Annotated in this window: 42 protein-coding genes and 1 pseudogene (2 of these 43 cut by a window edge); 19 read left to right on the top strand and 24 right to left on the bottom strand. The window is 68.6% G+C overall.

The genetic code is table 11. The features are described from left to right. From MUN33_RS12505 to MUN33_RS12495, 3 genes are all read right to left on the bottom strand, one after another. Positions 1 to 1,612, bottom strand: the 5' portion of a protein-coding gene (locus MUN33_RS12505; RefSeq protein ID WP_244805529.1) for a polyribonucleotide nucleotidyltransferase. It extends 626 nt beyond the left edge of the window; only the first 1,612 of its 2,238 coding nucleotides appear in the window; its start codon is at positions 1,610 to 1,612; the stop codon falls past the left edge of the window. 478 nt (positions 1,613 to 2,090) lie between these two features. Next, a complete protein-coding gene (rpsO, locus tag MUN33_RS12500; protein WP_244805246.1) occupies positions 2,091 to 2,360 on the bottom strand; it encodes a 30S ribosomal protein S15 in 270 nt (89 codons plus the stop codon). 110 nt (positions 2,361 to 2,470) lie between these two features. Continuing rightward, the gene (locus MUN33_RS12495; protein WP_244805245.1) at positions 2,471 to 3,469 is read right to left on the bottom strand and encodes a bifunctional riboflavin kinase/FAD synthetase; all 999 of its coding nucleotides are present in this window, start codon (positions 3,467 to 3,469) and stop codon (positions 2,471 to 2,473) included. Between the two features lie 46 nt (positions 3,470 to 3,515). Between MUN33_RS12495 and truB the strand changes: the two genes are divergently transcribed. After that, on the top strand, positions 3,516 to 4,490 hold the full coding sequence (gene truB, locus MUN33_RS12490) for a tRNA pseudouridine(55) synthase TruB (RefSeq protein WP_244805244.1): 975 nt from the start codon (positions 3,516 to 3,518) through the stop codon (positions 4,488 to 4,490). Between the two features lie 149 nt (positions 4,491 to 4,639). Beyond that, on the top strand, positions 4,640 to 5,431 hold the full coding sequence (locus MUN33_RS12485) for an L-threonylcarbamoyladenylate synthase (protein ID WP_244805243.1): 792 nt from the start codon (positions 4,640 to 4,642) through the stop codon (positions 5,429 to 5,431). Here the strand turns inward: MUN33_RS12485 and MUN33_RS12480 are convergent, their stop codons facing one another. The 8 genes from MUN33_RS12480 to rimP all read right to left on the bottom strand — a co-directional run bounded on the left by MUN33_RS12480 (position 5,432) and on the right by rimP (position 14,354). Beyond that, entirely contained in the window at positions 5,432 to 6,187 is a 756-nt protein-coding gene (locus tag MUN33_RS12480) for a 4'-phosphopantetheinyl transferase family protein (RefSeq protein ID WP_244805242.1), read from the bottom strand. After that, a complete protein-coding gene (locus MUN33_RS12475) occupies positions 6,184 to 7,053 on the bottom strand; it encodes a metallophosphoesterase family protein (RefSeq protein WP_244805528.1) in 870 nt (289 codons plus the stop codon). Before MUN33_RS12475 ends, MUN33_RS12480 begins: the two co-directional genes overlap by 4 nt. A 78-nt stretch (positions 7,054 to 7,131) precedes the next feature. Next, positions 7,132 to 8,472, bottom strand: a complete 1,341-nt coding sequence (locus MUN33_RS12470) for an MATE family efflux transporter (RefSeq protein WP_244805241.1) — start codon at positions 8,470 to 8,472, stop codon at positions 7,132 to 7,134. Next, a complete protein-coding gene (rbfA, locus tag MUN33_RS12465; RefSeq protein WP_244805240.1) occupies positions 8,469 to 8,915 on the bottom strand; it encodes a 30S ribosome-binding factor RbfA in 447 nt (148 codons plus the stop codon). Before rbfA ends, MUN33_RS12470 begins: the two co-directional genes overlap by 4 nt. 172 nt (positions 8,916 to 9,087) lie before the next feature. Beyond that, positions 9,088 to 11,985 carry a translation initiation factor IF-2 gene (gene infB, locus MUN33_RS12460; RefSeq protein ID WP_244805239.1) on the bottom strand — a complete coding sequence of 966 codons (2,898 nt, stop codon included), beginning with the start codon at positions 11,983 to 11,985 and terminating at the stop codon, positions 9,088 to 9,090. Between the two features lie 123 nt (positions 11,986 to 12,108). Further along, complete coding sequence (locus MUN33_RS12455; RefSeq protein WP_244805238.1) at positions 12,109 to 12,510, bottom strand: YlxR family protein; 402 nt, start codon at positions 12,508 to 12,510, stop codon at positions 12,109 to 12,111. A gap of 186 nt (positions 12,511 to 12,696) precedes the next feature. After that, positions 12,697 to 13,800: a transcription termination factor NusA gene (gene nusA / locus MUN33_RS12450; RefSeq protein WP_244805237.1), complete on the bottom strand. Its 1,104-nt coding sequence runs from the start codon at positions 13,798 to 13,800 to the stop codon at positions 12,697 to 12,699. Then, positions 13,797 to 14,354 (bottom strand): ribosome maturation factor RimP, encoded by a 558-nt coding sequence (gene rimP / locus MUN33_RS12445; RefSeq protein WP_244805236.1) that lies wholly within the window; start codon positions 14,352 to 14,354, stop codon positions 13,797 to 13,799. Before rimP ends, nusA begins: the two co-directional genes overlap by 4 nt. 42 nt (positions 14,355 to 14,396) lie before the next feature. On the opposite strand from rimP, the gene MUN33_RS12440 reads away from it, so the two are divergent. Beyond that, positions 14,397 to 15,407 (top strand): hypothetical protein, encoded by a 1,011-nt coding sequence (locus tag MUN33_RS12440; protein WP_244805235.1) that lies wholly within the window; start codon positions 14,397 to 14,399, stop codon positions 15,405 to 15,407. Positions 15,408 to 15,452: 45 nt separating this feature from the next. Here MUN33_RS12440 and MUN33_RS12435 read toward each other — a convergent pair. Together MUN33_RS12435 and MUN33_RS12430 are read right to left on the bottom strand one after the other, a co-directional pair. Beyond that, positions 15,453 to 15,548 (bottom strand): annotated as a pseudogene (locus MUN33_RS12435) (PTS nitrogen regulatory IIA subunit); the annotation flags it as partial. 161 nt (positions 15,549 to 15,709) lie between these two features. Beyond that, positions 15,710 to 17,467: a proline--tRNA ligase gene (locus tag MUN33_RS12430; RefSeq protein WP_244805234.1), complete on the bottom strand. Its 1,758-nt coding sequence runs from the start codon at positions 17,465 to 17,467 to the stop codon at positions 15,710 to 15,712. Positions 17,468 to 17,518: 51 nt separating this feature from the next. On the opposite strand from MUN33_RS12430, the gene yaaA reads away from it, so the two are divergent. Next, complete coding sequence (yaaA, locus tag MUN33_RS12425; protein ID WP_244805233.1) at positions 17,519 to 18,295, top strand: peroxide stress protein YaaA; 777 nt, start codon at positions 17,519 to 17,521, stop codon at positions 18,293 to 18,295. 107 nt (positions 18,296 to 18,402) lie between these two features. Further along, a complete protein-coding gene (locus MUN33_RS12420; protein ID WP_244805232.1) occupies positions 18,403 to 19,581 on the top strand; it encodes an ATP-binding protein in 1,179 nt (392 codons plus the stop codon). A 24-nt stretch (positions 19,582 to 19,605) separates the two neighbouring features. Here the strand turns inward: MUN33_RS12420 and cobA are convergent, their stop codons facing one another. Both cobA and mqo read right to left on the bottom strand, forming a co-directional pair. Next, positions 19,606 to 20,631, bottom strand: coding sequence for a uroporphyrinogen-III C-methyltransferase (gene cobA / locus MUN33_RS12415; protein WP_244805231.1), 1,026 nt, complete (start codon positions 20,629 to 20,631; stop codon positions 19,606 to 19,608). 23 nt (positions 20,632 to 20,654) lie between these two features. Then, positions 20,655 to 22,136, bottom strand: coding sequence for a malate dehydrogenase (quinone) (mqo, locus tag MUN33_RS12410; RefSeq protein WP_244805230.1), 1,482 nt, complete (start codon positions 22,134 to 22,136; stop codon positions 20,655 to 20,657). A 230-nt stretch (positions 22,137 to 22,366) separates the two neighbouring features. On the opposite strand from mqo, the gene MUN33_RS12405 reads away from it, so the two are divergent. Genes MUN33_RS12405 through MUN33_RS12395 form a run of 3 tightly spaced genes read left to right on the top strand, consistent with a single transcriptional unit; the run spans position 22,367 to position 25,837 of the window. Beyond that, on the top strand, positions 22,367 to 23,482 hold the full coding sequence (locus MUN33_RS12405) for an alpha/beta hydrolase (RefSeq protein WP_244805229.1): 1,116 nt from the start codon (positions 22,367 to 22,369) through the stop codon (positions 23,480 to 23,482). Further along, positions 23,479 to 24,924, top strand: coding sequence for a mycothione reductase (gene mtr / locus MUN33_RS12400; protein ID WP_244805228.1), 1,446 nt, complete (start codon positions 23,479 to 23,481; stop codon positions 24,922 to 24,924). Before MUN33_RS12405 ends, mtr begins: the two co-directional genes overlap by 4 nt. Positions 24,925 to 24,982: 58 nt before the next feature. Further along, complete coding sequence (locus MUN33_RS12395) at positions 24,983 to 25,837, top strand: SDR family oxidoreductase (RefSeq protein WP_244805527.1); 855 nt, start codon at positions 24,983 to 24,985, stop codon at positions 25,835 to 25,837. On the opposite strand, the gene MUN33_RS12390 is transcribed toward MUN33_RS12395, so the two are convergent. From MUN33_RS12390 to MUN33_RS12375, 4 genes are all read right to left on the bottom strand, one after another. Then, complete coding sequence (locus tag MUN33_RS12390; RefSeq protein WP_244805227.1) at positions 25,834 to 26,034, bottom strand: hypothetical protein; 201 nt, start codon at positions 26,032 to 26,034, stop codon at positions 25,834 to 25,836. The genes MUN33_RS12395 and MUN33_RS12390 overlap by 4 nt on opposite strands. 123 nt (positions 26,035 to 26,157) lie before the next feature. Then, a complete protein-coding gene (locus tag MUN33_RS12385; RefSeq protein WP_244805226.1) occupies positions 26,158 to 26,874 on the bottom strand; it encodes a TSUP family transporter in 717 nt (238 codons plus the stop codon). Continuing rightward, a complete protein-coding gene (locus MUN33_RS12380; RefSeq protein WP_244805225.1) occupies positions 26,871 to 28,280 on the bottom strand; it encodes an amidohydrolase family protein in 1,410 nt (469 codons plus the stop codon). Before MUN33_RS12380 ends, MUN33_RS12385 begins: the two co-directional genes overlap by 4 nt. Beyond that, entirely contained in the window at positions 28,267 to 29,694 is a 1,428-nt protein-coding gene (locus MUN33_RS12375; protein ID WP_244805224.1) for a uracil-xanthine permease family protein, read from the bottom strand. Before MUN33_RS12375 ends, MUN33_RS12380 begins: the two co-directional genes overlap by 14 nt. A 304-nt stretch (positions 29,695 to 29,998) precedes the next feature. On the opposite strand from MUN33_RS12375, the gene MUN33_RS12370 reads away from it, so the two are divergent. Next, a complete protein-coding gene (locus MUN33_RS12370) occupies positions 29,999 to 31,195 on the top strand; it encodes an RNase H family protein (protein ID WP_244805223.1) in 1,197 nt (398 codons plus the stop codon). A gap of 12 nt (positions 31,196 to 31,207) precedes the next feature. Here the strand turns inward: MUN33_RS12370 and MUN33_RS14265 are convergent, their stop codons facing one another. Beyond that, a complete protein-coding gene (locus MUN33_RS14265) occupies positions 31,208 to 31,882 on the bottom strand; it encodes a TM2 domain-containing protein (protein ID WP_244805222.1) in 675 nt (224 codons plus the stop codon). Positions 31,883 to 31,946: 64 nt separating this feature from the next. Further along, positions 31,947 to 32,450 carry a putative molybdenum carrier protein gene (locus MUN33_RS12360; protein WP_244805221.1) on the bottom strand — a complete coding sequence of 168 codons (504 nt, stop codon included), beginning with the start codon at positions 32,448 to 32,450 and terminating at the stop codon, positions 31,947 to 31,949. 118 nt (positions 32,451 to 32,568) lie between these two features. On the opposite strand from MUN33_RS12360, the gene MUN33_RS12355 reads away from it, so the two are divergent. The 5 genes from MUN33_RS12355 to MUN33_RS12335 all read left to right on the top strand — a co-directional run bounded on the left by MUN33_RS12355 (position 32,569) and on the right by MUN33_RS12335 (position 45,756). Next, entirely contained in the window at positions 32,569 to 38,931 is a 6,363-nt protein-coding gene (locus tag MUN33_RS12355) for a DUF4011 domain-containing protein (RefSeq protein ID WP_244805220.1), read from the top strand. Between the two features lie 103 nt (positions 38,932 to 39,034). Continuing rightward, positions 39,035 to 40,525, top strand: coding sequence for a DUF3375 domain-containing protein (locus tag MUN33_RS12350; RefSeq protein WP_244805219.1), 1,491 nt, complete (start codon positions 39,035 to 39,037; stop codon positions 40,523 to 40,525). Beyond that, positions 40,522 to 41,157: a DUF4194 domain-containing protein gene (locus tag MUN33_RS12345; protein WP_244805218.1), complete on the top strand. Its 636-nt coding sequence runs from the start codon at positions 40,522 to 40,524 to the stop codon at positions 41,155 to 41,157. Before MUN33_RS12350 ends, MUN33_RS12345 begins: the two co-directional genes overlap by 4 nt. Then, the gene (locus MUN33_RS14260) at positions 41,154 to 44,549 is read left to right on the top strand and encodes an ATP-binding protein (RefSeq protein WP_244805217.1); all 3,396 of its coding nucleotides are present in this window, start codon (positions 41,154 to 41,156) and stop codon (positions 44,547 to 44,549) included. The genes MUN33_RS12345 and MUN33_RS14260 overlap by 4 nt, the downstream gene beginning before the upstream one ends. A gap of 58 nt (positions 44,550 to 44,607) precedes the next feature. Next, on the top strand, positions 44,608 to 45,756 hold the full coding sequence (locus tag MUN33_RS12335; protein ID WP_244805216.1) for a DUF3322 domain-containing protein: 1,149 nt from the start codon (positions 44,608 to 44,610) through the stop codon (positions 45,754 to 45,756). A 36-nt stretch (positions 45,757 to 45,792) separates the two neighbouring features. On the opposite strand, the gene MUN33_RS12330 is transcribed toward MUN33_RS12335, so the two are convergent. The 3 genes from MUN33_RS12330 to MUN33_RS12320 form a co-directional block, all read right to left on the bottom strand. Next, positions 45,793 to 46,446, bottom strand: coding sequence for a retron system putative HNH endonuclease (locus MUN33_RS12330; protein WP_244805215.1), 654 nt, complete (start codon positions 46,444 to 46,446; stop codon positions 45,793 to 45,795). Continuing rightward, entirely contained in the window at positions 46,446 to 47,777 is a 1,332-nt protein-coding gene (locus MUN33_RS12325; RefSeq protein ID WP_244805214.1) for an AAA family ATPase, read from the bottom strand. The genes MUN33_RS12330 and MUN33_RS12325 overlap by 1 nt, the downstream gene beginning before the upstream one ends. 87 nt (positions 47,778 to 47,864) lie before the next feature. Then, complete coding sequence (locus MUN33_RS12320) at positions 47,865 to 51,017, bottom strand: exonuclease domain-containing protein (protein ID WP_244805213.1); 3,153 nt, start codon at positions 51,015 to 51,017, stop codon at positions 47,865 to 47,867. 176 nt (positions 51,018 to 51,193) lie between these two features. Here MUN33_RS12320 and MUN33_RS12315 point away from each other — a divergent pair, with 176 nt between their 5' ends. The 5 genes from MUN33_RS12315 to MUN33_RS12295 all read left to right on the top strand — a co-directional run. Then, positions 51,194 to 53,206 (top strand): DNA/RNA helicase domain-containing protein, encoded by a 2,013-nt coding sequence (locus tag MUN33_RS12315; RefSeq protein WP_369414967.1) that lies wholly within the window; start codon positions 51,194 to 51,196, stop codon positions 53,204 to 53,206. Next, entirely contained in the window at positions 53,206 to 55,008 is a 1,803-nt protein-coding gene (locus MUN33_RS12310; protein ID WP_244805212.1) for a DUF2075 domain-containing protein, read from the top strand. Before MUN33_RS12315 ends, MUN33_RS12310 begins: the two co-directional genes overlap by 1 nt. Positions 55,009 to 55,097: 89 nt before the next feature. Continuing rightward, entirely contained in the window at positions 55,098 to 56,459 is a 1,362-nt protein-coding gene (locus MUN33_RS12305; protein ID WP_244805211.1) for an AAA family ATPase, read from the top strand. 3 nt (positions 56,460 to 56,462) lie between these two features. Further along, entirely contained in the window at positions 56,463 to 56,927 is a 465-nt protein-coding gene (locus MUN33_RS12300) for a hypothetical protein (RefSeq protein WP_244805210.1), read from the top strand. Positions 56,928 to 57,033: 106 nt separating this feature from the next. Next, positions 57,034 to 57,671, top strand: the 5' end (the start) of a protein-coding gene (locus MUN33_RS12295; RefSeq protein WP_244805209.1) for an NERD domain-containing protein. Its footprint extends 3,541 nt past the window's final position; 638 of the gene's 4,179 nt are visible here — the first part of the coding sequence; it begins with the start codon at positions 57,034 to 57,036; its stop codon lies off the right edge, out of view.

Raw genomic sequence — 57,671 nt, 5'->3', positions numbered from 1 at the left:
AGGCGTCCTCGGCGCCGAGGATGTCGGTCAGGGTGACGTAGGTCTCCTTGCCGTCGACCTCACCGGTGACCAAGCCCATGGCTATACCCGCCACCGGCGCCTTCAGCGGCACACCGGCATTGTAGAGCGACAGGGTGGACGCGCACACCGAGCCCATGGACGTCGAGCCGTTGGAGCTCAGCGCCTCGGACACCTGGCGGATGGCGTAGGGGAACTCCTCGCGGGACGGGATCACCGGGACCAGGGCACGCTCGGCGAGTGCGCCGTGGCCGATCTCGCGCCGCTTCGGCGAACCGACGCGTCCGGTCTCGCCGGTGGAGTACGGCGGGAAGTTGTAGTGGTGGATGTAGCGCTTGGTGTCCACCGGGCCCAGGCTGTCGATGCTCTGCTCCATCTTGAGCATGTCCAGCGTGGTCACGCCCAGGATCTGGGTCTCGCCGCGCTCGAAGAGCGCCGAGCCGTGCGCCCGGGGCACCAGGTCGATCATCACGCCGAGGTCGCGGATGGCGGTGGCGTCACGGCCGTCGATGCGGAAACCGTCGGTGAGGATGCGGTTACGCACCAGTTGACGGGTCACCTCGTTGTGGGCGTTGCGGATCTCGGAGGTCCGCCCCTCGAACTGCTCCTCGAGGGCCTCGACGGTGGTGGCCATGTCCTCGGACAGGGCCTCGTCGCGCTCGGCCTTGTCGGCGATGGCCATGATGCCGGCGAGCTTGTCGGCGGACTCGGACTCGACGGCGGCGAAGACGTCCTCGCCGAAGGGCGGGAACAGCTCGAAGGAGCGCGCCTGGGCGTCGACCGCGTCGGCCAGTGCGGCCTGTGCGCCACACAGCTCGGCGATGAACGGACGCGCGGCGTCGATACCCTGGGCGACGACGGCCTCGGTGGGTGCCGGGGCGCCCTCGGCGACACGTGCGACGACCGAGTCGGTCGCGCCGGCCTCGACCATCATGATGGCGACGTTCTCGCCGGGGACCGGCTTGCGGCGGCTGCGGCCCTTGCGGACAGGCTCGACGACGCGGCCGGCGACGACGAGCTCGAAGACCGCCTGCTCCTGCTGCTGGCGGGTCGGGAAGGCGACCCACTGGCCCTCGGGATGCGCCTCGTCGACGACCAGTGCCATCCGCACGCCACCGACCGGACCGGACACCGGCAGGCCGGAGAGCTGCGTGGACGCCGAGGCGGCGTTGATGGCCACGACGTCGTACATGTCGTCGGGGTCCATCGACATGACGGTGACGACGACCTGGACCTCGTTACGGATACCCTTGGCGAAGGTCGGCCGCAGCGGGCGGTCGATCAGACGGCAGGCCAGGACGGCCTCGGTGCCCGGACGGCCTTCGCGGCGGAAGAAGCTGCCGGGGATGCGGCCGGCGGCGTACATACGCTCCTCGACGTCGACGGTCAGCGGGAAGAAGTCGAGGTTCTCCTTCGGCTTCTTCGAGGCGGTCGTCGTCGACAGCATCATCGTGTCGTCGTCGAGGTAGGCGGTGACTGCGCCGTCCGCCTGGCGGGCCAGCAGACCGGTCTCGAAGGAGACCGTACGGGTACCGAAGTCACCGTTGTCGATGGTGGCGGTGGACTCCCAGATGCCGGACTCCGGGTCAATCAGTTCAGCCTTGTGGGTCGGTGCGACCGGCGCCTTGGCGGCCGGGGCCTTACTGGCGGGTGCCTTCTTCTCCGTGGTTTTCGCGGTGGACTTCGCCGGGGCCTTCTCGGCGGCCTTCACCGGGGCCTTCTTGGCCGGTGCCTTCTTTGCCGCGGCCGTCTTCTTGGCCGGGGCCTTCTTCGCGGGCGTCTTCTTCGCGGCGGTCTTCTTGGCCGGTGCCTTCTTCACGGGGGCGTTCGTCGCCTGGTTGTCGTTCTCGTTCTGCGGGCTCACGGTGATGTGTATACCTTCTGCGTCTTTTCTTTCCCTGTGCCGGTCATCGGTGCCGGCCTCGGGTGCGGATTCTCATGTTCTGGACAATTACCGCAGATCATCCTACACCACGACACGACCACCGCCACTCCCCCGGTGCATACGCGAAACCCCGCCCACCGTCGGTGACGGTGGGCGGGGTCGGTGCCGGCGCGGCAGGGTCGTGTGCCTAGCGGCGCAGTCCCAGGCGCTCGATCAGGGAACGGTAACGCTCGACGTTGTTCTCCTGGAGGTACTTCAGCAGACGCTTGCGACGACCGACCAGCAGCAGCAGGCCGCGGCGGGAGTGGTGGTCGTGCTTGTGGAACTTCAGGTGCTCCGTCAGCTGACGGATGCGCACCGTCATCAGCGCGATCTGCGCCTCCGGCGAACCGGTGTCGGTCTCGTGGACGCCGAACTCCTTGAGGGTCTCGGCCTTCTGGTCCTTGGTCAGAGCCATGTCAGTCTCCTGATGGTTGTTTCAGTCCGCGCGAAAGAGGGGGACGCTACGCCCGGAGGCGACCGCCGTTGTGACTACCGCGAACCACAGTCACAGACCGGATGACACTATCATCCCCGCTCGCGCGGGACCAACCTCCGGGTCGCCGCGACGTCCTTGCCGATGGCCTCGACGAGGTCGTCGAGTCCGTCGTAGGTCTCCATCCCGCGGATGTGGTCGACGAAACTCACGGTCACCTTACGCCCGTAGAGGTCGGCGTCGTGGTCCAGGACGAAGGCCTCCACGCTGCGGGTCTCGTCACCGAAGGTGGGGTTGGTGCCCACCGAGATCGCCGCGGGGAGGTGGACGTCGACCGGCATGTCCCCCACGAGGGCCCCGGCGGGGTCCTTGTGCGTCGGCAGGATCCGGAGGTCACCTGCGTAGACGCCGTCGGCAGGCAACGCCTGGCTGTCCGGGAAGTACAGGTTCGCCGTCGGGAACCCCAGGGCCGCGCCGCCACGTCCGGCGCCGCGGGTGACGACTCCGCGCACCGTGAAGTTACGCCCGAGGGCCCCGGCGGCCGCGGCGACGTCCCCACGGGAGAGCTGCCCGCGGATCCAGGACGAGCAGACGGTGTGCGCGTCGTCACCGTCGCCGTCACTCAGGAGCCCGTGGACGACCACCTCCACTCCGTACCGCTCCCCCAGTTCCCGCATCGTCTCGGCGGTGCCGGCGGCCTGGTTGCCGAAGGTGAAGTTGTCGCCCACGACGACGACCTTCGCCTTGAACAGGTCGACGATGACCCGTCGGAAGTACTCCTCCGGACTCCAGGAGATGATCTCGTCGTCGAAGGCGACCACGGCCATTCCGTCGATGCCGTACCGCGCGGCACTCACCGCGCGCTGTTCCACCGTGGCGAGCAGCGGTGGAACCTCCTTGGGCAGGAAGATCACCGTGGGGTGAGGGTCGAAGGTCATCATCAGCGCGGACACGCCGAGCTCCCGGGCCCGGTCGACCGCTGTCCTGATCAATGTCTGGTGTCCACGGTGCACCCCGTCGAAGACGCCGATGGTCACCACGCTGCCCTGGAGGTCCGAGGGAACCTCGTCCAGTCCGTTCCAGATATCCACGGACACCACACTACGACACTTCCCGGCGCCACCTAGACTGTGCTCCATGTCTGGAAGAGAATCTGCCGGCGGGATCATCTCCCGCTCCGGCCTCGTGGTTGTCGACAAGCCCGCCGGAATGACCAGTCACGACGTGGTCTCCCGGTGTCGGCGCATCTTCGGGACCCGTCGGGTCGGTCACTCCGGGACGCTGGACCCGATGGCCACCGGCGTGCTCGTGGTGGGCGTCGAACGGGGCACGAAATTCCTCGCCCACGTGGTCACCCACGACAAGCGCTACGACGCCACCGTGCGGTTCGGCGCAGCCACGGTGACCGACGACATGGAGGGCGAGGTGCTCTCGCAGGCCACCCCGGACGACCTGGCGGCCCTGACCGCCGACCGGGTCCACCGTGCCTTCGCCGCCCAACGTGGCGAGATCATGCAGCGGCCCAGCAGCGTCAGCTCGATCAAGGTGAACGGGCGCCGGGCGCACGAGCTGGTCCGCGAGGGCGTGGACGTCGTCCTTCCCGAGCGTCCGGTCACGGTCCACGATCTCACCGTGCACGATGTCCACCTGGCGACCGGGGACACGGCTGGCACCGGGGGTCGGGGGCCGGTGGTCGAGGCCGACATCAGCGTGCACTGCTCGTCCGGCACCTACATCCGCTCCATCGCCCGGGACGTCGGCGAGGAACTCGGCGTCGGTGGCCACCTCACCGCGCTGCGCCGTACCAGTGCCGGCCCGTTCGACGTCGCGGACGCGCGGACCCTCGACGAGCTGTCCGCCGTCCGCGACGACACCGACGCCGCGCCGTCGCTGACGATGTCGCTGGACAAGGCCATGACCACGTGCTTCCCGGTGCGGGAGGTCTCCACGGAGGACGGGGACGCACTGTCGCTGGGAAAGTGGCTCTCCCCCGTCGGCGCCCGGGGCGTCCACGCCGCCGTGACCCCGGACGGCCGGGCCGTCGCCCTCATCGAGGAGAAGGGCCGCCGGGCGGCCAGCGTGTTCGTGGCGCGCCCGGCGGGAATGGACTGATCCGGGCCGGTACCCCCTGGTTCCGCACTCCGGGCTGACGTACACTACAATGCCAGACTGTGAGACTGAGTCTCCCGACCAGTGAGACACAGCGTGGCAGAGTGAGACACTGCCAGACCGAACACCAGCAGGATTTCAGAGAGGAACACATGGCAGAGAACGAGACCTCCCGCCAGGTCCAGTGGAACGGTGGATTGCAGCAGGAAGCCGTCGACCTGCTCCGCACCCCGGGACATATCGTCGTCACCCCCACCAAGGTCGGCTACATCATCGCCACCACCGACCGCGAGGGCCTGGAGCGCAAGTTCGCTGTCAAGCACCGTAAGCGCAACAAGCCCGGCGTGGTGCTGTGCGGCTCCATGGAGCAGCTCCGTGAGCTCGCCCAGCTGACCCCGGAGATCGAGAAGTTCTACCAGACCTGCGTCGACCGCGACATCCTCATGGGCTGCATCCTGCCCTGGAAGGACGGTGCCCAGGAGAAGTACATGCCCGAAGGTGCCGGCGAGCTGGCCTCCGACACCCGGAACACCAGCTGCTTCGTGCTGAAGTTCGGCACCCCCGGCGAGAACATCGCCCGCGAGCTGTGGGAGAAGGACCGCCGTCTGGTGTTCGCCTCGTCGGCGAACCCGTCCGGCCAGGGCAACCGTGGCCTGATCGAGGGCATCGGCGAGGAGATCGCCGGCGAAGCCGACCTGATCATCGAGGGCAACGACTACGTCGCCTCGATCCAGCCGGACAAGACCATCGACACCCGGTACGAGCAGGGCGTGATGGTCTCCATGGTCGACGACGACGGCACCCTCGTCCCCGAGCAGCACGGCGAGCGCGGCGTCACCCCCTGCCCCACCCTGATCCGGAAGGGCATCTACAACGACGAGATCGTGCTGATCCTCGCCGAGCAGTTCAACTCCTGGGACTTCCGCCAGGGCGGTTACTACTGATCAGGCGAACCCGCCTGGGATGGTGCACACGGTGACCACGAAACCGTCCCGGATCACCCAGTGACCGTCGATCGTGGGCACCGGGCTCGGCTGCGACAGCACCCGGGCATGCCAACCTCCGCCGACCTCGTCGGCGGAGGTTCTGTCGTCCCGGGGGGTGACGTCGAGGTGCAGTTCGACCTCGTCGAAGTCGAGGAACCGTCCCACCAGCGGGAACCATGCCTTGTAGACCGCCTCCTTGGCACTGAACAGAACCGTGCCGAGGGACCGCCCGGGCGCACGCTGTGCGGCGCGCTGCAACGAGCGCCGTTCCACCGGTGAGCTCACCGCCGACAGCACGCCGTCCGGCAGACGTTGGGCCACCTCGACGTCCAACCCGAGACTGCGCCACCGATGGGTACTGCCCACCAGCGCCACGCGCAGGCCCCGGGTGTGGGAAATGGTGCCGGTGACAGGCCCGGGGAACAAGGGACGCCCCTTGTCCCCGCGCAGGATCGGCCCGTCCGCCCCCAGGCCGCGCAGCGCCCGGTGGGCGCACCATCGGCCGTCACCGAACTCCGCCTTGCGGGAGTCGACGGCCGACGCGACGATCTGCCGTTCGGCGGCGTCGAGTTCCAGGTAATGGGTCAGGTCGATGACCGGGCCAGGGTGGTACTCCACCAGGCCGGCGTCAGCGGGGATGAGGTCGCGGGGAACCACCGGTTCCCGGGTGGTGTCCCCGAACCCCACAGCGACATACGGTGCTGAGATGATCATCCCGCTTCCTCTCCGGCTGGCTCGGTCAGCACCGGGTACGGCCAGAGATTCCGTTCACGGCGCTGGTCGAGGGTCCGCTCACGCTCCCGCGGGTAACCGAGCGACACCTCGACGTGGCGGACACCGTCCACCTCGGTGACGACCGGTATGTGCAGGTGTCCGTAGATCACCGTCTCCGCACCGAAACGCACCGGCCAGTCCTGGGTGTGCCGGGTCCCCGACCACAACGCCACTTCCGGCAGCCGCAGACGTGCGGTCACCTCCCGCACCAGCGGCCAGTGGTTGACCAGCACCGTCGGCCCGGACACCTTCGACAGTCGTCGCACAGTGTAACCCAGCCGACGCTGGCACCAGAGCGGAACGTCGACATAGGGTGCGATCGCGACCTGGTCGGTGAAGACCACCCCGTTGCCTTCCGCCGCCGACAGGGCCCTCTCCACGGTGACCAGCGGGTCACGCCACGAATGGTCGTAGAGCGTGAACATCGGCACGATGGTCCGGCCGGCGAACCGCGGGTACGGGTCCTCCGGGGTCAGCACCCCCATCGACTGGCAGCCCTTGACCAGTTCGTCGTACTTGTCCTCGGCGTGGACGTCGTCGGCGGCCCTGGAGAACAGTTCGTGGTTGCCGGGGGCCCAGATCACCTGGGCAAACCTCTCCGCCAGGGAGCGCAGGGTGTCCAGGATCGTCGAGGTGCGTTCCGCGACGTCGCCGGCGACGATCAGCCAGTCCCCGGGGTTCGCCGGACGCACGCCGCGGTCGACCAGGTCACGGTTCCCGCGCGCCGCCACATGGAGATCGGAGACGGCCCACAGCGTCCGACGGCCGGCGTCGGGTGCCGTCAGCGGTCGTGCGTCGTCGTCCATGTCCTCCGTACCCGTCATTCAAGCCACTGTAGTCACTTTGGCCACATCCGTCACATAAGTCACGTCACAAACGTTCCTTCAGGCCCCGGTGCGCACCCAGCGTCCACTCCGGTAGCGCCACACCACCGCACCCAACCGGATCACGATGAACGCGAGCAGGCCGCACCACACGCCCGTCAGTCCCCACCCGAAGATCCACGACAACCAGACCCCCGGCAGGAAACCGGCCAGTACCGACACGATCGAGGCGGTCCGCAGGAACGCTACATCCCCCGCCCCCAGCAGCACCCCGTCAATGGCGAACACCACCCCGCCGAGACCGACCATGACCACCAGGATCCACCACGGACCCCACATCGTCGACAGCACCGCCTCGTCACCGGTGAACATCCCCGGGATCACGACCGCGCCCGCGGCCAGAGCCGCCGACAGGAGCAGCCCCGCCCCCACCGAGAACCGCAGGACGCGCCGGCCGACCTGCCAGGCCGCCCGCGACGACGCCGAACCCAACGCGGCGCCGACCAGGGTCTGCGCCGCCACGGCCACCGAGTCCAGCACCAGGGTGAGGAAGTTCCAGAGTTGCAGCATCACCTGGTGCGCCGCCAGCGAGGCGTCCCCCATCCGCCCGGCGACCGCCGCGGCGGACACGAACGCGACCTGGAAGCTCATCGAGCGCAGGATGAGGTCGCGGCCCATCGACAACTGCGGCCGGATCACCGCCCAGCTGGGCCGCACCGCACGCCCGTCACCGACCCTGCGCCAGGTCACGACCAGCGCGACCACGAAACATGACGCGGTGATGACCTCGCCGAGGACATTGGCGTACGCCGAGCCGACGAGACCGTAGCGGTCGACCGCCCAGGGCACCGTGACGATCATCGGCACGACCCCGGCCAGCGTGAAGTACAGCGGGGCGCGGGTGTTGGCCACACCCCGCAACCACCCGTTCCCCGCCATGGTCAGCAGTGCCGGGACCACCGACAGGGACGTCACACGCAACCACGTCGCCGCGTCCCGGGCGACGACCGAACCCCCGTCCGCGGACCCGCCGGTCAACCAGCCGGTCACCGGGGTGGCGAACACCGCGACCAGCACCGCCAGCACGCTGCCCACCGCCACCGCCACCCACGACGCCTGGATACCCTCCGCCACCGCGCCAGGGGTGTCCCCGGCGCCGTACCGGCGGGCCGCCCGTGCCGTCGTCCCGTAGGACAGGAAGGTCAGCTGTACCGTGACCTGTGCCAGCACGGTCGCCCCGGCGGCGAGTGCGGCGAGTTCCGCCGCACCGAGCCGACCGACGACAGCGGTGTCCCACAGCAGGTAGACCGGCGTGGCCGCCAAGACAGCGAGGGCGGGCCACGCCAGACCGAGAATCGTCCGGGTGTCCGCCCTCACGCCGACCGGAGGTGCCGAATTCACTCCTCGGGCTCGTCCGCGGACGAACGGTACGGGTCCGCCTCCCCTGCCGGGGTGGCGCCTTCGGCCTGTGCCCGGACCCGGGAGTCGATGTCCCGGGCCTTGGCGAGCAGCTCCTCCAGATGCGCGGACGCCTCCGGGACGGTGTCCAGCTCGAAACGCAGCGTCGGGGTGAAACGGACCGACAGCTGGTCGCCGACGATCTTGCGGAGCTGACCGCGTCCGCGGTGCAGTGCCTCCGCGGCAGCGGCGGTGTCCGGCTCCTCGTCCACCGTCCGACCACGCACGGTGTAGAACACCGTGGCGTCGTGCAGGTCGCCGGTGACCCGGCAGTCCGTCACGGTGACGAACTCCAGGCGCGGGTCCTTCACCTCGCGCTCGATCGCCGAAGCGACAATGGTCATGATGCGCTTGGCCATACGGGCGGCGCGGGCGTGGTCTGCCATCGGTGGCACCCCTCTTCGTGTGTCGGTGTTCTTCCCGTCGCTGATTCTAACCCCAGACACGACGGAACCCCGGTGCCGGGGGACACTCACGTGTCGTCCCCGCGGGCACCGGGGCCTCAGGGGCGGCGTCCCACGACGCCGCCATACAGCTGGATCAGCCGGATCAGCTGGCTCAGCTGTCCTTGCCGTCCTTCTTCACCTGGTCACGGGGGACCTCAACCAGCTCGTAGGCCTGGATGATGTCGCCGACCGCGATGTCCGGGTAGGACAGGACCATACCGCACTCGTAGCCGTGGCTAACCTCGGTGGCGTCGTCCTTCTCGCGACGCAGCGACTCGATCGTGGCCTTGTCGGTCACGACGTTGCCGTCGCGGACGAGACGGACCTGCGCGTTACGCCGCATCTTGCCGGTCTGGACCATAGAACCGGCGATGAGACCGACCGCCGACGCCTTGAACAGCTGACGGATCTCGGCGGTACCGATCTCCCGCTCCTCGTAGACGGGCTTGAGCATGCCCTTCAGCGCCTGCTCGACCTCGTCGATCGCGTCGTAGATCACCGAGTAGTAGCGGATCTCGACACCCTCGGAGTTCGCGACCTCGGTGGCCTTGCCCTCCGCGCGGACGTTGAAGCCGATGATGATCGCGTCCGAGGCGGCAGCCAGGTCGACGTTGGTCTGGGTGACGGCACCCACACCGCGGTCGATGATGTTCAGGCTGACCTCGTCGTCGACCTCGATCTGCAGCAGCGAGTCCTCCAGCGCCTCGACCGTACCGGCGTTGTCGCCCTTGAGGATGAGGTTGAGCTGGCTGGTCTCCTTGAGCACCTTGTCCAGGTCCTCCAGGCTGATCCGCTTGCGGGACCGGGCCTGCATCGCGTTGCGGCGACGGGCGTTGCGCTGGTCGGCGATCTGCCGGGCGGTCCGGTCGTCGTCCACCGCGAGCAGGTTGTCGCCTGCACCGGAGACGCTGGTGAGACCGAGGACCTGCACCGGCATGGAGGGACCGGCCTCCTTGACGTCCTCGCCGTACTCGTCGACCATGCGGCGCACACGACCGTGTGCGTCACCGACGACGATGGAGTCACCGACGCGCAGCGTACCGCGCTGGATGATGACGTTGGCCACCGGGCCACGTCCACGGTCGAGGTGCGCCTCGATGGCCACACCCTGGGCGGGCATGTCCGGGTTGGCGACGAGCTCCAGCGACGCGTCGGCGGTGAGCACCACGGCCTCCAGGAGGCTCTCGATGTTCGTGCCCTGCTTCGCGGAGATGTCGACGAACATGGTGTCGCCGCCGTACTCCTCGGGGACCAGACCGTACTCGGTGAGCTGGCCACGGATCTTGTCCGGGGACGCACCCTCCTTGTCGATCTTGTTCACCGCGACCACGACCGGCACGTCGGCGGCCTTGGCGTGGTTGATGGCCTCCACGGTCTGCGGCATGACACCGTCGTCCGCGGCGACCACCAGGATGGCGATGTCGGTGGCCTTGGCACCACGGGCACGCATGGCGGTGAACGCCTCGTGACCCGGGGTGTCGAGCAGCGTCAGCAGACGCTCCTCGTCGTTGACCTCGACCGGCACCTGGTACGCGCCGATGTGCTGGGTGATGCCACCCGCCTCGCCACCGCCGACGTTGGTCTTTCGGATGGTGTCGAGCAGGCGGGTCTTACCGTGGTCGACGTGACCCATGACCGTGACCACCGGCGGACGGTGCTGCAGGTCCTCGCTGTCGCCGACGTCCTCACCGAACTGCAGGTCGAACGACTCCAGCAGCTCGCGGTCCTCGTCCTCCGGGGAGACGACCTCGACCTGGTACGCCATCTCGTCGCCGAGCAGCTTCAGGGTGTCGTCCGGCACCGACGCGGTCGCGGTGACCATCTCACCGAGGTTGAACATCGCCTGGACCAGTGCGGCCGGATCGGCGTTGATCTTCTCGGCGAAGTCGGACAGGGACGCGCCACGGCGCAGGCGGATCTTGGCGCCCTTGCCGTTCGGCAGCTTCACGCCGCCGACGACACTGGGTGCCTGCATTGCCTCGTACTCGTTACGCTTCTGCCGCTTCGACTTACGTCCACGACGCGGAGCGCCGCCCGGACGACCGAAGGCACCTGCGGTACCTCCGCGACGACCGCCGCGACCGCCACGGGGACCTCCCGGACCACCGGTACCGGGACCGCCCTGGCCACCACGGCCACGGCCACCACCGCCGCCACCGGTGCTGGCCTTCGCCGGCATCTGCCCGGGGCTCGGGTGGCTCGGCATCGAGGCGGGGCTGGGACGACGTCCACCCGGCTTCGCCGCACCACTGCCACCGGGACGCGGGGCCGGACGGCCGGCGGAACCGCCGGGACGGGGCATGTCGGAGCCGCCGCCCTGGCCACCCTGACCGCCCTGCGGACGGGGCGCGGGGCGCTCGGTACCGGACGAGAAGGGGTTGTTGGCGACGCGGGGGGCGCGTCCACCGGGCTTGGGTCCCGGCTTGGCACCAGGACGGGCCGCACCCGGCTTCGGGCCGGGCCGCGGGCCCGGCTTCGAGGCCGCCGCGTCCTGCGGGGTCGGCTTGGGGGTCGGCTTCGCGGCACCCGGCTTCGGTCGGGCAGCCGCCTGCTTCGGGCTCGGGGCGGCCTTGGCTGCGGCCGGTGCGGCGTCTGCCGGGGTGGCGGCAGGCTTGCCTGCGGGCTTACCGGCAGGCTTCGTCGACGCCGGGGTGGCCCCGGGCTTCGCGGTGGTCGCCGGGCCCGGCTTGACGGCGCCGGGCTTCGGTGCACCGGGCTTGGGTCCCGGCTTGGCCGCACCGGGGGTCGCTGCAGCGGGCTCTGCCGACGCGGCGGCAGGCCGGGACGCCTGGGCGGTCGGCTGACCGCTCAGGTCCGGGAGGGCGGCGTCGTCCTTCGTGGACTCCGTCGCCGCCCCGTAGTGGTTCTTCATCTTCTTGACGACCGGCGGTTCCACCGTCGAGGACGCCGACTTCACGAACTCACCCTGCTCCTTGAGCGTGGCGAGAAGTTCCTTGCTTGTCGTTCCGAGCTGCTTCGCCAGCTCATGGACACGTAGCTTTCCGGGCACTGCTCTCCTTCGTAATGGTGGAGTCGCAGGCCGGTCACGCGTGGATCTCGATCCACTGCGACGTTACGTACGACTCCAGGTCAGTTGGACACTCATCGCTGATGCTGCTTCATCGTGCGCTCATCAGTAATCGGTTTCCTTTACCTTCTCGGCCACCGGGCTGGTGGTCAGATGCGGTACCTCCCGAGACGTCGACACCCCGCTCCCACGGCTGTCGCCCCGGTCACGGAGATACTCCAGTACAGGAGTCGTGTCCGCCTCAGAAGGCACTTTCAACGCCCGTGCAAAAGCACGACGCTGGACGGCGGTCTCGTACGCGCTGACCGTCGCGGTGATCCAGGCACCACGACCGGGCAGACGCCGTCGGGGATCGGGGACGACACGAACCGACCCCGGTCCCCCACCCTCGTAGGTCCACTCGGCGACACAGCGCAACAGCGCCGAGGCCGGGTGAACCCCGCGGGTGGCGATGCAGGTCCGCAGGGGACCCGCATCCGGCGAGGGGCGTGGAGGACGGACAGACATGCGCGTTCTCCCTCTCCTCGTCGTCAGACCGGTACACAGTCTAACGCGCCACGGGCCCGCAGGGCCAACCGCCCTGACAGGCAACCCCGTCACGGACGGCCGATACCGGCGTTGACCAGCCTTGCCGCCGCCCCGACCCCGGTACCCTGCGAGCCGGTCGGGACCACCGGGTGAATTACACCGGTGTCAGACCTGCCGCTCGTCGACATCGGTACCCATGGCACGCCCGGGGGTGTCGTCGATAGCCTCGATCGCGTCGGCGGCGCCCGGGACATCGGTGACGTCAGCGGCCTCGGGGTCCTGCGGGTCGGACTCCGGGCGGATGTCGATCTTCCAGCCCGTCAGCCGTGCCGCCAGGCGGGCGTTCTGCCCCTCCTTGCCGATCGCCAGCGACAGCTGGTGGTCGGGCACGATCGCCCGGGCGACCTGCAGGTCGTGGTCGGTGACGTCGACACGCACGACCTTCGCCGGGGCGAGGGCGTTGCCGACGTACGTCGCCGGGTTCGCCGAGTGGTCCACGATGTCGATCTTCTCGCCCGACAGCGCCTCCATGATGGCGGTCACCCGCTGGCCCCGCGGCCCGATGCAGGCGCCCTTGGCGTTGAGGCCGTTGACCGTGGAGGCCACCGCGATCTTCGAACGGTGACCGGCTTCGCGGGCGATGGCGGTGATGTCCACGGACCCGTCGGCGACCTCGGGCACCTCGAGGGCGAACAGCCCACGCACCAGTTCGGGGTGGGTGCGCGACAACAGGATCTGCACGCCGCGCTGACCACGGTTGACGGCGGTGACGTAGCACTTCACCCGGTCACCGTGCTCGAGCTTCTCCCCCGGCATGTGTTCGGCGGCGAGGATCAGGCCGTCCTGGCCGTCCGCCTCGGTACCGAGGTGCACCACGGTGATGCCGCGGTCGTTGGCACGCGCGTCGCGGTTGACCACACCCGAGACCACCGTGCCCTCCAGGTCCGCGTACTTCGTGTAGGTCGAGTCCGCGCGGGCGATGTTGATCTGCCCGCGGATCGCGTCGCGCACGGCCTTCGCCGCCGCACGACCGAAGTCCTCCGGGGTGTCGTCGAACTCGCCGGTGGTGTTGCCGTCCTCGTCCCGCTCCAGCCGCAGCACGGTGACCGTGCCGTCCGTACGGTCGATCTCCACACGTGCGGGGCCCTCCACCTTCGTCAGCTCCCGGTAGGAGTCCAGCAGGGCCGCGGAGATGGCGCCGAGCAGCGCACTACGGCGGACCTGCTCGAGGTTCTCCAGGGCGGTCAGGGCACTCAGGTCAATTTTCACTTGTCGTCCTTCTGCGCATGGAGCGCACGGTACTTCTCGAGGTCAAGGCCCACCAGGTCACGTTGTTCGACCGGGGGCTCGGAAAACTCCACTTCTACCAAAGCCCCCGCCACCGAAGCCAATCCGCACGGTTCCACCCGGGGTGCGTCCTTCGTCCGCTCCCCCGGCCGGATCAGCCAGACCTGTTCGGCGTCCTCGTCGACGGCGCCGATGCGGGCGGTGCCGCCGTCGACCGAGACCAGGCGGCCGGTGTTGCGGCGGAAGTGCCGCAGCTCGGTCAGCGGTGTGTCCAGCCCCGGTGTCGTCACCTCGAAGGTGTACCCCGGACCGAAGTTCAGGGACCCGGAGGCTTCACGGGCGTCGAACTCGGCGGAAACGGCCGTGCTCAGTTCCTCGAGCTGGTCGAGGTCCGGCCGGTCGTCGGCGTCCACGGCGACCCGGACCGCGGACTTCGCCCCCGCCCTGGTCACGGTGATGGATTCGAGATCGAGGCCGAGTGCGCCGGCGAGAGGGCCGACGACCTCGGCGAGGTCCTGTTCAGAAGGGAAAGCCATGCCGTGAACCTTATCACCGGGCCGGGATGGCACTATGGGAGCGTGCACGTCTCCCCAACCACGTCCCCGGCGGCCACATCCCCCGCCACATCCCCCGCCGTATCCACCGCTGCCACGACACCGGCCCCCGCCCGACGGCCCCTCCGCCGTCGGGTCGTCGCCGTCGGGGCGGCACTCGCCGTCGCGTCCGGGGCGCTGTCGGCGTGTTCCAGCGAACCACCGCGGCCCGACGAGAGCCTGGAGTCGCTGGTCCAACAGCTCGACGCGCTCGACGCTCTCGACGGCAGCCCCGTCGACGGCGGGACGGAGCTCTTCAGCGACCAGGCGGAGGCGGTCGGCGGTGAGATCGTGCGGCAGTGCGGCACCGACCGGGACGGCGCTCCGCCGCCGGACTGCGGGGTACGGACGCTGGAGGCGCTCGCCGACGCCCCGTCAGTCGACGAGGTCCGCTCGCAGATGCTGAAGCTCATCGCCGGCGTGGACGCCGACAACGCCACCGCCCCCGGTGACGACGCCGAGCGGGACCGTGCCGTGCTGCTCACCGGACTGCACGCCGCACTGGCCACACTCGACGACCAGGCGTCAGGCGGACCGGCGATCGACGACGGGCTGATCGACGCGGGCTTCGGCGACGAGGTCTCCGAGGCCACCGCCACCGCGCTCGAACCCGTCACGGACCTGGTCAACCAGGCCGTGTACCTGTCCGGGGTGGTGCTGCCCGAGGCCGGTCCCGACCGCAGCCTCGTCACCACCGTCGGCACCCGGATGCGCACCGTCCGTGACACCGTCACCCCGGCCTCCGGTGTCGCCGCCGAGGCCGGTTACCGCTTCGCCGAGGGGGCCACGGTGCCCACGGACGCGTCATCCGCCGCATCGGCGCTGCTCGAGTCCGTCCATGCCGTCACCGTCTCCCTGCGCCGTGCCGTCGGTGAGGTCAGCGAGAGCGACCGCGCCCTGACGGCGATGCTGTGTGCGGTCGCCGCCCGCTCGGAGGCCGCGCTGGAGGACGCCCTCGGCGAGGACCCCTTCGCCGTCTCCGTACGCGGCGAGTAGGGGCTCAGAAGCGGCACACGTACCCCGAAGGGCCTGCCGGGAGTTCCGGCAGGCCCTTCGGTCGTTCTGCTTCTTCTTGTCGGGGACGGTCCGTGCCCGGGTCTTCAGCAGCAGATGCTGCTGCAGCTGGTCCGGGGTCATCTTCCACGTCCCGGGCCGGGCTGCCCCGGCCGTCGACCGAGTCCGCTTCTTCGACACCGCGTGTTCACCTCCTACGCCCGTGGTCCTGCATCCGTACAGGACGACCGCAGGACAGCGTAGCGCATCGGGCCCGGAAGCCGTAGGGGGCCGACTGCTTCCCGCTACTTCCCGGTCCTCCCGAGGGCGGTGGAGACCGCGTCGTCGTAGGCGATGTTGTCGGCGTCGCCGGTCATCCGGTCACGCAGTTCCACCGTCCCGTCGGCGAAGCCACGGCCGACGATGAACACCAGCGGCACGCCGAGGAGTTCGGCGTCCTTGAACTTCACACCGGGGCTCACCTTCGGCCGGTCGTCGTAGAGGACCTCCAACCCCGCCTCGGACAACCGGTCGACGAGCGCCCCGGCCGCCTCACCGGCGGCGGCGTCCTTGTTCGCGATGACGACGTGGACGTCGTAGGGCGCGACCTCGGCGGGCCACCGCAGGCCCTTCTCGTCGTGCATCTGCTCGGCGAGCACGGCGATGAGCCGGGACACACCCAGACCGTAGGACCCCATGGTGGGCACCGACCGCTTGCCGTTGACGTCGAGGATCTGCATGTCGAACGCCTCGGTGTACTTGCGGCCGAGCTGGAAGATGTGGCCGATCTCGATACCGCGTTCCAGCGTCAGCGTGCCCATCCCCGCGGGCGCCGCGTCACCTTCGCGGACCGTCGCTGCCTCGATGTAGGCGTCGGGGGTGAAGTCGCGTCCGGCGACCATGTTCACCACGTGGTGGTTCTTCCGGTCCGCCCCGGTGATCCAGGAGGTACCGGTCACCACGCGGGGGTCGGCGAGGACCCGCACACCGTTGTCGGCCAGCCCCTTCGGGCCCACGTAGCCCTTGGCCAGGAACGGGTTGGCCTCGAAATCCTTGTCCTCGGCGAGTTCGACCGTCGCCGGCTCCAGGGACGCCTCCAGCCGCTTCATGTCCGCCTCGCGGTCACCGGGCAGCAGCACGCCGGTGAGCTCCGGCTCGCCGCCGGGTTCGGTGACCTTGACCAGCAGGCACTTGAGGGTGTCGGTGAGCTCGACCGGGCGGCCGTCCACGGTGATGCCCTCGGAGCGTGCCCACGCCACCAGGGTGTCCATCGTCGGGGCATCCGGCGTCCGGTACACGACCGCCTCCGGCAGTCCCTCCACCGGGCGCGGGTCCGGGTGCGGGGTGACGACGGCCTCGACGTTGGCGGCGTAGTCGCCGTCGGTGGCCCGCACGAAGGTGTCCTCGCCGTTCGGGGAGATCGCCAGGAACTCCTCGGAGGCCGACCCGCCCATCGCCCCGGACGTGGCGGCGCAGATCGCGTACTCCACGCCCAACCGGTCGAAGATCGCCTGGTAGGCCCTGCGGTGCGCCTGGTAGGCCTCCTCGAGGCCCTCGTCGTCCATGGTGAAGGAGTAGGAGTCCTTCATGATGAACTCCCGGCCACGCAGGATGCCGGCACGCGGACGCTCCTCGTCCCGGTACTTCGTCTGGATCTGGAAGAGGGTGACCGGGAAGTCCTTGTAGGAGCTGTACTCCCCCTTCACCAGGGAGGTGAACAGCTCCTCGTGGGTCGGGCCGAGGAGGTAGTCCTGCCCTTTACGGTCCTTGAGGCGGAACAGGGCGTCGCCGTACTCCGTCCACCGACCGGTGGTCTCGTAGGGCTCGCGCGGCAGCAACGCCGGCAGGCTGATCTCCTGGGCGCCGATGGCCCCCATCTCCTCGCGGACGACCTTCTCGACGTTCCGCAGGACGCGCAACCCCAGCGGCAGCCAGGAGTACACGCCCGGGGCGGTACGTCGGACATATCCCGCACGGACGAGGAGCTTGTGGCTGGGGACCTCCGCGTCAGCGGGGTCGTCGCGCAGTGTGCGCAGGAAGAGGGAGGACATCCGGGTGATCATGACCGGTACTCTAGTTCACGGGCGTGCCGACGTATCGCTAGGGTGTACCGCATGTTTATCCTGCTCCCCCCGTCGGAAACGAAGGCCTCCGGCGGTACCGGCCCCGCACTCGACATCGAGGGCCTCTCCTTCCCCGAACTGACCGGGATCCGCCGCCGGAACATCCGGGACCTCAGCGCCCTGGACCCCGACGACGCACTGCAGGTCCTCGGTATCTCCGAGAAGCTGCGCGGGGAGGCCGAGGCGAACACCCGGCTGCTCGAGGCCCCGACCACCCCGGCGATCCTGCGTTACACCGGCGTGCTCTACGATGCCCTGGACGTGTCCACACTGGCACCGTCGGCGCGGGCGCGCCTGGGGGTGGGGTCGGCCCTGTTCGGCCTGCTGTCGGCGGACGACCCCGTCCCCCACTATCGGTTGTCGGCCGGCACGAAACTGCCGTGGGCCGACGGGGCTGCCGGAGCTACCGGGTCCGCCGCGCGGGTACCGACGATGAAGGCCCGCTGGGGGTCCGCGGTCACCGACGCGCTGACCCGGGTCCCCGGCACCGTCGTCGACCTCCGGTCCGGCGGCTACCAGCAGCTGGGGCGGGTCCCCGGTGCGGTGACCGTGCGGGTCGAGTCGGTCCGCGAGGACGGCTCCCGCAAGGTCGTCAGCCACTTCAACAAGCACTACAAGGGGTTGCTCGCCCGCGAGCTGGCTTCCGCCGACACCGACCTGCCGACCCCCGGTGACGTGGCGGGTGTCGCGGCGATCGCACGGCGGGCGGGGCTGACCGTGGAGGTCAACGACACTGTCGCGAAGGACGACCTGACCCTGGTCGTCTGACGCCGGCCGGCGCGGAAATCTCAAATTCTCAATCTGCCCGGTTGTCTCAAATTCTCAAAGTATCGAATTCTCGATCGACGACGCGGGACGACGCTACACTGCAGGGCATGACCAACCCCTTCCGTCCCACATTCGGCGCCTCCCCGCACTACTGGGCGGGCCGGCGGGTCATCCTCGACGACTACCGTGAGGCACTCGCCTCGGGCCCGGGCGCGGCCAGCCGCACCCTGGTGATCACCGGCTCCCGCGGTATCGGCAAGACGGTCCTGCTCAACGAACTCGAGGACATCGCCGCCGGCCACGGGTGGGTCGTCCTGCGCGCCTCCGCCCGCGGCGACATCTCCACCGAACTGGTGGAGTCGTCGATACCGGCGAAGATCCAGGAGATCAGCCCTACCGCCACCCGCCGGGTCACGGGCCTGGGCATCGCCGGCATCGGCTCGGTGACCACCTCGGTCACCGGCCCGGACGACCCCGACCGGCCGCGCCCCACACTGGAGTCCCGACTGCGTGACCTGCTCTCCCTGATGTCCGGGACCGGCGTACTCATCACCGTCGACGAGATCCAGGACGCCGACCGCAACGCGCTCAGCCGCCTCGCCGCGACCTACCAGAACCTCATCCGCGACGACCTCGAGGTGTCGCTGGCGATGGCCGGGCTCACCCACGGCGTGGAGATCCTGCTGGACCTGCCCGGGACCACGTTCATGCGGCGGGCGCACCGCTACGACCTGGGGCCGCTCACCGACGACGACGCCGCAGACGTGCTGGCCACCTCCTCGGCCGACTCCGGCCTGGCCTTCGACAGCGCGGGGCTCGCCGCCGCGGTGGACCTGGCCGCCGGCTACCCCTACCTCGTCCAGCTCGTCGGTTCCCTGGCGTGGAACGCCGCACGGCGCTCGCAGGCGTCCTCGATCAGCCTGTCCGCCGTGGAGGCGGTCAGCCGGGAGGCGGTGGCGACGATGGGGGCCCAGGTCCACCACCCCTCCCTCAAGGGTGTGCCCACCGTCCAACGTGAGTACCTCGAGGCGATGGCAGCTCTCGCGGAGCCGGGAGAACCGACGCAGGGACGTGCGCAGGGACGTGGCGACCACCGCGACGGCCCCGTCGCCACCGCGGCGGTCGCCGAACGGTTGGGGAAGACCCAGCGCGCGGCGAGCGACCCGCGGGCGAAACTGATCGACCGCGACCTGATCACGCCGGCGGGATGGGGCAAGGTGCAGTTCACCCTGCCCTACCTGGGCCACTGGCTGCGTGGCAGCGGGACGGTGCGCCGGGTGAACTGAGCCGGACCTGCGCGTTCCCGCCCGCTACCCGTCGATGCGTCGGGCGGCGGCCTCTCCGACGACGATGATCGCCGGGGATCCCAGCCCCTCACGCACGATGGTCTCACCGAGGGTGGCCAGGGTCGCCGCCGTGACCCGTTGGGACGGGGTCGACGCGTGTTCCACGACCACCGCCGGAACGTCCCCGTCACGTCCGCGGCGGATGAGCTCGGCGGCGATCGCCCCGGCGTTACGCACCGCCATGATCAGCACGAGGGTGCCGGTCAGACCGGCGACGGCCGACCAGTTCACCAGCGACTTGGCGTGCCCCGGGGGCAGGTGGCCGGAGACCACCGTGACGTCGTGGTTCAGGCCGCGGTGCGTCAGGGAGATCCCCGCGGCGGCCGGGGCGGACGTCACCGAGGTCACCCCCGGGATCACCCGCACCGGGATCCCGGCGTCCACGCAGGCCCGGACCTCCTCGTGCCCACGGCCGAAGATGTAGGCGTCGCCGCCCTTGAGCCGTACCACGCGCAGACCGGCCTTCGCACGGTCGATCATCAACTCGTTGATGCGGTCCTGCGGCACCTGGGTGGAGTACGGGATCTTGGCGACGTCGATGACCTCGGCGCCGCGCTCGGCGGCCTCCTCGGCCAGAGCCACGGCCCCGAGATGGTCCGCCAGGACGACGTCGGCCTCCCGCACCGCACGCGTCCCCGCGACGGTGACCAGATCCGCGTCGCCCGGACCGCCGCCGACGAGGGTGACGCTCCCGACGCCACCCCCGACGCTGGCGCCGGTGCCGGGTGTGGCCGCACGGGGCGGCGCGGTCCCCTCCCCCGCACCGCGCCGGTCGTCGACGGGCACGCCGTGGGTGGCAGCCCACTCCAGCGCCACGTCGGCGGCCTCCGGATCCGTCCCGGCGGGCACGTGGACCAGCCCGACCCCGGACGCCTCCGGCACGGTACCGGTCACCGGAACCGCCCCGCGGTCACGGAGCAGCTCGACGGCGACCGCGGCGTGCGGTCCGTCGACGACAAACACCGGCACGCCGGTCAGCAGGAGGCTCATGGGTCTGGCTCGTCCGGTCCCTGCTAGTCCCCGAGCTTCAGGGTCTTCTGGCTACGCTCCCACTGCTCGTTGAACAGGGCGGTGTCCTTGGAGATCCGGCCACCGTAGGACGGGATCATCTCCTTGAGCTTCGGGGCCCAGTCGGCCATGCGGTTGCCGAAGCAGCGCTCCAGCACCTCGATCATCGCCGAGGGGGCGATGGAGGCGCCCGGGGAAGCGCCCATGAGGCCGGCGATGCTGCCGTCACCGGAGTTGACCAGTGCGGTGCCGAACTCCAGCGACCCGAACTTCGGGGCGCCGATCGGCTTGATCACCTGGACACGCTGGCCGGCGGTGACCAGCTCCCAGTCGTCGCCGTTGGCGTCGGGCATGTACTCGCGCAGGGACTCCACGCGGGCCGCCTGGTCCTTGAGCAGCTCTTCGACGAGGTACTTCGTCAGGCCCATCTCCTGGACCGCCACACCCAGGTAGGACGGGATGTTGCCCGGACGCAGGGACTTGAACAGGTCCAGGAAGCTGCCGTTCTTCAGGAACTTCGGGGTCCAGCCGGCGTAGGGGCCGAACAGAAGGCCCTTCTTGCCGTCGATGATGCGGGTGTCCAGGTGCGGCACCGACATCGGCGGGGCGCCCTTGGCCGCCTTGCCGTAGACCTTGGCGGAGTGCTGCTCGATGAGCTCCTCGTTGGTGCAGCGCAGCCACTCGCCCGAGATCGGGAAACCTGCGTAGCCGCGGATCTCCGGGATGCCGGCCTTCTGCAGCAGCGGCAGGGCCATGCCGCCGGCGCCGACGAACACGAAGTTCGCGCGCACCGTGGAGGTGTCGCCGTTGTGCAGGTTCTTCACCGCGACCTTCCAGCCGGAGCCGTCGCGGGTGATGTTGGTGACCTCGTTGCCGTAGCGGACCTCCACGCCCTCGGCGGTGACGGCGTCCAGGTACTGACGGGTCAGCGCACCGTAGTTGATGTCGGTACCGGCGTCGGTCCACGAGATCGCGACCGGCTCGGAGAAGTCACGGCCCTGGGCCATCAGCGGGAGCTTCTCGCTGAAGACGTCCTCGGAGTCGGTGTACTTCATGTCCGGGAACAGCGTGTGGTCCTTCAGGGCCTCGTAGCGGGCCTTGATGTAGTCGACCTGGGCGGTGCCGTGACCGAACGACATGTGCGGGGTCCGGTTGATCCACTCGCTGGGCTCGCCCAGGGTGCCGTTCTCCACGAGGTAGGACCAGAACTGACGGGAGGCCTGGAACTTCTCGTTGATACCGACGGCCTTCGAGATGTCGATCTTGCCGTTGACCTCGGGCGTGTAGTTGAGCTCGCACAGGGCCGAGTGGCCGGTGCCGGCGTTGTTCCACGGCGAGGAGGACTCCGCCCCGGGGACGTCCATACGCTCGATGATCAGCTGGCTCCAGTCGGGCTGGAGCTGACGCAGCATCACTGACAGGGTGGTGGAGATGACACCGGCGCCGATGAGGGCGACGTCGACGTGATCATTCTGGGAAGGTGACACGTTAAGCTCAATCCTTTTTCATCGCTGCTTGTTCGCCGCAGCCGGTGACGGTCCGGGCACTGCCGTAGGCCACTCGCGGCGTCCACAATGGTGCGATGATACGTGCCCCGGCACAGTCGGACACAACCCGCCCCCTGTGCCCGCCTGTGCCCGCCGCCACGTCCGGCCCCGCCGCGGCCGCGTCCCACACCCGTCCCCGCCGCCGCTGCGGGTCATTAGACTGGCCTTCCGTGAATGCTCTCAGCCACCAGAACCTCGCCACCGTCCTGTCCCGACCTTTGGGACAAAGCGTCCATGAACTGGACTTTGAGCCGGATTTCCTCGGTGAGGGGTACACGCACCACACGGTCGACCTCGGCGTGGACCCGGACGGCGAACCCGAGGGCGATCCGGGCGCGGTGCGGTGCACCCTCGTCCGGTACCGTCCGGAGGACACACCGGAATGGGGGGAGCGACCGGCGGTGCTGTTCGTCCACGGGATGACGGACTACTTCTTCCAGACCCATGTCGCCGAGCATTTCCACGGGCTCGGGTACGCCGTCTACGGGATCGACCTGCGCAAGTGCGGACGCTCGCACCGCGAGGGGCAGACCTGGCACCACGTCAGCTCCCAGTCGCTCTACGACGAGGACCTGGCCGTGGCACTGTCGATGCTCAGCGCCGGACACGGGTCCACCACCCTGGTGGGCCACTCCACCGGCGGGCTGGACGTGACCATGTTCGTCTCCCGGCTGCACAGCGCCGCACGGTCGGGCGACACCGCGCGTGCCGCCCTGCACGACACCGTCGACGCGGTGATCCTCAACAGCCCCTGGCTGGACCTGCAGCTGGACCGGGCGACGAACCTCATCATCCGGCGGGTGTTCCCGCACGTCGCACGGTTCTGGCCGACCTGGCACGTCCCCGGCGGGATCAGCCCCACCTACGGGCAGAGCCTCCACCGCTCCGAGTACGGGGAATGGGGGTACGACCTCGGACTCAAACCCCTGCACGCCCGTCCCAAGCAGGTCAGCTGGCTCGTGGGGGTCAGCCGTGAGATCACGAGGCTGCACACCGGCGGGTTCTCCACCGGGGTCCCCACGCTGCTGCTGTGCTCGGACACCGACGGTGCCGGCGGAACCGTCACCGGTGCCGACGGCAGGCGCATGCCGGACGCGGAGGCGTTTGCGTCCGACACCGTCCTGAAACCCTCGCAGATGCGGGCCGCGGCCCACCTGGTGGACCCGGACTGCGAGGTGCGGGTGATCCCCGGGGCGATGCACGACGTCTTCCTGTCCCGACCGGACGTGCGGGCGGCGGCCTTCGCCGCGGTCGACGACTGGGTGGACGTACCATCGGTGCCATGACTGACTCCCCCGAACACTTTGACCTCATCGTCGTCGGCACCGGCTCGGGCAACTCGATCCCGGCGGAGCTGAACGACCGTACGATCGCCATCGTCGAGAAGGGCGTCTTCGGCGGCACCTGCATCAACGTGGGCTGTATCCCCACGAAGATGTACGTCTACGCCGCCGACGTCGCCCGCGAGCTGGCCGACGCCGGGCGGTACGACCTCTATCCCGTCGGCGGTGCCGCGGACGCCCCGGTCCCGGTGGCCGGCTGGAAGGTCGACTGGGACGCCCTGAAGGAGCGGGTGTTCGGCCGGCGTATCGACCCGATCTCGCGCGGCGGCGAGGAGTACCGCCGGGGCGACGAGACCCCGAACATCACCCTGTTCAGTGACATCGCCACGTTCACCGGCGAACGGACGCTGCGCATCGGCGAGGGTGACGACGCACGGACGATCACCGGCGACCAGATCGTCCTGGCCACCGGGACGCGCACCTGGGTGCCGGACGTGATCCGGGACTCCGGGATCCCCTACCGCACCAACGCCGACGTGATGCGGATGGACCAGCTGCCGCGCACCATGGTGATCCTGGGCGGCGGGATCATCGCCGTCGAGTTCGCCCACGTCTTCTCCGCGCTGGGTGTCGACGTGACCGTGGTCAACCGTTCCGACAGTCTGCTGCGCCGGTTCGACGCCACGGTGTCGTCCCGGTTCACCGACCTGGCGCAGGGCCAGTGGACCAATCTGCTGGGCCACACGGTCACCGACGCCCGCGCCGACGGTGGCCTGGTCACGCTCACCCTGGACGACGGCCGCGAGATCGACTGCGACGAGGTGCTCCTCGCCCAGGGGCGGGTACCCAACGGCGACCTGCTCGACGCCGCCGCCGGTGGTGTGGACCTCGCCGACGACGGCCGCATCCTCGTCGACGAGTACGGCCGCACCTCCGCCGAGGGTGTCTGGGCGCTCGGCGACGCCGCCAACGAGCTGCAGCTCAAGCACGTGGCGAACCAGGAGGCGCGTGCGGTGTTCCACAACGTCACGGTCGGGGGCACGGACGGCGGTGACCTGGTCCGGTTCGAGCACGACAACGTCCCCGGCGGGATCTTCACCCACCCGCAGATCGGGTACGTGGGCATGACCGAGGACGAGGCCCGGGCCTGGGCGGAGGAGAACGGCCGGACAGTCACGGTGAAGATCCAGGAGTACGCCGACGTGGCCTACGGCTGGGCCATGGAGGACACCACCGGTTTCTGCAAACTGATCGCCGACGCCGACTCCCACCGTCTGCTGGGCGCGCACATCATGGGACCGCAGGCCGCGACACTGATCCAGCTGCTGGTCACCGCCATCGAGTTCGACCTCGATCTCGCGGAGTTCGCCACGAGACAGTACTGGCCCCACCCGTCGTTGAGCGAGCTCGTGGAGAACGCGGTGCTGGGGCTCGATCTACGCTAGATTCGGCGGGGAACCTAGTGTGGGCCGGGCCGACCCCGGCGAGCGGAAGGGGCCGACGATGCGGTGCGTGGTGACGGGAGCGGCGTCCGGGATAGGCCGTGAGGTGGCGCTGCTGTTGGCGCGCGAGGGGCACGAGGTGATGCTCACCGACCGGGACGGCGACGGGCTCGAGGCCACCGCGCAGGAGGTGACGCGCATCCGTCCGGGAGCGCTGCTCGACGACCGGGTCCTGGACATCACCGACATCGACGAGGTGCGTGACTGGGCGACCCGGATCACCGCCGACCACGGCGCCCCGGACGAGGTCTACCACGTGGCCGGGATCGCGATCTGGGGCGACCCCCGCACGCTGCCGCACGAGAAGTGGGCGAAGGTCATCGACGTGAACCTGATGGGCACGGTCCATGTCGTCGAGGCCCTGATCCCGGCGATGACCCGGGCGGGCAAGGTCGGGACAGGCCGCCGGGCCCGGCCGCGGCGGTTGTGCTGCGTGTCCTCGGCGGCAGGGATCATCGGCCTGCCGTGGCACGCGGCCTACTCCGCCTCCAAGGGCGGGGTGCTCGGCATGTGCGAGGTACTGCGGTTCGACCTGGCACCGTACGGGGTGAGCGTGCACGCCGCGGTGCCCGGTGCGGTGGACACCCCCCTGGTCCGGACGATCGACATCGACGGGGTGGACCCGAACGCCGACCGCGTCCGCAAGGCACGGACGTTGTTCCAGCGCCACGCGGCGACGCCGGCGGAGGCCGCGCGCAGGATCGTCGCCGGGACCAGGAGAGGTCGCTACCTGGTCTACACCAGCGGGGACATCAGGGTGGCCCGCTGGGCGCAGGTGAACCTCCCCTGGGCCTACCGAGCAGCGATGCGGCTGCTGAACCGGGGCCTGCGCTGGGCGGCCGCAGGTTCCGGCTAGTTGGAGGAACCGGCGCTGCCGATCACGTCGGCGATGGAGCCGGAGGTCTCCTGGTTGTGCTCGCCGCTGCCGATCGCGTTCTCGAGGTCGGCGGCGCTGCCACCGACGGCGTCGATCAGCTGCTTGAAGCCCTGCCAGACACCGTGCAGGAGGGTGGAGATGCCGTCACCGAGGGAGCTGACGATAGAGAGGTCCATGGGAAAAGCTTTTCGGATAGTGAGTAAGGACTGACGCTTTCCAGCGCCGTTCCTCAGATTCTGGGCGAGTCAGACCACCCCGTCAGTGGTGTTGCCCACAGGACTACCCCAGGGGGTGTGCCCTCACAGCAGGGTCTGGACCAGCAGGACCGCACCGGAGATGATCGAGAACACGATCACGGCCATCCGCAGTTCCAGGCGCGGGAAACGCCGCACGACCAGCGTGCTGCAGGCGGTGCCCAGGATCACCGCCGGCAGCAGCACCGCCGAGTTCCCCAGCCACCCCTCGGGTGCCGCGCCGGAGACGACCAGCGCGACCAACGAGACGACCTCGCCGACGAGGAAGCAGCTGGCCACGGTCGAACGGATCACCGGCGGACGTGCGTGCTGGTAGACCAGTGCCATCGGCGGACCCCCGACCCCGGTCGCGGTCTCACTGACACCGGTGACCGCGCCGGCGACCAGGAACCCCAGCCGCGACGGGGAGAACGGCGGGGCGAACAGGCTCACCAGGGCCGCACCGATGGTCACCCCGGCCACCAGCAGGGCCAACCCGGCCGGCGACAGTGTCGCCACCAGCAGCAGGCCCACGGCGGTGAACACGATCCGCGCCAGGCTGATCCACGTCAGCCCGTGTATGTCGATGCTGCGCCATTCGCGCACCGCGACGAAGGCGTTCAACGGCAGCATGAGCACCAGCAGGGTCGTCGGCAGGAGCTCGGGGGCCAGCAACCCCGCGACCGGGGCGACGATCAGGGCGAAGCCGATCCCGCTGACGCCCTGTACCAACGCCGCCAGGAACACGGTGACCGACAGGACGGCGACGACCGTGGCGCTCACAGGCCGGCCCGCTGACAGGCGTCCGACGACGCGCGCGCCGCGTCGTCCAGCAGCGCGGCGTGGTCCAGGCACAGCGGGACACCGTCCACGACGCGCGCCGCGCCGTCGGTGGCCACCGCCCTGATCTGGTCACGGTGGCCCAGCCGGACCAGCTCCCAGGCCAGGTCGACCGGCCGGATGAAGTCCGGCGTCGCCAGGTCGAGGACCAGGAAGTCCGCACGGTACCCGGCACCCACCGTGCCGGTGACGTCCCCGAGCCCGACGGCGTCCGCCCCCGCCGACGTCGCCGCCCGCAGCCACGCGGTACCGCCACCGGCCACCGGGTCGCCGACCTCGACGGCCGAGGCGAAACGTTGGGCGGTCTCCGCGGCGTCCATCAACCGGAACCCGTCGGCGCGGGTACCGTCCGTCCCCAGGCCGGTACGTGCCCCGAGGGCGAGCAACGACAGGGCGTCGGCGATGACGTTGCCCTTCCACGCACTGGCCACCGGGTTGTAGGACCAGGCCGCGCCCGAGCGCGCCAGGAGCAGCTTCTCCTGCGGGGTGAGCAGGGTCGCGTGCGCGGCCAGGAGCCAGGGGCCCACCGCACCGGCGTCCTCCATGACGCCCAGCGGGCGGCGTCCGGTCGCCAGCAGGGTCCGCTCGACCCCGGCGAGGTGCTCGTTGACGTGGGTCTGGAACACCGCGCCGGCCTCCCGGCACAGGCCGGCCAGGCGCGTCAACGTCGCCGGTTCCGCCATCTCCGGGGTGGCCACCGCCACCGAGCCCCGGACCCGGTCGCCGGTGAACCGGGCCAGGTGTTCCCCGGCGTCCGCCACAGCCCGGTCCCCGTCCCCTGCCCCGGGTCCACGGTCGTGGCAGATCCTGCCGAGGACCAGACGGACCCCGGTCTCCTCCGCCTCATCGGCCAGGATCCCCAGGTCGTGGTCGACACGGGCCCCGGCGTCAGCGACGGTGGTGAAACCACCGAGCATCGCGTCCACCAGTCCCAGCCGGGCGCTCACCGCAAGCTCGTCCTCGGTGAGCGCCCCCTCCAGCGGCACCCAGACGCGCTTGAAGATCTCGGAGGGTTCACCGAAGGCGTACGGTCGCCCCAGGGTCTGGGCGAGGTGCTGGTGGCAGTCGACGAGGCCCGGGGTCAACGCATGCCCCGCCAGGTCGACGGTGGGCAGGTCGGCGTACCCGTCGGGCAGGTCCGCGGCGGCGCCGGTCCACCGGAAACGGCCGGACCCGACGACGACGGCCCGGTCCCTGGCGAAGACGTCGTCCTCGGTCCAGGTGTACTCCGGAAGCAGGACGTAGGCGTCCGGCAGGTTCCTCAGACGCTCGGACAGCCCGGCGGTGGCGGCGGTACGGTCAGTGGCCTGCTCGGTGGTCGGCTCAGCGGTCGGCTCAACGGTCGGCATGGGCGGGGTCCTTCCCGTCGGTGGCTACAGGGGCAGAGGTGTCGGCGTCGGTGTGGCCGGGCGGCGGTTCCGCGGGGCTGTCACCGGAACGGTGCCGGTCGCGGCGGAACACGTACAGCAGACCGGTGACCAGCATGCCCACGATCGCCGACATCGTCACGCCGTTGCCCAGCAGCAGCCGCAGGTCCCCGGGCAGTCCGTCGTACACCGACGGGGCGAGGATCGGCAGCAGACCCGCGGCGAAACCCGCGGTGGCGACGAGGAAGTTCCGGTCGTCGTTCATGTCGATGCCCCGGAACATCCGGAGGCCGGACACGATGATCATGGTGAACGCGTAGACCGCGGTACCCCCGATCACCGGTTCGGGGATCGCCTGGATCAGGTCGGCGACTGGTCCGATGACCGCGATGACGACCAGCAGCACCCCGGCCAGGGCGGTGACGTACCTGCTCTTGACACCCGTCGCCCGGACGATGCCGATGTTCTCCCCGCTGGTGAGCATCGTCTGACCACCGAACGGGGCGGCGAACAGCGAGGTCAGCGCATCGCCGCGGACGGTGGCGGAGATCGTGCGTCCCCGGTCGATCTTCTTGCCCACGATGTCGGCGTTGAGCATCGTCTGCCCGGTGGCCTCGGCCATCGAACCGATGCTGAAGACGATCAGCGGCACGGCGGCGACGACGGCGAACTCGATGCCGCCGTAGGGCATCCACGCCGGGTGCCGCACCGCGTCGGTCCCGGTGGTGAACTCGAAGTACCCGGTGACGGCGGCGATCACGGTGCCCACCGCCATGCCCAGCAGGATCGCGACGGACCGGAGTTGTCGTGGCAGGACGACCTGCAGGACGATGATCACCGCGATCGTCGCCGCCGCCAACCCCAGGGCCCACAAGGGGGTCTCGTCCTCCCCGGAGATGAGGCCGCCGGCGATCTTGACGACGTTGACGCCGATCACCGTGATCATCACCGCCAGGACCACCGTCGGGACGACCTTGACGATCAGTCCGGCGATCGGCGACAACGCCAGGCACACGGCGGCGGAGATGATCACCGCACCACTGGCGACGGCGGCGCTGTGTTCGGTCGCGATCTGGATGAAGATCGCCACCGCCGCGCCGCCGGGGAGCATCACGAACGGCAGCTTCGCGCCGAGCCGCAGCCAGCCCATCGACTGGAGCATAGAGCCGACACCGCAGGCGATGAGGGTGATGCACAGGACGTTGCGCGTGGTCGGGGTGTCGAGCTGCAGTGCCCCGCTGATGAGGAACACCGAGGCGATCGGGGTGGCGATCATCACGATGACGTGCTGGAACGCGAGGATGACGGCGCTGGGCCAGGGCGGCATCGCGTCAACGGGATGTCTGGTCCCGGACGGTCCTGTGGTCTCGACGGACGCGGTGGGGACGGTGGTCATGGCAAGGGTTGGTCCTCTCCCCGTCGGGCAGGGCAACGGGATGGGCGGTCAGCTGAAGATGATTTAAGAGCATCGACGTCGTCGACGCCAACCGCCGTCCGCGACACCGGCGCCTCCGACGGTGACGGTGACGAGGCTGCCGCGGGGGTGCACGGGGCCCGGGGGCACCCGGTGACGGTCCGTTCGCACAGGCGTTCTGGCCCACCGCGACCGTGGCGTCCCTGTCCGCCGCGCCCGATACCGTGATGCGACGACCGGTACGAGCAACCGGACCCCACCGACGACACCACAGGAGACAGCGACCATGGACACCTCCCCCTCGCCCGCAGTGATGCCACGCCGCCGCCCGACGGCGGTACCGACGGCCCCCGGCACCGTCACCGTGACGATGACCGTGGAAACCGCCGCCGGCCTGTTCTCCGACGACGCGACGACGTTCGTCGCCTGCGCGGCGGTCGACGGTGTGCGCTCCCCGGTCCTGGCGGGTCCACGCGCGTCGGTACTGGATTCCGCGGCCCGGTGGGTGTGCCGGTCGACCCCGTTCATGAACGCCCTGTGCACCCCGGTCGTGCAGCTGCACAGCGGCGAGACCGCCGATGTCGAGGACATCGCCGCGCATGCCGACGCCGTCCGGACGGCGTTCCTCCGTGCCGGGGTGTCGGGCACGACGGTGGAGTGCCGCGCCGGGGCGGACCCCGTGACCCTGCCCGTACGTACGGTGGTCCGGGGCCACGAGCCCCCGGAGAGGATCGTCCTGCGCTACTGGGATGGTTCGCGACTGAAGACCCCGCGTGCACGGCCGGTACAGGGCCGGGCGGGCGGGAACCTCGGGGCCGGCGGCACGGCCGGGGCGAGTGTGGCCGACGAGCTCACCAGGTCGTTCCGCCGTCGTCTGACGACGGTCCGCAAACAGTGGTCGGCCTCGCCCGGCCGCCTGCACTGCAGTGGTGATCCCCGGATGGACGGCCGTCCCCGGCTGATCAACGTCTACACGGACGCCTCCACCTCCCCCGGGTCACGGTCCGCTGCCATCGGGATCGTGTGCCCGGAACTGTCCGTCGTGCTCTCCGGGGTCCTGTCGCGTACCTGGGCGAGAGAGGACGGCGGCGTCAGTGGGGCCGAGCTGTCCGCCGTCGCCGCGGCCGCGAAGCTGTTCGGCCCGTTTGCCGAGGAGGTCGTGATCCACACCGACTCGACGACGGCGGTCCACCTCTGGCGTAACCCGCTGCGGATCTCCGCCGCGCAGGTCTGGTTGAAGGAAGGCGTCCTCTCGGCGCAGCAGGCGGTGGAGGCCCACGGCACCGCGCTCCGCGTCCGCTGGGTGAAAGGCCACGCCGACACGCGGGGCAACCTGTGGGCCGACCGGGCGGCGAAGCTGTCCTGGCGTAGTGCCACATGGCGGGAGCCGGAGGAGACGCGTCGGATGAAACTCCGGCGTCTCGGCGAGGAGGTCGCCGACGCTGCTGGGAAACAGACTCAGCGGACGCAGCGGTCAGCCTGAACGCCCCGCAGGTTACGCCAGCCTGAACCCGTCGCGGTCACGGCCGTAGCGTCCCGTGGCGGTCAGGATCATGATGAACTCCACCATCGTCCAGATCCACAACCCCACCATGAGCAGGTAGCCGACGAGCACCGAGAGGCCTCCGACGATGATCAGGTCAGTGTCTTCACCGACGACGTAGGCCTCGCCGGAGTAGCGGGACACGACCTCGTCACCGGCGCCGGAGACCATCATGACGTAGCCGGCGATGACCGCCACCCAGGAGACGACCAGGACGATCAGCTGGGAGACTGCCCGTCCGGTGGTGCCGATGTAGAAGTTGTGGGCACCGGTACCACCGACGAAGAACGCCAGCAGCGCAGCGACGACCTTCTTCTTCCTCGACACCGGCGGTGCGGGGTAGCCCGGGTACGCGCCCTGGGCGTAGCCGTCCGGCACATAGGGCAACGGCTGGGCCTGTGGCGCGTACCGCCCGGGGTAGCCGGGCAACGGCTCAGCTGCCCCCGGAGCCACTCCGTAGGCCTGGGTCTGGCCGGTGTACGTCTCGCCCGTGTTCGTCTGGCCGAGGAACCCCGGGGCACCGTCGGTGCTCCCCGGGGTGTATTCGCCGGACCACCGTCCGCGGTTGTTCTCCTCGGGGGAAACGCCGTCGGGGTCGCGCGGGTCCTGCTGTTCGGGGTCGGTCACCGTGTGTTCTCCCACCTGGAGTCAGTGTTACATGGGTGTGGACAGCCTACCGCGGGAGGCGGTCTCAGCGGTCACCGGCGTCCAGGAGCGCGGCGACGAAAGCATGACCGGCCCCGTACGCGCCTGTCCACTCGCTGGCCCTCGGCCCGGCGACGTTCACCTCGAGGCCGGGCCCGAGCCGACCCAACCACGGCAGCACCTCGTCGACCACCGCGGTCGCCGCCCCGCCCACTCCCCACGCACCTGCGTCGAGGACCAGGTAGGGACGCCCCCAGTGCCGGGCGAAGCCCACCGTGAGCTCGGTGCCCGGCGACGGACCGTCCCGGGAGGTGAGGATGACCGTGACGTCACTGTCCCGGACATTCCACCCGGTGCGCTGGGACGGCTCCGCCGACGGGGTCTCCCTCAGCTCCGGGTAGGTCGTCAACAGCCCTGGCGCGACCGGGTGGTCCTCCGCCCAGCCGCCGGACGGGCACCAGCCGGTCACGGCGACGCCGACTGCCGTCGCCGCGTCGAGGGCTCCTCTGTCGACGCCTGTCTGCCCACCGGAACGGATGGCGGTAATCAATGGTTTCCCTTCCCTGGCTCACACGCGTTGCTGCGCTTTACACCAGATACACTAAGGGAAATCTGACCGCCGGGGTGTCCGCACTCCGTACACCTCCAGCACACCAGAAGAGAACCACATGCCTTCAACATCCCTCTACAATCGTGTCGAACTGCCTGTCGGTGGAGTCACCGTCACGGTGTTCTACATGGCCGTCACGAACTACGCGCTGGCCAACAACCGTATTCCCGTGGTGCAGCACATCGTGGTCGACGCCCCTGAGGACCTCGCCGGCACCACGCCGGTGGGTGACCTGTCGATCGTCGCCGCGGTGGACGACCAGCCGTTGTTCAGCAGCGGCAGTATCGCCCTGCCGTCCATGGAGGCCGGTACCTCGAAGTTCCTGGAGGCGTTCGACCTCACGCGGGTCCCCGTCGCCCGGACCCTGGAGTCCACGGAGGCGCGCACCGGTGAGCTCACCGTCTCCGCGACCGTCGGCGAGGACTACGCGTCGTGCACGGTCGACCTCCATGTCCTCGCCCCCGACGAGTGGTTCAACTCCCCGTTGTACTTCGAGTCGTTGGCGGCGTTCGTGCAGCCGAACTCCCCTACCGTGACGCCGTTGCTCGGCGCCGTGGCGGACATCCTGGAACGGCACACCGGTGATTCGTCGATCAGCGGTTACCAGGAGGGCCCCGCACGGGCGGCGGAGATAGCGGCCGCGGTGTTCGAGGCGCTGCGTGGTCACGGTATCCGGTACATCAACCCTCCGGCGTCCTTCGAACGCACCGGCCAGCGTGTCCGGCGGTCGTCGGAGGTCCTGACCACCCGGTTGGGGACCTGTATCGACCTGTCCCTCACCTACGCCGCGGTCGCTGAGCAGTGTGGCCTGCGTCCGGTGGTGATCATGCTTCCGGGACACGCGATGGCCGGGATCCTGATGTCCGCGGACACCTTGCCGAGCCCGGTGATCACCGAGCCCACGGTGATCAACAACTACATCCGCAGTGGCCGGATCGTCCCGATCGACGCGGTGTTCTACGACAGGAGCGGCACCCAGTCGTTCCGTGCCGTGGTGGAGCGTTCCCGGTCCAGCCTCAGTGACACGGTGGCCTACGGGATCATCGACGTCTACGGGTCCCACCGCGACGGTATCCGGCCGTTCTCCGACGGCCCTGTCGGCGGCTCTGTCGGGGGCTCTGTCGGCGGCCCGGCCAGCGGTGATGTCGCCGGGGCCGTTGCCGGGGCTCCGGACGGCGCGAACTCCCCGGCACCGTCGGGTGACGGACCGACGCCGGTGTCCACCGCCCAGACGGTGGCGCACGGCGGCGACTGGACGGTCCCGGACCTCGTCGGCACGGAGGACCCGGACGCGCAGTACCGTGACGCGGACGACCCGAGCCCGACGCGGGTGCAGAAGTGGAAGCGCGAACTCCTCGACCTGTCGCTGCGTAACCGTCTGCTGAACATGCGCACCGGGCCCGAGGTCCTCGACCTAGCCCTCGCACCAGGCAGTCTCGCCGACCTGGACGACATGATCCATGACGGTCAGAAGGTCGCCGTGCACCCGATCGACGACGTGAGCGACAACCGGCGCCTGCAGGGCATCAACAGGATCACCGAGCTTCCCGCCGACCAGGTCTCCGAGGACCTCACCGGGCGCCAACGGGTGTACGCCGACCTGACGGACGCCCGCTACACCTCCTGGTTCCGTAACCTCAACCGGCAGGTCCGCACCTACACCGAGGAGACCGGGGCGTCCAACCTCTACCTCACTCTCGGTGCCCTGGTCCACCAGAACACCGCAGGTTCGGCGGCGCTGGCCCCGCTGTTCCTGATCCCCGTGAAGGTCGTGGGTGGCCGGGGTAACGCACGCTTCCAGATCCAGGTGGACACCAGTCAGGAAGCGACCCCGAACCACTGTCTCGTGGAATGGCTGAGGCAGGTGCACAACGTGGAGATCGACGACCTCGCCCGCCCGAAACTCGACGCCTCCGGCCTGGACATCGCCCATGCGCTCAGCGCGATCTCGGCCGGGCTGATCGAGGCCGACCTGCCCTACACCGTGGTGGAGTCCTCCCGGTTGATCATCGCGAAGTTCTCCACCTACGGGATGTGGAAGGACCTGCGCGACAACTGGGAGACCTTCATGGAACAGCCGGTGTTCCAGCACCTGTCCCTGCGTGCCGGCAGTGACTTCGCCGACCCGGCCGAGGAGGCCACCGGGGTACCGGCGGAGCGCATCACGGTCCGGGAGGACGAGCTCGCCCTCCCGGTCCCCGCCGACGGCGCCCAGCTGCGCGCGGTCACCGCCGCTGCGGCGGGGTACAGCTTCGTGCTCGAAGGTCCTCCGGGGACCGGTAAGTCGCAGACGATCACCAACCTCATCGCCCAGTGCATGAACCTGGGTAAGCGGGTGTTGTTCGTCGCCGAGAAGCAGGCTGCGCTCGACGTCGTCCGCGACCGCCTGGCGCGTGTGGGCCTGGGCCCGTTCACGCTGGACCTGCACGGTGCAGAACAACGCCCGACGGCGATCCGCCAGCAGCTCAAGGAGGCGATGGACGCTGAGGTGCACTACGACATGCACCTGTGGGAGTCCGCGGTGGCCAACCTGCGCGCGCGGCTGGCGCCGTTGGCGGAGTACCCGGGCCAGATCCACGACGAGAACGGCGCGGGGTACTCCCTGTGGTCGGCGGTCTCGACACTGACGGTCGACGGTGAGGGACCGACCGCCCCGGTGCCGGAACACGTGGTCGCCGCGCCGACGGTCCCGGTGGTGGAGATCCGTTCGATGGTCTCGTCACTGGCGTCGCAGGCGCAGGTCACGGACTTCACGGCGCGTCCGCGGTGGAGCCTCGTCGGCGCCGTCCCCCGGTCCGCGGGCGAGCTGACCGCCGCCTGGCGTCGCCTGGAGGACGCGCGGTCGCTGCTGGCCGGGTTCCCGGAGATGTCCGGCCTGCTGGCACGCCCCGACACCGACCGGGTCATCGACCAGCTCCGCGAGGTCGAGTCGGTGCCCGCCGCCGACCGGCTCTCCCCCGGGCAGCAGCAGCGCTACGCGCACTCCCCCGAGCAGCTGACCGCCCTGGCGGCGGAGGTCGACCACGTCGCTGCGGATTTCCAGGGCGTCGCGGCACTGTTCTCCCCCTCCTTCATCCGGTCCGGTGACCCCGCTCCGCTGCTGGAGGCGTTGGAGGCGACGAAGAAGGGGTTCCTGGGGAAGAAGAAGAGGCTGGACGCCTACCGCCAGGCGTTGGCGGTCGCCGTCCCCGCCACGGTGACCACCATCGACGTCGAGGGCCCGTACGCCCCCGGTCGTGTGGAACCTCAGCTCCGGCGACTCCCGCAGCTGCGTGCGGTCGCCGAGGACATCGAACTGCGGATCTCCGCGGTCGCCGGTGCGGAGTCGTTGACCGGCCGGTCGCCGGCCGACCCGACGTTGCCTGCGGACCTGTGGCAGCGAGGGGACGACCTGCGCCAGGCCATCGACAGGTCGGCCCGTCACCCCGAGCTCGTCGGGATGACCGGACGGGCGCAGGACGCCGGCACCGGTGTCCTGTTGTCCGACGCCCTCGGGGACATCCTCGGCGCGTGGGACGCGTGGACCACCGCACTGTCCGCGACGCCGCAGACCGTGGAGGATTGGGTACAGGGCCAGGGGGCCTCGTCCTGGGTCGACGCCTGGCTGTCGGTCGCCGACGCCTGGGACGCGGACATCTCCGCCACCGGCCCGTCCCTGCCCACCCGGACCGCACAGTGGGAGGTGGCCGCCCGCCCGCTGCGCGACATCGGGCTGACGGAGCTCGTCACGTCCGTCGAGAACGGTGACCTTGCTCCCCGGGAGCTCGAGATGGCGCTGAACCGGGGCCTGGCGCGGGCCTCGGTGTCCGAACGTAGCCAACGGTTCAACCTCAGCTCCTTCCACCGCACGCTGCGCGAGGACGAGCTCACCCAGCTCCACCGTGCGATCGGGAGGGTCCAGGACGAGGCCACCCGCGCCCTGCCTGCGCGCCTGCTCGCACGTCGCCCCTACGTCGCCGGGCAGTTGGACGGGCAGGCTGCCCTGCTGCGGCGCCAACTGGACGCGAAACGCAACGCGAAGTCCTTCCGCTCCCTGCTCTCCGAGTACGGCGACGAGATCCTCGCGACCACCCCGTGTTTCTTCGTCAGTCCGGCGTCCCTGGCGACGTTCGTCGACGCCACCGCGGTCACCTTCGACACGGTCATCTTCGACGAGGCGTCCCAGGTCACCGTCGACCAGGCGATGGGTGCGCTGGGACGCGCCCGGTCGGCGGTCATCGTCGGTGACAGCAAGCAGATGCCGCCGACCCGGATCGGCAAGACGTCCGGCGCCGACGGTGCCGACGGTGCCGACAACGACACCCTCCCCGTCGACGACGACGCACCGACCGACGCGATGGCCGATGTCGACGACCTCGAGTCGATCCTGTCCGAGGCCGTGGAGTCCGGCCTGCCCCAGCTGTGGCTGTCCTGGCACTACCGCAGCCAGGACGAGTCGCTGATCGCCTTCTCCAACGACCGTTACTACCACGGCAACCTGTCGAGTCTGCCGTCCCCGGGCGGTGTCCCCGGGGCCGGGGTGAGCGTGACGAGGGTCGACGGCCAGTTCATCCGTAAGGAGGACGTGAAGGACTCCGGGGCTGCCCTGCGCACCAACCCCGTCGAGGCGGAGGCGATCGTCGACTCCGTGATCCGACGGGTCAACGATCCCCTGACCAGTCAGGAGTCCATCGGCGTGGTGACCTTCAACGTCCCCCAGCGCGACCTCATCCTCGACCTGCTCGACGACTGCGGGGACCCGCTGGTCGCCCAGCGTCTGGTCCCCGGGCCCGACGGGCTGTTCGTGAAGAACCTGGAGAACGTCCAGGGCGACGAGCGCGACGTGATCCTGTTCTCCACGGCGTTCTCCAAGCGCTCCGACGGCGGTCCGATGCCCATGAACTTCGGTCCGCTGTCGCGCACCGGCGGGGAACGGCGGCTGAACGTGGCGGTCACCCGTGCTCGTAAGGAGGTGGAGCTGTTCTGTTCATTCAGCCCCTCGGAGATCGACCCTGACCGTACGTCGTCCGCAGGGCTACGCGACCTGCGTGGATACCTTGAGGCAGCCGAGGAGAACGGTAGGACCACCTCGCGCAGCCGCTCGGCGGCGGGCATGAACGTCAACACCATCCGCGACGACCTCGCCGAAGCACTCCGCCAGCGAGGGTGGGTCGTCGAGACCGACTACGGGTTGTCCTCCTACACCCTCGACCTGGTCGCCCGACCCGCGGACGACGACCGCTGGCACGCGGCGATCCTCACCGACGGCGACAAGTGGAGCAGCATGTCCACCGTCGCGGACCGTGACCTCACCCCCGCCCTCCTGGAGAAACTCATGCACTGGGCGACGACGGTGCGGGTGTGGCTCCCGGAATGGATCGCCGACCGTGACGCCGTCATCGACCGCGTGGACGCGGAGATCCGGGCCGCCGGCGAGAAGATGGCCGCCTTGGACGCCGACCGCGCGAAGATCATCGCCGACGCGGAGAAGGCGTTGGAGGACGAGAAGGCCCGCATCGCCGCCGAGCAACGTGCCGAGGCCGAGGCCCGGGAACGCGCGATCGCGGAGCTGCAGGTCGACGACGCCGACGGCGGCGCCGGCGACGACACGGACACCGGAGCTGCCGGGGCCACCGGAGCTTCCGGGATAGCCGAGGCTGCCGATGAGACCGAGATCGAGGATGTCGTCGACGACCTGCTGGGACGTTCGGAGGACGAGGACGACGAGCTCGCCCCGGTCCAGTGGGCCGGGGACCGTGACATCGTCACCGCGCCCGCGAACCCGTTCACCGACAGCATGCCGACCGGCACCACCGACACGGCTGAATCCGACGTGCCCGGCGCACCTGCCGTGCCCGCCGCTCCAGCACGCCTCTGGACCCCTGAGGCGGCGGCCGGCTCGACCCCGCTTCCCACCGAGGTCGCCTATATCCCGCTCACCACTACCCCGCCGCTGGGTGCGCGCGAAGAACTCGACTCCGGGTTCTCCGCGTCCCGGCAGCAGGAGCTGACGCAGGAGGTGGCCCGCATGATCGAGGAATCCGCCCCCGTGAAACTCGACCTGCTGCGGTCGGCGGTGGCCAAGCGGTTCGACCGGAAGAAGACCTCACGCAAGGTGAACAAGCTCATCGACGAGCTCATCCCCGACGACCTGGTCCGCGAGGAGGGGAACGTCCTCAACGAGTTCGTGTGGCCGACCTCCGACGGGCCGGAGGGATGGAATCATGTGCGGCAGTCAGACGGCGACCGGAACCTTCCTGACATCCCGCTGGAGGAGATCGCAAATGCGGCCCGCCTGGTGCTCGCCGACAACCCACGCCTGGCGGAGACGGACCCGGAGACGCGGGAACTGCTTCAGCGCGACGTCATGGCGGTGTTCGGTGTGGGACGCCTGACGAAGGCCGCCAAGGAACGGATCGACCGGGCTGTGGAGCTGCTGTAGGGCGGGCCGTGTGGTGCAGGTGGTGCCGGACGCAGGCACCATGCCACGAAGAACGCCGCCTGTGTCCCTCCCGCTGCACCGGTCCGCATGCGACAATATGCCCATGAGCATCGACGCCCGGGCCCTGTCAGTGGCTCGCATGCAGAAGGAATCGCCGGCGGTCTCCCTGCTGCGCAGTTCCATGGCCCCGGTAGTGCTCGGAATGGTCGACGCGTACTTCCCGCAGGGAACCCACCAGCGCCCCGCCTCCGAGGTCTACGAGCTCCTGGATGCCGATCTCAGGGTGCTCGCCGGACGGCATCCCGACGCCTTCGATCTTCCACGTTCGGCCCAGCAGTACTGCGCGGACTGGGTCAAGGCAGGCTGGCTCATCCGGCGCCCCGGCACCAGCGCCACCGGCGAGACCCTCGAGCCTTCCGAGGAGACTCTCGCCGCCCTCGACACCATGACCCGGTGGGAGCAGCCCCGCTCGGCCATCACCGCCACGCGGGTGGAGTCACTCACCGAATCGCTGCGGACCCTCGCCAGAGACATCGACCCGGACATCGCCACCCGTCTGCAGTCCCTGCAGGAGCAGCGCGCCGAGCTCGACCGACAGATCGAGCGTGTAGAACACGGTGACTACGAGGTTCTGGGGCCCGCACAGGTCGGCGAGCGCGTGGCCGACATCCTCGACCAGGCATCCGCGATCCCCGCCGACTTCGCCAGGGTCTCCCGGGACCTGGAGGACCTCAATCGGTCACTACGCCGGCAGTTGCTCGACCCGGACGGAACCCGGGGCGATGTCCTGGAAGAGATATTCGACGGAGTCGACCTCATCGGAGAATCCGATGCCGGCCGCAGCTTCAACGGCTTCTACCAGGTACTTCTCGACCAGGAGAGGGCTGCCTGGATCGACCGGTGGATCGCCGAGGTCCTGTCCCGCCCGCAGGGTGACGCACTGCCGTCACAGACCCGCAGCCGGTTGCGGGGTCTCTTCCGGTCCATGGAGGGCGCCGGAGCGGAGGTCAACCAGGTGATGACCGGTTTGGCCCGGAGCCTACGCAATTACGTGACCTCCGAGGAGTTCGCGGAAGACCGACGCATGGTGGAGCTGCTGCGCACAGCCCGCACCGCCGCAGCGGACGCGGTCACCGGCGACGGAGCCGATGTCCGTGCCTACCAGAAGATGGAGACGCCACTGGTGCGTATCGGCATGCCCGTCACCTCGGTCAGCACTCTGTCCCTGCGCAACCCGGGAGACGAGACGGTGGAGAACGCGCCGGGTGTCGTCGACGAAGGGTCGGTGGACACCGCCGCACTCCTCGCCACCGTCCGGGTCAGTGAGATCGACCTGGCGGAGCTGCAGGCGAACATCGACGCCACACTGTCATCGGCCATGGGCTCCGGCACCGCGACGATCGCCACCGTCCTGCACCACCACCCGGCCAGCCAAGGTCTTGCGTCGGTGGTCGGGCTGCTTCACCTGGCGATCCTCCACGGCACCCCCGGCGAAGGAACCGAACCCGTGTCCTGGGACGATGCAGAGGATCGCCACCACACAGCGAGGATCCCGCGCTGGATCTTCACCACCGGCACCGAGAAGGACGTATGACCGAACACACCGAGCTGCCCGACGCACTGTGGTCCGGAGACACCGGGTCACTGTCCCTGGCGTCCCGGCGCGCCCTGGTGCAACTGCTCAAGGGCCCGCTGATCACCTCCGCGAAGCATCCGACGATCTGGGCGGCGGTGTTGTCAGATGAGTCGGCGCTGCGTTCCCGGTTGGCGGAGGTGTTCCTGGAGCTGGTGCTCGACGAGAACGCGGGGATTGCCTTCACCAGGATGGTGCAGACGGAGGCGGACCTGGACATCCCCCAGGTACTGCGTACCGAGCCCCTGACCCACATCGACACGCTCATCCTGCTGCACCTGCGGTCCCAGGTCGCACACGCGGTTCCTGGTGAGCGGGTGATCGTGGACACTGGGGACCTGTTCTCCGAGGTGCTGGTGTACCGGAGCGTCACCGACACCGACGAGGCCGCGTTCCGCAAGAGGTTCAACGCGTCGGTGACGCGACTGGACAACAAGTTCAACCTGTTGGGCGCCACGGAGACGGAGGGCCGCTACGAGGTGTCCCCGGCGTTGAAGCACATCTTCGATCCAGACACGGTGTCGGCGATCACCGCGGAGTACCGCCGGTTCGCCGACACGGAGAACACCGGGGACAGGGAGGACATGCAGTGACCATTCACCCGGAGCAGTTCCGGCTCAGCCGTATCCAGCTGATCAACTGGGGCACGGTCGACGGTTACCTCGACATTGCCGTGCCGCGTGAAGGGTTCCTGGTTACCGGCGCTTCGGGGTCGGGGAAGTCGACGATCATCGACGCGGTTGCTGCGGTACTGGTTCCGCCGGAGAAGTTGGACTTCAACGCCGCCGGCCAGGCCGGTGGCGCCGGCGGTTCCGGGCGTGGGTCGGGACGGACGCTGGTCTCCTATATCCGTGGTGCCTGGCGTCGGGGTGAGGATCCGGAGTCCGGTGGGATCACCTCGACCTTCCTCCGTCCGGGGGCGACGTGGTCGGCGGTCGCGTTGACGTACAGCAGTGGATCGGCGTCGGTGACGTTGACGGCGTTCTACTACCTGAAGTCCGGGGAGACGTCTCAGGCCGGGGTGCGTCGGTTGTACGGGGTGCATGAGGAGGACGTGGAGCTTGACCCCCGGGTGCTGCATCCCCTGATGTCGACGGGGATCAACATTCGCCGGGTCAAGTCCACCTGGCCGGCCCCGGCGCGTTTCACCGAGACCCACCGTATATTCGCGGAGCGTTTCCGGCCGAAGCTGGGCATAACCTCCCCTGAGGCGCTGCTCCTGCTGCACCGCACACAGTCGGCGAAGCAGCTGGACAATCTCGATCAGCTCTTCCGTGACTACATGCTCACGGAGCCGGACACCTTCGCGTTGGCGAAGAGCGCGGTCGAACAGTTCACCGAGCTTCGTGCCGCCTATGAACGGGTGCAGGACGTCAAGGCCAGGATCGGGGTGCTGGATGCCCTGCCGCCGTTGGTGTCCGGACGTGACTCCGCGGTGGCTGACGCGGACCGTGCCCGGTCGATGCTCGAGGTTCTCCCGCTGGTGCGTGACCGGTTGCACCGTCAGTCACTGGTGGAGCAGATCCGGGAGTTGGACGCGTCGCTGGCCACCGCGGACGACGTCCTGGCACGCGCCAGGGAGGATGAGGAGCGAGCGACGGCGGATCTGCGGGCCGCGGACGCCGCGCTGCAGGGTGTCGGCGGTGAGCGCCTGCACGTGCTTGAACTTGAGGTGGCTCTCGCGGTCGAGAGGTTGGAGAAGGTCCAACGGGCGGCCGATGCGCTGGCAGCCGCCGTGACCGCGATCGGAGGGGTGGCCCCTACCGATGAGGAGTCGTTCACCGTGGTCACCGGTCAGGCGTTGGACGTGGTGGAGTCCTACCAGGAGGAGCGGGAACGCCTGGAGGCCCGTCGGAATGGCGCTGTGCATCGTGCGGGGAGGGCTTCGGACGAGCTGAGGGGTGTGGCCGAGGAACTGGCGAGCCTGGCGAAGCGTAGCTCGAACATCGGGTTCCGGCATGTGCAGGTGCGTGAGGAGTTGTGCCGGGAACTGGGGTTGCGCCCCCGGGAGCTGCCTTTTGCCGGTGAGCTCATCGACGTGGTCGACGACCACCGGGACTGGGAGCCGGTCGCCCAGCGGCTGCTCGGTGGGTTCGCCACCACGCTGCTTGTACCGGAGTCACAGGTCGGGCGGGTGTCTGCATGGGTGAACTCGAACCACACGGGCGTGCGGCTCGTGTACCGCTCCGTGCCGGAGCAGGTGAGCGTGCCGCAGCGTCCGGCGCATCCGGAAGCCTTGAGTCTGAAGCTGTCGGTGGTGGACAGCCCGTTCCGTGACTGGGTTCTGGCGCAGTTGCGGTCCCGTCACGAGTACCGGTGTGTGGAGTCACCGGAGCATTTCGACCGTCTCGGGAGTTCCCGGGGTGTCACACGGTCCGGCCTGGTGCACGGCGGGCGTGAGCGCGACGGGTCGGTCAGGTTCGAGAAGGATGACCGTCACCGGCTGGACGACCGTTCGCGATGGTCGCTGGGGTCGACGAACCACGGCAAGCAGGAGTTGCTGGCTGAGCGCCGGGCGACAGTGCAGGCGCAGGTGGACGCGGCGGACCGGCAGCGCCGGGACGGCGAAGCTGCCCTCGCTGCCCTGGAGGCGGAGAAGAACGCGGCCGAGCTGATCCGTGCCACCACGTGGCATGCGGTGGACACATCCCGCGCTGCCGGGCAGGTGGAGACCGCCCGCGAGGCGCTGGCGGCGTGGTCACGGTCCCCGGAACGTACCGCGCTCACACAGGCACGCGACGCAGCGGCGGTGCGGGTGAGGGACGCGGCGGACGCGCGGAGCGCCGCCGACAAGAACGTCGGTGTCCTCGATGACCAGCTGAGTACCGCGCGCGACGGGCTCGCCCGGCTCGACGAGAACACCACTGTCACTGCCGCGGTGGACGACGAGGTACTTACCGCGGTGGAGGCGGAGTACTCCCGCCGGACCCGCCGGGTCACCGTGAACACGGTGCGTGACCTCACGCAGGTGATCAGCGACGACCTGCACCAGCGGGAGAACACCGGCCGAGACGCCGCCCACCGCGCCAACCAGCGTATCCAGGGGGTGCTGGCCAGTTACCTCGAACGCTGGCCGGAGGAGAAGTCGGACCTGGCGGCCGAGGCGGAGTACGCCGGTGAGGCGGTGGCCAGGTTGGCGTCGTTGCGCAGCGACCGGCTGGCGGAGTTCACGGACCGCTTCCTCGAGCTGATGAACGGCACCTCGGTGACGAACCTGACGACCTTGTCGCGAGCGCTGCGCAGAGCGAAGGACACCACCGTGGAGAAGATGGGTTACGTGAACGACTCACTGGCGCGCTCCCCGTTCGCCGCCGGGAGGTGGTTGCGTATCGATGTGCGTGACAACCGGGGCGCCGAGGTCACCGACTTCCATCGTGATCTGCAGGAGGCGGTGGAGAACCGCCTGGGCGCGGTGGACACCCCGGAGGCGGCGGAGGCCCGCTACCGGAGGATGTCGGTGCTGCTCGACCGGTTGGCGTCGGAGGAGACCGCCGACCGCCGGTGGCGGCGTACGGTGCTGGACACCCGCCGGCATGTGCGCTTCATCGGTGTGGAAACCGACGCCGACGGTGCGACGGTCAACGCCTACGTCGACTCGGCGTCCCTGTCCGGTGGGCAGGCCCAGAAGCTGGTGTTCTTCTGCCTGGCGGCGGCTCTGCGGTTCCAACTGGCCGACGTCGACGAGGAGTTCCCCCGTTACGCGACCGTCATCCTCGACGAGGCCTTCGACCGTGCGGATCCGGAGTTCACGCGTACGGCGATGAACGTGTTCGCCAGCTTCGGTTTCCACATGGTGCTCGCCACACCGCTGAAGCTGATCCAGACGCTGTCGGAGTATGTCGGCGGTGTGGTGGTCGTCGGGTACACCGAGCAGGCGGACGACACCGGGCGTATGCGTGCACAGACCACGGTGGCGCCGGTGATGATGGAGACCGCCGGTGATGACTGCGATGACGGTGAGGAGGACCCCGGTGTCGCGGAATAAGGGGCCGCTGACCCCGGAAGATGCGGTGGCTTCGTTGACGGCGACTGTGCATCGTCGGATGAAGGGATGGCTCGCCGACAGCGCCGACAGCGCCGTGGGAACGTCGGTGGACCTGCCGCTTCACCCACCGACGGGGAAGGCCGCTGCGCGGGACGTGGCTGCGGCCTCGGCGTGGGTGCGCTCCTGGCAGTCTTGGGAGCGTTCCCATCCGCAGGCCACGGTGGTGTGGGCGGAGAAGACCTGGACCGCTGCCGGTCTGGGACGCCAACTCGTCCCCGACCGCCTGCAGGTCTCCGGGATCGACACCCTGGTGTCCCTCACCGGCACCTCACGCTACTGGCGAGGGGTGACCCGACGCTGTCGGGTGCTGGTGGGCGAGACACCGGGTGCCGATCTACGGTCAGCGGCTGCGGCCCTTCTCCCCCGGTGGAAAGGCCTGGATGACGATGACCTGGGACGGGTGCATGCTGTCGTGGACTGGCTGCTGGCGAATCCGGCGTCCGGTTTGACACCGCGGGCGCTGCCGGTGGAGGGGGTGCACGGTAAGTGGCTGGAGAGCCACCGGGCCCTGGTGACCGGCCTGGTCTCCGCGCACCGGGGTGGCCGGTCCGGGGAACCGGTCGCTTCGCTGGCGGACCTCGGGTTGGTCGAGCGTGAACCCCAGGTCAGGATGAGGTTTCCTTCGGGGATGCCCGGCTGGTCCGGGGTCCCTGAGGACGTGACCCTGACCTGGTCGGGGGCAGCGGGCTTGTGGCCGGACCAGACCCCGGTCCCGGTGACCGGTGTTCTCATGGTGGAGAACCTCGAGACCTTCCTGGCCTTGCCGTCCCATCCGGGCCGTGTGCTGCTGTGGGGCGCCGGGTACAGTGCCCGCCGGTGGGCGCAACTGCCGTGGCTCGTCGACCTCCCGGTCTGGTACTGGGGTGATCTGGACGCCGACGGCTTCGGGATCCTGTCGGCAGTGCGTTCCCATCTGCCCCAGGTCCGTTCAGTGCTCATGGACGAAGGCACCGTGAGGAGATGGCGGCACTTGGCCACGGTGGATCCGCACCCGGACCGCAGGAACCTCAGCGCGGTGACAGTTGCCGAGGATGCAGCCAGGGACCTGCTGGCATCGTCGGGGAACCTGCGGATCGAACAGGAGCGGATCCTGCTGTCCGATGCGGTGGATGCGCTGGCGGCTGCGGGGTTCTACTCGGATACGTGACCTCTGTTAAGCCGTCCCTACTGGCAGAAAGGTTCATCACATCATATCGACGATGAAATGCAGCGCGGCTGATGGATTCCCTCCGGCCCGGAATGCGGCGATTTCCCCGGCCAGTAGATCTTCACGCTCGTCAGGTTCCAGGGACGCAAGAAAATCTAGCTCCGGAAGCAGGAGGTCGGACGCCCGTTTGACGACGGCCCTGCGCTTCCCCTGAAGTGCCGGGGCATTGAGGCCGAGGACATCGATCGTCGTCATCGCTCGCTGACGGTCAGTGGGCGACAACCCCTCGCGGGGCCGGATCTCGCCAGAAGAGCTGCACCTCAGGAAGGCTGCGGGATCGTCGTTGTCAGGACGGATGAGATCCTCCGGCCGGTACCGTGGACGTCCACTCCGGTCTTTGAATTGACCGCAGTGATCCGGGTGGTTGCAGGACAGGTACAGGTTCCCCCAACTGAATGTCTCGTCAGGGTATATGCTCCTCGGGTACAGATGCTCGATATGCCCCTTCTCCTGTGTCAGGATTTCCCACTCGCAGTACGAACACAGCGGCGGCCCGAGGTCGCTGTGCATCACCTCCAGCGCTTCCCGGACTGTTCCCTTACATGCCGAGGGAAGATCACCCCACGACTGCCCCGCCCGCATGTCGGCCAGGCACTCTGGTTCAGGATCAGGGCGTTCCAGCTTCCTCACTACCGGTTCCCCTTCAACACGTCTCGCGAACCGGGAGCCTTCCTCAGCCGGAACTGCTGGAAACGGATCAGCCGGTCGGCATCTACCAGCACCGGGTGCCCGCTACCGTAGACGCCCTCAAGCTCGTCCCGGAGCCTGGCTGCCTCCTCCGATTCCTGACGGCCCTCCTCGATCAAGGCCGTGTACTCCGCGAGCTTCCAGGATTCCTCAACTGCCGGAACAGGGTTGACGTCCATCACCTCGTTCAGGGCAACCGAGCTCGCCAGCCCCTTGACAGCACGCTGAGGTTCCTCCGCTCTCCACCGGCCGTCACCATCTCTGAACACCCTACGAATACTCTCCCGCGCCGTCGTGCTCAGCACCTGGGGACTGTGAGTCGTCACGATGAACTGGATGAGCGGAAACGCCGTGGTCAGTCCCTCCAACACCCGTTGCTGCCATACCGGGTGCAGGTGCAGGTCAACCTCATCAATGAGCACTATCCCGGATGTTCTCCGGGGAGCATCCTCCCCGAGATGTCCGTTCAGCCTGACGCACCGTTGCGCAAGGTCCGCTGTCAGCGCCGCCATGGCGCGAACCCCATCACTGAGGACGGTCAACGGTAGGTCACCGTGATCAGGGTGGAACATCGCGAGCTCATCGAAGGTCAGGCTGTAGTGGAAACCCGACCATCCCTCGTCCTCCATCACGATGTCAACGGCGCGAGAGATCCCCCGCAAACGACGACCCAGGTCAGGTCCGGACCAGGCCCGGTCAGATCTCTGATGCTGCTGCAGATCCGCGAGGGTTGCGGCACGCACCCAGTCCTGCAGCTGCTTGTAGCTGGACAACGGTGAGAGACAGTCCTCGTATCCGGCAGTGCGGCTCCGGGTGAGAACTGCCCTGCTCCGGTTGGCATTGTGGTGCGCCCAGAGCCTTTTCGAACTGTAGTAGCGTACGACGGGTAGGTCGACGTCACCTTCGGACCTCACCTTGTCCTGGAGCTCCTTACCTACTCCGGCAAGGTCGCTTGACCCACCCGTCGTCGTACTTCCCTTCACACTCCTCAGCTCTCTAACGGAAACGATGTCAGGATCCGAGAAGGACGCGGCCACAGACACCGGGAAGCACTGTTCGTTCTCCGGCCCCCCACCGACTATGCGACGGCGTGCATCAGCTCTCTTGATGTTCTCCGACTTTCCGTCGTCGAAGGCACCGACAAAAGGTCCCAGCGACAGGGCGATGGCTTCCAGGACGGTGGTCTTGCCCAATCCGTTGCGGGCAGCGACGACGGTGATATTCGGGTGCAGGTCGATGGCGAAGTCATCGAATCGACGGTAGTTCTCTACCATCAGTCGGTCGATCCTCACACTCTCCACCTCCAGTGGCTTCGCTCGGTGTCCGGCAGGACACATCTCGGAGTTAGCCTACCGGACAGGTCACATCCACAGCCGCTCCAACAGGTCCACGGCGTCGCTGTCGGAGCGGTGACGGAACCTGGCGAGGATCTTCCGCCGCGGCGCGTCCGCCTTCAGGCCCAGCGCGAGTGCGACCGCGGCGGTGTTCTCCGAGTCGTCCTCGACAGGACGTGCACCGACGTGCTCAGCCAGCCAAGCGGTACCTGCCGACGCCTCCACCGTCGCCGGAAGCGCCCTGGTGACCGAGAAGTACTCGCCCTGGTGCAGGTCGATCCAGACCCGGTCGCCTTTGCCGACGCCCATACTCTCCAGGACCCGCTTGATGGAACCGACACTGCTGACGCCGACATTGCCCCACACGATGCGGTGGGTCCCCCAGTCGCACGGTAACTCCCGTGGTTCATTCCATTCCAGCCCCAGGTCCGCGGTCATCCCGTTGGGCACCGTGAACCCGGACCCGCGCAGATGGTCCTTCGTGACGGTCATCAGGTAGCACCAGCGGCCGTTTCGCATGTAGAGGCCGTTGGCATCCTCGGGTGTGGCCGAGTTCGTCATCGGTTCTGCCCGCCGTCGGACCACGCCGCCGTCGACCTCGAAGTCACCGACGGACGCGTAGGTACGCACCGACTGCGCCGAGACTCCATAGGCGCCGGTGAGTTCCTCGATCAGCTCGTCGACAGCCACCTCGCCGCGGGCGTCCACCCGCTGGGCGATGAGGTCGGCGATGCCGGTGTACTCCTCCATCTCCCACCGGGTCAGTGCCCACTTGTCCACACCGACCCGCATCAGGGCGTCGCTGGCGTACAGGCCATTGCGGAACGACCGGTCGCTCTTCGTCTCGCTCGCCGCCGCGTAGATCTCCGCGACGCTCATCGGATGCCCGGCGATCGACAACACGGCGGCCGCCCGGGCAGGGATGGATCCTGCCCGGGTGAAGACATGCCGGCCGACGACGTGGTAGCCGCAGGTCCGCAGCCACTCACGCACGACCGCCTCGTCGTCGAGGCTGGAGCGCTCCAGTACGTCCGCCACCGGTGCCACCCCCTCCGGGTTCACCATCGGCGCGAGCAGGTTGCCGGTGCGTTGCGCCGCGGTCGGCAGGTCCGGGAAGCACACCCACCCGTCCTCGACACGGAAGTCGTCGTCGAAGGCGTCGAGGATCTGCCACAGCGGGGCGTCCCACCCGTCCTGGGACTCGGCGAGCTCGGGGAACACCGTGGTGACGGCGTCGAGGGTGTTCACCGGGTGGGCATGGGCCCGGATGCCGGCGAGCAGGTCCGCAACCGGACCGGAGGCGGCGAGGGGACGCAACCCCTCGATGAGCTTCTTCTGGATCTGGCGGACCCGTTCCCGGGTCAGCCCGGTGGCCTTCCCGAGTTCGTCCAGGGTCGCGGCGTCGCGGGCGACGAAGCGGTCACGCAGGATCAGCTTCTCCCGGTCGTCGCAGCCGTTCCAGGTCCGTGCGAGGACGTCCTGTACGGTGCCGCGCCGCAGGGAGACGGCGGTACGAAGGGCGCCGGCATCGTCGCCGGCACGGCCGAGGAGGTCCTCCACGTAGGCGGGAAGTTCGCCGTCGACCGCGGAGATACCCGCGTGCTCCACCGCCGCACGGAGACTGCCGTGGGTCCGGGCGAGGAACCCGAGAAGGCCGGCGGCCGTGTCGAAGGCCTCGCCCAGGGCGTCGTCCAGGACCTCGTCTGCCACACCGTCGGCCGGGTCGTAGAAGGCCACGGCCAGCCCCGAAACGGCGTCTGCGGAACCGTTGTCACCGGACGGAACCGCGTCGACGCCGTCGTCACTACCGGCACTGGCGGAGGTCTCCTCGACCGACGGGTCCGGGCGTGAGGACTCCAACACCACCCGCGGGTCGATCGCCCCACTGCCGGAGTTCTCCAGTTCGCCGAGCAGCCGGGCGAACCCGGTCTCGGAGACCACAGGCACCCCGAGTTCACGGGCCCTGGTGGCCTTGCGGCTGAAGGAGTCCGGGTCCGCGGCGACGAGCAGCACCGAGGACTTCTTCACCCCACCGACGTCCAAGCCGGCGTCGGTGGCGCGGGCCTCCCACACGTCCCTGGGGATCTCCGTGGTGCCGGTGAAGGTCACCCGGTCCCCGGGAGCCAGGCGTATACCTCCGGTCACTCCCCGAGCGTCGGCACCGGTCGGGGTGTCGGCGACGGTGCTCGGCGACTCCAGGAGACGGGTGGCCTCCTCCTCGGCGACACCGAGGACGGTGGCGACCTGGACGATGTCGTCACGTTCCTCGTCGGTGACGACTCCGTCCGCCCAGGCGAGCACGGCGAGCTGGCGGACGAAACCGGTGTGCAGCTCACGTGCTTCATCACGCCCGATCCCGAGGTCGGTGGCGCAGTCGGTGAGCTGCTGGATCTCGTGGACCGACAGTTCCCGGTCCAGCATCGTCACCCCCAGCAGGTCGAGGTATTCGTCGACGTTGCCCCGGCCCGCCAGCGGCACGCCGGAGGCCAGCTGGTTCAGCCACGTCCCGTCACCGGCGTCCCCCGGAGCGGCGACGTCCGCGGTCCGCGGGCACAGTGCCGCGCCACGTCCGGTGCCCAGTTCCGCCACCGGCAGGTCGACGGCGCGGACCCCGTGCAGGAAGGCATCCACCGTGCCCCGGCCAATGCGCAGGTAGTGCTGCAGCAGTTCGGCGGTGGCCTCGGCGTCGCCGAGTGCCGCGTGCGCGCGGGCGTTGGTGATACCGGCGGCAGCCAACGCGGCGGACAGGCGGCGGCCGGATGCCGGGAGCAGTGCCCCGGTGAGCGACTGGGTGCACAGGAAGGCGTCGGTGAACGGGGAGCCGGTGAGACCGAGCCGGGCGAACTCGGCACCGAGCAGACGGGTGTCGAAGGCCGCATTGTGGGCGACGAAGACCCGGCCGCTGAGTTGCTCGGCGAGGTCACCGGCGATGTCGGCGAAGGTCGGGGCGTGGACGAGGTCGCTGCCGCTGATGCCGTGGATCCGGGTGTTGGGGATGTCGCGGCGGGGGTTGACCAGGGTGGTCCAGCGGTCGGTGACGCTACCGTCCGTGTCGGCGTGGACGACGGCGACCTCGAGGACGCGGTCCCGGTTGCTGAATCCGGTGGTCTCCACGTCGACGACGGCGAAGGGGGCTGCTCCGGAGGGTGCGGAGGGGCTGTGGTGGGTCTGAGTGTGCATCAAGAGGAAACTATATCGGGTGAGGTGGACACGGAACGGAATCTGCGGGCCCGGTGGTTGTCCGACGCCTGGACTCCCAGCCTCCGGTAGGGTGAACCGGGTAAGAGCGACCCGACAGGCTTCCACCGGGACAGGCCTCCACGTCGCACGAGATTTCGTGCTGCCTGGAGAAAGCTGTGCCCCTGCTTCGGACCACGGGTTCCGACATCCTGACCACCGTCGCCGACCCTGTCTCGCTCGTTGACGCCATGACGAGGTCCGCCCACGCGACCGGACTCGGGCGGGTGTCCCCGGCGGAGCAGCGGTCGTGGGCCGCCAGTATCCCGGCACTCGCCTCCGTGCTCGACCGCGCGGGGCTCGGTGCCGTCCCGGTCCTGCTGGAGTACCAGCTGCCGTTGACGTCGAAGCGGGTCGATGCGGTCATCGCCGGCACCCATCCGACGACAGGTGAGCCGTCGTACGTGGTCGTCGAGCTCAAGCAATGGTCCCGGGCATCCCTGTTCGAAAGCAGCCCTGAACTGGTGGAGGTACCGGGAGCCCCCGGTCCCCCTCGGTCACACCCTGTACTGCAGGTGGACGACTACCGCTCCTACCTCACCGGCTTCGCCACGGTGCTCGCCGACCATCCCGAGAGGGTCCACGGAGCCGCGTACCTGCACAACGTGTCCTCCCACCGGGACATCGACGACATGTGGACCGTGCACTCCGACGCCGTCCCTGAGTCAGCGACCCGGATGTTCACCGGCGCGGACATCGGCGCATTCAGTGACTTCCTCACATCCCGGCTCGCCCCGACGGGAGACCCCGTGCCCGCGGACGACCTGATGAACACCGGTTTCGCCCCGTCGCGGCAACTGCTGTCCCATGCGGCCGCGGAGATCCGCGAGCGCGAGGAGTTCGTCCTGCTCGACCGGCAGCACGACGCCGTCCGTCTGGTGCTTCACCAGGTGACCGCAGCACACCAGGCCGACCACAAGCGGGTCATCGTGGTCTCCGGCGGGCCAGGCTCCGGCAAGTCTGTCGTGGCATTGTCCCTGCTGGGTGAACTGGCACGCGCCGGCCGACGGGTGCTGCACGCCACCGGATCCAACGCCTTCACGCAGACGCTCCGCAAGGTCGCCGGCCACCGCAGCCGGGAGACGCAGCAGTTGTTCAAGTACTTCAACTCCTTCCAGGAGGAGGAGAAGCACGCACTCGACGTGCTCATCGCCGACGAGTCGCACCGCATCCGCGAGACCTCCACCAGCCGATACTCCCCTGCCCGGCTCCGAGCGCGGAAACGTCCGCAGCTCGACGAACTCATCGACGTCGCCCGAGTCCCGGTGTTCCTGCTGGACGAGAAGCAGGTCGTACGTCCCGGCGAGTTGGGGTCCCTGTACGAGATCACCCGTTTCGCCGAGGACAAGGGCCTGGAGGTGATCCACATCGAGCTGGGCGAACAGTTCCGGTGCGGTGGCAGCCTCGCCTACACGAACTGGGTCGAAGACCTGTTGCAGCTCGAGGACGGTGCTGACGCCCCCGCCGGCAACACCGGTGCCACCGATGGTTCGTTGCGCGACGACGTCGACTACGTGGGGGTCCAGGGTGTCGTCCGCCGCACCAGCGACGGTGAGGATCCCCCCGTCCTGCCACCGGACCCGCATATCTCGGTGACGGTGGCAGACTCCCCGCAGCAGATGGAGTCGATGCTGCGCGACAAGATGGCACAGGGGTACTCCGCGCGGATGTCGGCGGGGTTCTGCTGGCGCTGGTCGAAGCCGAAGAAGGGCGACCATGAGCTTGTCGACGATGTTCAGCTCGGTGACTGGTCGCGCCCCTGGAACAACCCGGAGGACCGGCGTGTCGGCGACGCGCCGCCGCGGTTCCGCTGGGCGACCGCAGGCGGTGGCTTCGAACAGATCGGCTGCATCTACACGGCCCAGGGGTTCGAGTACGACTGGTCCGGGGTGATCATCGGCCCGGACCTGGTGTGGCGCGACGGCGGCTTCATGACTGTCCGTACCCGGAACGTCGACCCTGGGCTAGCCAAGAAGGACCTCACCGACGACGAGTTCGACGTACTTGTCCGGCACGTCTACAAGGTGCTCCTCACCCGCGGCATGCAGGGCACGGTGATCTACTCCCCTGACCGACAGACCCGGGATGCACTGAAACATCTGGTCAGCGGGCAGAACGGGGAGGTCGCCTGATGGCCTCCACCACTTCGTCACAGTCGACGGCATCGCCGTTGACCCGGCACTCCTACGAGATCAGGACCTTCGAGTTCTCCCCGGCCGGCCATTGCGAACTGCACCTCGATGCCACGATGCACGACTGGCCGGTGGTGTACGTGTTGCACCGTCCCGCGACCACGCCGAGAGGCAAGGGCGAGGTGTACGTCGGGGAGTCGCTGAACATGGACAAGCGGTTCGGCGACCATCTGAAGAACGACGCGAAGTCACACCTGGAAGTCGCCGAGGTGATCGTGGACGACACCTTCAACAAGTCCGCCTGTCTGGACCTGGAGTCCTTCCTGATCAACCTCAGCTCAGGCGATGAATCGAACCGGATGTTGAACAGCAACGCCGGGCAGCAGGAGAAGAACTACTACAACCGCCCGTACTACCAGCTGCGCTTCCGGGAGATTTTCGAAGAGCTGCGTGCCAGGGGCGTGTTCTCGAAGTCGATCCGGGAGATCGAGAACTCCGAGATGTTCAAGTACTCGCCCTTCAAGTCGCTCAACGAGGATCAGCTGTCGGTGGTCAGCGACATCCTGGACGGCCTGGTGGAGGACTTCGCCTCTCCACCGGACGGGAACCAGGTTGCCGTGGTGCAGGGTGACCCGGGTACGGGCAAGACGATCGTCGCCACCTTCCTGATGAAGCTCCTGTCCGATCTCGGCTCAGACGTCGACGACCTCGACGAGAAGCGGGAGTCGGTCTTCGAGGACTTCTTCCTCGACGACATCCGTGCCTTGTTCCGGAACCGCCGGGTCGGCCTGGTCGTCCCCATGCAGGACCTGCGCAGGACGTTGTCCCGCGTCTTCGCCGCCACGCCGGGGCTGTCCGCCGACATGGTGCGTAGCCCACGGGAAGTCGCCCTCGACGACGAACGTTATGACCTGCTCGTGGTCGACGAGGCACACCGTCTCAGCCAGTTCGGCGCCCAGTCCATCGGCGCACTGACCAAGGAGTTCCGGGAGATCAACGAATCCCTCTTCGGTGGTCAGCGCCCGGAAGCGTCACAGCTCGACTGGATCCGGGCACGCTCCGACAACACCATCCTGATGGTCGACACCTCCCAGACGGTGAAACCGATCGACTTGTCGACCTCGGTGCTGCGCGCCCTGATCGACGCCCGGGATGCCGGCCACCGGCGCGAGTACGTACTGCATTCGCAGATGCGCTCGATCGGGGGCAACGACTACATCGACTACGTCAAGCAGGTGCTCTCCCCGTATCCTCCGGAAGCCCGCGCGGACTTCGGCCCCTACGAGATCGGTCTGGTCGACGACCCCCGCGTTCTCGTGGACCTGATCCGCGCGAAGAACGAGGTACACGGACTCTCGCGGGTGGTGGCCGGGTACGCGTGGGACTGGGTGAGCAAGAAGTCCCCGGAGAAGTTCGACATCCACCTGGACAACGACGTCCACCTGCGGTGGAACTCCACGGTCACCGACTGGATCAACTCGCAGAAATCGCCTCACGAGGCCGGATCGATCCACACCGTCCAAGGACACGACCTGAACTTCGCGGGCGTGATCTTCGGAAAGGATCTTCAATACGACCTGGAAAAGGAAGAACTGGTCGTCAGCCGGGAGGACTACCGGGACAAGACGGGTAAGCGCAACAACAAGCTCGCCGGCCGGGCCACCACCGACGAGATGTTGCTCGAGTTCATCACGAACATCTACTACGTGCTCATGACCCGCGGAGTCCACGGCACGTACATCCATGCGGTCGACCCGGGGCTGAGAGAATACCTGGGCAGGTACTTCCCGGTGGTGGAGTAAGGCCTGCCGTCAGCTCCGTCCCCGTCGCCCCCGGGTCAGGTAGGCTCGACACACGGCGCAACAGCCCACTCAATTTACATGGAGACCCCGTGACCACCTCCAACATCACCGAGCTTCGGCTGACGTCGTTCAAGTCTTTCAAGGATGCTGTCCTCCCCCTTGACGACGTCACATTACTGACGGGACGGAACAGCTCGGGGAAGTCCAATGCCTTGGACGGTCTCGAGGTCCTCTCCCGCCTGGCGGATGGTGAGGACATTGCAGATGCTCTGGACGGTCGGCGGCGCGAAGGAGGAATGGTCCGGGGAGGTTCCCGCGGGTGTGTCCCCCACGGGGCGTCATCGTTCAATCTGGGCTGCACGGTCTCGTGCGGTGACCAAGAATTCCGGTTCGACGTCACTGTCCAGGCCGAACCAGATCTGCGTATCGTCTCCGAATCGCTCACCGGTCCTGCGCGGACGGAGAAGAACAGGGTTCGTCGCGAAGCGCAGATCTACTCGACTCAACATGCACTGGACGATGCGCCGGTCATCAACGTCGAGGTGTTCAATGGTAAGCGGGGATCGAACCCCGCCCGGGCATTCCGGGATAGCCGACTCGTCCTGGCTCAACTCCCCCTGGCATTGACAGGTAGGACCAACGCCGAAAAAGCTGTCCTGCACGCAGCCTCTACCGTGACCCTGGCTCTGCGGGGGATATTCCACCTCGATCCGGTGCCCCATCTCATGCGCGAATTCGTACCGGCGCGAGACACCGACCTTCGGCGTACAGGCGAGAACCTCTCAGCAGCGTTGAGAAGCCTACAGGTCCGGGATCCCGTCGCCTTCCACGATGTGGTTTACCTCACGAAAAAGGTCGCCGACGACAGGATCACCGACATAAGCTTCGCCACCTCGTCGCTCGATGACGTCATGCTACAACTCGAAGAATCACGCGGCGAGGCGCAGGGATATCCAGATGAAAAGACCCCTGCCCGCGAGATGAGTGACGGACTCCTACGCTTTCTCGGTATAGCTACTGCCTTGAAGTCGTCACGGGATTCGCTGGACATCGATGTCGACGATACTGCCGGCGCCAAGCAATCAGACGACGTCGGAGGGGTCCTCATGGTCCTCGAGGAGCTGGAGAACGGACTCCATCCCTCACAGGAACGCCGGGTTCTCGATCTGGTACGCGACAGCTACGAGGCAACCGGAACACGGGTGTTGGCGACGACACACAGCCCTGCATTACTCGATGCGGCAGAGGGAACCCTGAACCAGAGCATCATCGTCTGCCATCGCGACCCCGATTCCGGTTTCAGCAAGTTGACCAGGTTGACCGACCTTCCCGGGTATGCCAGGGCCTTGGCGGAAGGAACCCTGGGAGCCGCAGTGACCGCAGGGAAACTTATCGACGACGTCATCGAAACGCCCGACTATTCAGAGTTCCGTCGCTTCCTGGGGGTGTAGCAGATGTCGCAGATCGATTTCATTGACACAGGTATTCTCTGCAATATTGTGCCCGTGCCCAAACTTGACCAGCACCAGGAATCAGTCAGGGCGACGATGGCCGCTAAGATGGACCGAGGGGTCGAGTTCATCCTCCCTATCACCACCGTCATCGAAACGGGGAACCATATAGCGCAAGTCGCCGACGGCTCTGCGCGGCGTACTGCCGCTAAGAATTTGGACCGCCTACTCCGCATGGTTGTCGATTCACAGGCGCCCTGGACATTGCATGAGATCCACTGGGACAGAAGCTTCCTCGAGAGATTCCTCGCCGGTGGAAGATCGAAAAGCTCCTATATTGATCACGCTCAAGCCAAGGTCGGCGCAGGTGACCTCTGTATTCTCACAGAACGGGATATCTACACGACCCGCACCTTGAAGCACACGGGGATCTGGACCTTGGACGAGGCTCTCGCAGCACACGGGTAGAGCACCACCCCTGTAGTTGGCCTGCTCGGACATGGCGGCATCCGCACCGGTAGGCTGAGAACGTTCATACCCGCCACATGACAGACACCGAAGGAGCCCCAGCCGCATGGAGCAGTCCTCGAAGCGCTGGATCGAGGTCACACCCTCGGAATTCGTCCATGAGCGGGACGGCTTGGAACATCTGGCTCGCGCGGTGCCTGACCAGGCGCCGTACTACGTGTTCTCCAACTTCACCTTCCAGGGCGACAACGGTCGCCGGTTCGAGGTCGATGCCCTGGTGATCTCCCCCGCCCAGGTCAACCTCATCGAGTTGAAGTCCTGGAGCGGGCACTTCACGGGCAACGAGCACAACTGGCGGTCGGACTGGAACGGTGGCAGCAACTACCGCAATCCGCTCAACGCGGCGAACTACAAGGCGAAGCTGCTGGCCACCCGCCTGGGCACGATCCTGAAGAACATCCTGCGCGAGCACCCGGAGTACCCGTCCAGCTACGGTGACGCCCCGTGGGTACAGGAGTCGGTGTTCCTGCACAGCGAGAACATCCGGACAGACTTCACCGCCCAGGGCATGCAGAACGTCTTCGGTATCGACGGTCGGACGAACCGGACGAACCTTCCTGGTATCGGTGACCGGATCACGGAGAAGCCCCGTCGTTTCCGCTCCCCCGTGGACCAGGGCTTCGCCGAGCGGGTGCTGGTCCCGGCGATCAAGGAGATCACCGGGTACCGGACACGCCGCGCCCA

The organism is Corynebacterium kalidii (genome assembly GCF_022869005.1).
Taxonomy (GTDB): Bacteria; Actinomycetota; Actinomycetes; order Mycobacteriales; family Mycobacteriaceae; genus Corynebacterium; species Corynebacterium kalidii.
The sequence above is the reverse complement of the archived record's forward strand: the minus strand, read 5'-3'. Positions and strand labels throughout refer to the sequence as shown.

What these genes read in the sequence shown, in the direction of transcription:
- rpsO (WP_244805246.1), bottom strand. Translation starts at nt 2,360, where the DNA reads ATGGCTCTGACCAAGGACCAGAAGGCCGAGACCCTCAAGGAGTTCGGC.
- truB (WP_244805244.1), top strand. Translation starts at nt 3,516, where the DNA reads ATGTCTGGAAGAGAATCTGCCGGCGGGATCATCTCCCGCTCCGGCCTC.
- MUN33_RS12485 (WP_244805243.1), top strand. Translation starts at nt 4,640, where the DNA reads ATGGCAGAGAACGAGACCTCCCGCCAGGTCCAGTGGAACGGTGGATTG.
- MUN33_RS12480 (WP_244805242.1), bottom strand. Translation starts at nt 6,187, where the DNA reads ATGATCATCTCAGCACCGTATGTCGCTGTGGGGTTCGGGGACACCACC.
- MUN33_RS12475 (WP_244805528.1), bottom strand. Translation starts at nt 7,053, where the DNA reads ATGGACGACGACGCACGACCGCTGACGGCACCCGACGCCGGCCGTCGG.
- rbfA (WP_244805240.1), bottom strand. Translation starts at nt 8,915, where the DNA reads ATGGCAGACCACGCCCGCGCCGCCCGTATGGCCAAGCGCATCATGACC.
- MUN33_RS12455 (WP_244805238.1), bottom strand. Translation starts at nt 12,510, where the DNA reads ATGTCTGTCCGTCCTCCACGCCCCTCGCCGGATGCGGGTCCCCTGCGG.
- rimP (WP_244805236.1), bottom strand. Translation starts at nt 14,354, where the DNA reads ATGGCTTTCCCTTCTGAACAGGACCTCGCCGAGGTCGTCGGCCCTCTC.
- MUN33_RS12430 (WP_244805234.1), bottom strand. Translation starts at nt 17,467, where the DNA reads ATGATCACCCGGATGTCCTCCCTCTTCCTGCGCACACTGCGCGACGAC.
- yaaA (WP_244805233.1), top strand. Translation starts at nt 17,519, where the DNA reads ATGTTTATCCTGCTCCCCCCGTCGGAAACGAAGGCCTCCGGCGGTACC.
- MUN33_RS12420 (WP_244805232.1), top strand. Translation starts at nt 18,403, where the DNA reads ATGACCAACCCCTTCCGTCCCACATTCGGCGCCTCCCCGCACTACTGG.
- cobA (WP_244805231.1), bottom strand. Translation starts at nt 20,631, where the DNA reads ATGAGCCTCCTGCTGACCGGCGTGCCGGTGTTTGTCGTCGACGGACCG.
- mtr (WP_244805228.1), top strand. Translation starts at nt 23,479, where the DNA reads ATGACTGACTCCCCCGAACACTTTGACCTCATCGTCGTCGGCACCGGC.
- MUN33_RS12395 (WP_244805527.1), top strand. Translation starts at nt 24,983, where the DNA reads ATGCGGTGCGTGGTGACGGGAGCGGCGTCCGGGATAGGCCGTGAGGTG.
- MUN33_RS12390 (WP_244805227.1), bottom strand. Translation starts at nt 26,034, where the DNA reads ATGGACCTCTCTATCGTCAGCTCCCTCGGTGACGGCATCTCCACCCTC.
- MUN33_RS12380 (WP_244805225.1), bottom strand. Translation starts at nt 28,280, where the DNA reads ATGCCGACCGTTGAGCCGACCGCTGAGCCGACCACCGAGCAGGCCACT.
- MUN33_RS12375 (WP_244805224.1), bottom strand. Translation starts at nt 29,694, where the DNA reads ATGACCACCGTCCCCACCGCGTCCGTCGAGACCACAGGACCGTCCGGG.
- MUN33_RS12370 (WP_244805223.1), top strand. Translation starts at nt 29,999, where the DNA reads ATGGACACCTCCCCCTCGCCCGCAGTGATGCCACGCCGCCGCCCGACG.
- MUN33_RS12355 (WP_244805220.1), top strand. Translation starts at nt 32,569, where the DNA reads ATGCCTTCAACATCCCTCTACAATCGTGTCGAACTGCCTGTCGGTGGA.
- MUN33_RS12350 (WP_244805219.1), top strand. Translation starts at nt 39,035, where the DNA reads ATGAGCATCGACGCCCGGGCCCTGTCAGTGGCTCGCATGCAGAAGGAA.
- MUN33_RS12345 (WP_244805218.1), top strand. Translation starts at nt 40,522, where the DNA reads ATGACCGAACACACCGAGCTGCCCGACGCACTGTGGTCCGGAGACACC.
- MUN33_RS12335 (WP_244805216.1), top strand. Translation starts at nt 44,608, where the DNA reads ATGAAGGGATGGCTCGCCGACAGCGCCGACAGCGCCGTGGGAACGTCG.
- MUN33_RS12325 (WP_244805214.1), bottom strand. Translation starts at nt 47,777, where the DNA reads ATGGTAGAGAACTACCGTCGATTCGATGACTTCGCCATCGACCTGCAC.
- MUN33_RS12320 (WP_244805213.1), bottom strand. Translation starts at nt 51,017, where the DNA reads ATGCACACTCAGACCCACCACAGCCCCTCCGCACCCTCCGGAGCAGCC.
- MUN33_RS12310 (WP_244805212.1), top strand. Translation starts at nt 53,206, where the DNA reads ATGGCCTCCACCACTTCGTCACAGTCGACGGCATCGCCGTTGACCCGG.
- MUN33_RS12300 (WP_244805210.1), top strand. Translation starts at nt 56,463, where the DNA reads ATGTCGCAGATCGATTTCATTGACACAGGTATTCTCTGCAATATTGTG.